Source organism: Njordella aestuarii, from assembly GCF_056494165.1.
Genome location: NZ_CM151397.1, coordinates 3114254 through 3171924, shown reverse-complemented (window position 1 = coordinate 3171924; position 57671 = coordinate 3114254). Strand labels below are relative to the sequence as shown.

Genomic DNA, 57671 nt, shown 5'->3' with positions numbered 1-57671 from the left:
TTCGTCGCACAGAGGCTCAAGCCGCAACGCGTTGCTGCGATATCCCTAACGAACGTCTGCACTTCCTGGACCTTCCTTTTTATGAAACAGGACGCGTTCGCAAAAGGCCATTAGGACCTCAGGACATTGCGATTACCAGCGATCTCTTGCGGTTCATCAAACCACATTTGATATTTGCGGCGGGCGATTTGTCAGATCCCCACGGAACGCATCGGACATGTCTGGCGTCGGTCATTAGTGCTTGCCGCGAGGTCGCTGAAGATGACTGGTTCGGTGCATGTCGCTTGTGGCTGTACCGCGGAGCTTGGCAAGAGTGGGGACCTCATCAGATCGAAATGGCAGTTCCGATCAGTCCAGAAGAACTGCTGCGGAAGAGGTTAGCGATATTTAAGCATCAGTCGCAGAAAGACAAGGCGCTATTTCCCGGCTCGGATCCGCGGGAGTTTTGGCAGCGGGCGGAAGATCGCAATCGTGGAACGGCAGAGCTTTACAATCGGTTGGGCTTGGCAGAATACGAAGCGATTGAAGGGTTTGTGCAATGGAAGGTTGGGACGCCGATGCCGGGCTTTTAGAAGGCACGGTATCAAAACGAAAAAAGCCTCACTGATGGCGGTCTGTTTTGCAGAGTCGCTCATCATGAGGCTTTTATTTCGTTGGTCGATCTTGGTCGTCCCCCTTTTCGCCCAGCCGCAAAATTAATTGAGACTAGACTAGCTCTTTCTTTGCACCAATCAGCGTGCGAAGTCGTTCTGCGAGCAGACGAGCATCGAATGGCTTCTTGAAAGTTTCGTTGATGGCCGAACGATCAAAGCTCATTACTGAACCGTCGTCTGGTAGCAACGCGATGAGCGTAATTTCGGTGAAGTCGAGGTTCTTACGCAGATTTTGACAAATCTGCAGAGCTTCGATTTTACCGATTGAGAAGTCAACGATCATGCAATCCGGATGGAAGCTTTCGGCTTGGATGCCCGCTTCGAAGCCGCTAGCGGCAACCGAAACTTTAAAGCTCTTCTCTGGAGGCAACTCGCGCTTAAGATTTTCGATAAGGACTTGATCTTGCGCTACGATCAAGACTTTGGCCATGGCCTCATCTTCCAAGTCCCCAAGAGGCATACCATGCTCCTTGAGGAATTTGATTAGATACTCGCGGGGAATGCGGCGGTCTTGCGAACCTGGGATGCGGTACCCTTTGAGTCGGCCGGAGTCGAACCATTTGCTGACGGTTCGCGGGGCCACCTTACAGATCTTGGCGACCTGTCCCGTGGTGAACACCTTCATATAATTAGTCTCCGTTACCTTCTTTGTCTGAACTCAATTTCTTCGTAGCGTAAGGGCTGGTCTTTAACAACCACATTCCCTTACGTTTGGATAACCTGCATTTGTTCGCACGCTGATGTATGAAATCCGTTTCGAAGTCACAGAACGCTTGGATCCTTCCAATTGTTTAGTGACAACGTAACTATCAAAACCGCAAGCGGTCATCAGCCCAGGAACAACTGGGTCCAGGTCATCCTGCATTCGGCTGGAGAGCGTCCGTGGAAATCCCTTCCCAGCAAACACATCCAGCGTCCGCACCTGTTCTATCATGTCGTACAAATTCAGACGATTTGCAGCCTGCACAACTTCATTACCGTCGCCAATCCTTACCGCACCCCAATTACGGAACTGGTCAACGCTAGCAAATGAAGACAATGCGGACTGTTGCACAACGGGCCAGATCAGCCAAAGAGGCGTTAGCGCAGTATTACCTGCATCGTAAGCTGCTGCGGTTGAGCTTGAGCGCACGTTTCCGCGCACCGTTGCCCTACGGCTTACGACAGACCTCACCGAGAGTATGTGGTCTGCGAACTAATTCCCCCCTAACCATCGGCCAGTTGCAATCGTTCTGAACGTCCTGCACAATCCGGTTTTGCCGGTTTGGCTGCACGCAAGAACAGAACAAGCTGTCCAGGACTTAGTTTCGTTCCAAACGGGGGCATTACTTTAGAAAGATTGACCGCTTCCACCGGACTAAATGGGTTTCGTGTTCCGGTCGTCATGTCAATAGTGGAATTATGAAAACTTCTGACTTTTTTCACAGATTGTCCAAAGCGATTCTGACCGTATGAGGCTGAAAATTTGGTATATGGCAATGAATTCCGCTCTGCTTTGACGGATCGGGCAGGTTGGCTCTGATAATCTAGAGCGAAAACGGATAGAATGCCCCCCTTCCAAATAAACAGGTTTGATTGAGCTGAAAACGGAAGGCTAGCTCTGCGGTGACTCCCGATTCGACCCGCACAAAGCAATAGAAGGTATGACTGCACCCATGGTTAAAACTGCGACTTTTCGCATCTCTGAGGTTACTCCGTCAACTCGAAAGTATAACTATCGCTTACCGATGCGATTTGGCAACCGCAACGTCGAGGATGTAACTCTTCAACGTGTTACGGTGGTTCTGGAAGAAAAAGGCAAGCGACGAAAAGGGCACGGCATCGGCGAGATGACCTTGGGGACCGCGTGGGCATGGCCCTCGAAAACGTTGCCTGCAGAACAGACGGTGCGCATTGTTGGCGGTTTGGTCAACGAGCTCTCCAAGATCGCGCCAACGATCGAATTTGGCGATCATCCGCTCCGTTTCGGTGTGAACCTGATTGCAGAGGCAAAGATCGTCGCCGAGTCGCTCGCCGAAAAGATGAAGCTTGCAGAGCCGATTCCTGATCTTGCGATTCTCCTGGCATGCTCGCCGATCGACGCAGCCGTACATGACGCTTTTGGTCGGTACCACCAACGTTCTTCGTTCGCTTGCCTGGGTCCAGAATTCTTGAGCGGCGATCTGGGAGACTTTTTTGGGCCGGATATGGCAGGAAAATCGATCACCGACGGAATTCGAGAAACGCCGCAAACGACGCTGGCTATTTACCATCTCGTTGGCGCTGCCGATCCGCTGTCGCGACGCGATCAAAATCAAAGGATTGGTGACGGTCGACCGGAAACGCTTGAAGAGTGGATCGATGCGGAACAACTTACCCATCTTAAGATCAAACTTTGCGGTACCGACTTGGACTGGGACGTAGGTCGTGTGATTGAAATCGATCGGATCGCCAGTCGCGCTTCATTGACGCGTGAGTGGGCTTACTCGTTGGACTTCAACGAAGCATGCCCGAACGAAGACTATGTCATCGATTTCATTGAACGCGTTGATCGTCTAAGTCGATCGGTCTTGGAACGGCTGCAATACATTGAACAGCCTACGACGCGTCAGATGAAATCACGCAAAGACATTACGATGCATCGCGTGGGACGGTTAAAGCCGGTCGTGGTCGATGAGTCGTTGGTTGGATACGACTCCCTGAAGTTGGCTCATCAGCTTGGTTACACCGGCATTGCTTTGAAAGCTTGCAAGACCATCACGGAAACAATATTGCTGGCAGCAGCAGCTCGTTCGATGAAAATGTCGCTTTACGTGCAAGACTTGACTTGCGTCGGTTCATCATTCCTAGCTTCTGCTTCGATGGCTGCACACTTGGACGGTGTGAGCGCAGTCGAGGGTAACGGACGTCAATATTGTCCCGTCGCAAATGAAGCTTGGGAAAAAATCTACCAGCCGCTTTACCGCATTATCGGCGGCGTTGTTCCAACCGAATTGCTCAACGGTCAAGGGCTTGGTTATCGCTGGCCAGCGGAAGAACTTCCAGAAGGCTTTGAGTCGCTCGCTAAGCCAAATTAATAGCTTCGAACTACATGAAGAACTAATAGGCCAGACTAAAGAACCGGACGCCACACACCGACGCTGCACATTAACCGATCTGTGGTAACGCGCAGTCGCTCCAGTTCTTTATTGTGTTATTCGCTCAGCTGTCAAAAGCTTTAGTAAACCCAGCCGGAAAACGGATAGCTTGGTGTCCTTACATAAGCTTGATAAGGACGATAAAGCATCATGTGGGTTCCGTAGAAATTAGATTGGCGGAAAGCGGGCCGGGCAGCGTATTCTCCTGAAGCTCGCTGTTCCATCAAAATGTTCTTACGCTGAGCGATCTCCATTTGGGCGCGTTGAGCCTTCAGAGTCAGGGGCATTGGAACGCTGGGCGGTGCAAGATTGTAGCTAGCGTCGTGGTCGGCTTTAAGAGGCAACGGTTGCTGTGCAATGCACGTACTTGTCGTCAAGATCGCCAGCGCGAATGCGAGCGGTGTAGTTTTAATCAAGCTAGGTTTTACCATAACAAATCTCCGGATAGCGAGTTTAAGTGAAAAAGGCCCCTTACAAAGTGCGGCAAAGCACAATTGAATTGGGTACTAGGAATGAAATAGCGGAACGGATTCAGAGTGACGTCCGTGCATACTCGCAACCGCAGAAAGCTGGATCTCGGAAGATCCGCGTCCTAGCTACATAGATTGCTCTGCCACACCGTGATCGAACGTTGTCGGAACGTTCAAGACCGCGTATCGCAAAGTGAATGTGCTTTCTTCGGTGTTTTTGCGTGCTCGACATGCCAGGGCAGCGTCGCACGTTAATGAAGATTTCGGTAAACTTCGGGAGAGACCTAGAGAATTTGCCACGGTTTTCCCACAATACGCATCGCTTTCGTAACTTGTATTCCGTTCAGGTTCGCGTATTCGATGTTAACGAATTATCCTAAGAGTCAAACTTTAGCAGCAGCCGATTTGACTCGCCTCGCTTCCTCCCGCCTCAACACTATTGAAAAACGATGAAACTTAACTCGCTCGCAATAGTATCATTGACACTCAGCTTCGCTCTCCTGCCTAATGTCTTGCTAAGCCAAGAATCGATCGCTGTCGCTGCACCAATTGCTGCGGAGACAAACAATCAGCCACTTGTTGAAAACTCGAGCGCAGAAGCCGAAGCTCCTGCCGCCGATGAAGCTCCGAAAGTTGCAGTCGTGTTTACGGGAGACCTTGTGAACGAAAAACAGAAGGACTTTGTCGGTGATATGCAACGCGATGCCGCTGCGGCATTGGTTACTGACTGGGGATACTGGGGAAGTCGCTCAACATCGTACAGCGGCTGGACCAATCATTCAAACAGACTGATTCCCGTCTACACGTTCAACTGTGACTTTCAGGATTATGTTGGCAAGAACAGCGCCTATCGCAATGAAGACCGGTTGCGTGAAATATACCATCGAATGCCAACGGACACATTGAATCCGAACGCCGAGTATGGCGATCAAACCGATATCTATCGTCTACAACGAGATCTAATTGAGAAAGATGGCAAGCGTCGCGTCATCCTCATTGTTTTTGACGGAACCGATTGGCAAACAACTTGGGCGGCTGCAACCTATAAATCGGGAAAGGTCGCGTACGATCAAGGTCGCGGATCGGGTTTGTCTTTTCAAGACTATGATAAGATGAAGACTGATTTTGCGTACGTCGTTACCAGTCCGCATGATCTGGGGGAAGAGGTGGATGTAAACGCGCAGGTACGACTCCCGTCTGGCGAAATTCAGTATGGTGGGTACTGCGCATCGCTGGGAGGTGAAACGCCTTGGGCAAAACCTGCGGACTTCAGTTATTTGATGAACCGCTCGCGTGCTTGCCCTCATGCCGTCACGGACTCGTCCAGTTCTGCGACTTCGTTGATGGCCGGCATCAAGACCTACAATGGCGCGGTAAACATGGATCGCAACGCGCGACCGGTACCAACGCTTGCGCACTGGCTGCAACGCGATAAGCAATGGAGTGTCGGTGCTGTGAGTAGCGTTCCGATCAGTCATGCGACTCCGGCTTCTGCGTATGCACAGAACGTCAGCCGCGACGACTATCAAGATCTTACACGTGACCTGATCGGGCTACCTAGTATCGTTAATAAGCAAGCTGCGTTATCGGGGTTAGACGTCTTGATCGGATGCGGCTGGGGAGTCACATCGGAGACAGATTCGGGACAAGGCACAAACTTCGTTCCAGGAAACCGCTATCTTACCCAACAAGATTTTGAGGCAGTAACTTCACGAGAGCAGAATGCCTACGTAGCCGCCTTGCGGACTCCGGGAGAATCTGGCGCTAGGCTTTTGCGTGAAGCTGCGCAAAAGGCGATTCTTGAAAACAGTCGACTGCTAGGCTACTTCGGAACGTCCTATGGCCATCTTCCGTTTCGTACGGCAAACGGCGACTTCGAGCCGATGCCCGATATGAAAGACGCCGAAAAATACACGCACGCTGATATCTTCGAGAACCCGGAACTCGCCGATATGGCCGTCGCTGCGTTGGATGTTCTCTCACAGAACGAGAATGGATTTTGGGTTATGATTGAAGCAGGTGACGTCGACTGGGCAAATCATGCGAACAATATCGACAATTCGATCGGAGCGATGCTGTCAGGGGAACGGATGGTCAATCAAGTCTTCGAATGGATCGAAGACAACGGCGGCTGGGATGACACTGCCGTTATCGTCACGGCAGATCATGGACACTACTTGAATATCACCAGGCCAGAAGCACTTACTCGTCTGAGCCAAGTGTCACAATAACATCCTTGGGTTCATTGCCGCGGATGATCCTCAATGTCACCTTGTCGCCAGCTTTCTTCGACTCGATCACACTCAGTAAGCTGTCCGCAGACTCCACTTTTTCACCGTTGATGCCGATGATCAAGTCCGCAGACTTTTGATCGATCTGTTCCGTCTCAAATTCGAAAAGGCCGCGACGGACGCGACGTCGCGTGATCGTAAAACCTTGCAATCCAGCTTGGTCAGCTGGTCCCCCTTCGGTCACAGAGACGATCAACAAGCCATCTTCCGCTTCGAACACTCGGGTTATGCCGATTGTTGGGCGAACGACTCGTCCGTTCGCGATCAACTGCGGGACGACTCGGCCGATTGTGTTGACTGGGATTGCGAATCCGATTCCCGCGTTATCGCCTGTACTCGTCGCGATGGCCGTATTCATACCGATCAGCTCACCAGCAGAATTCAACAGCGGGCCGCCGGAGTTACCTTGATTTAGTGCGGCATCAATCTGAATGATCGATTTGATCAACCGCCGAGTCTTGGAAGTAATCTGTCGGTTGAGACTGGAAATAATCCCGTCGCTCATGGTGCGTTCGAGGCCGAAGGGGTTTCCAATTGCGATGATGTGCTGACCTACTCGAAGCCCAGACGAATCGCCAAATGGGATCGGATAAAGGTCGGCTTCCGTTGCGGTAATTTTTAAAACTGCGATATCATTGTCAGCATCTTCACCAATCTTTTCGGCTGGATACGAATCCCCGTTGTACAACGTAACATTGATTTCTCGGGCGCCTTCGATGACGTGATAGTTCGTAAGGATGTGGCCGGCGTTGCTGATAACTGATCCGCTACCGCTTCCTTCGACTGACGCTTCACGAAACATACTAGTTGCACGTACTGCTCGCGTCGAAATGTTCACGACACCGCGATTGGTTTGCTCATAGACAGCGATGTTGATAGCTTCCGCCGGGTTGTATATCTCAGCGACCATCGTCGACGGGCCTGCAGCAACCACAGCGTTGGCAAGAGGGTTCCTTTGGACCTGTGGATTGAACTGTAGAGGGGGAGAATTCGTCGTTTGCGCTTCGGCAACATTTGCCACGAAGACGTCACGCACCAGAACCCCAATTACGATCCCGAACAAAATCAAACCAATTGCCGTCGTGCTTCGTCGCATTATTTCTCCTTCAATACCTGCGTAGGCAGTCTCACGAGCTAAAGTCCTAGCATATTCCGACTAATCGGAACAATACTTTTCAGCAGTCGAATCTGTACCAATATCGCAAACTTATGCGCTTTGGAAAGCTATTACGCTCAGGAAATTTGTGCGGCCTGTTCGATACTTAGATTGCAATACACAACGCAGCATCGGTCGCTCCACCCACCTTACCCGATGCGCACGCCGTCCCCTTGGCCTTTCCCAATCCAATCGCTGACGGTCCTGAATCGATCCAATTCGCCACCGCTCCAAACGTCGGCAGCGGTCGGTTCAGGGCCGGACTGAGGAATCTGACCGATGAAGAAAACTTTACTCGCAATCGCGCTAGGGGTTGCATGCTTTGCAACAAACGCGCACGCTAGATTTGAGAATTATCAACCGAACAAGCTGAAAAAAGACCGGCCGACACCCTTAATCCAACTCGATTTGGTGTCGTTAGCAAATTCTGCGATCTACGCATTGGAAGACTTCAATTGCAACTATGCCGAGTTGCTCTCACGTGTTGAAGCGAAGAACAATTCGATTCCTGTGCCGGACATGGAGGTCGCTCGATTGGAGCATCAGCGACCTCCGAGGTTGGAAGCGCCAGCGGACGCCGGAACGGACCAAATCGCTAACTATCTACGGCCAATACTACCGCGATTCAGCCCTGATAACTTTGCTTCTCAGGTTAGCAGTACGCTTAAAAACTTAGCCGAAAAAACCACATGCGAGATCAGCGATTTTGCGGAAGCATCCAAGTTTCTGGCAGCAGACTATATCAACCGCGCCGCTTCGGCCTCGAAAAGAGAGCAGCCCATGTCGCCTATCGCGGCTGCAGATCCAATCCGCTCCCGCGGTCTTCTCGAAGAGTATCAACCTTATGACTTTACGGTAAGCGACCGACTTTGGATCCAGCGTTTGCACCACGATTATGTCGCGCAAGCTAGCGATCCAGCCGAAGTGGCATTTCTAGACCAATATATCCGAGCGAGTGAAGCGTACTGTTCCGCCCAGAGTACACAAAATGCGCAGGAGTTTAACAAGCAAGTAGAGGCGACTTATGAAGAAGTGCCCTATATTACGATCAAAGAATCTGCCCAAGTGTATGCATTCTTCATCCGCAGACTGCCAGTCGACTATACAATCGCTTCTGAGGTGGCAAGCAATGCGGAACCATCGCCGACCAAAACAGCTCCGACGGAGGCCGAACGAGCACTAGCCACTGAGCTTATGCGAGCCGATTCGGACGTGCCGAAAGAAATCAACGGCCAACTGGTTCAGTCCGACGTGCGCACCGTTTTTGGTGCTCACATCATTCCGGCCATCGATCTGCAACCGATGGGACTGGCCGCAATCAATCAAGATTCCAGATTCTTGTGGAAGAGTCGGCCAATCCTCTGTAACGAGGACCAAATCGCTGTGGAATTGAGTTCGCGACAACCTGATGCTGTTGTGCCGACATCGCTCCCAATAGAATCGGTGGCTGCCAAGCAATTCCCGAATATCTCGTGGCGTGATCTCGCGCAGGTCGGACTTCAACAAATCAAATCGCAGCTTACAACGGCCTACGGTTTTGTAAGTCAACTCGAAAATGCGATCGCGACAGACGTTGGTCAAACGATGGTCGCCGCCAAGCCGAACTCAAATCGGTAGGTTCGATCAGCAACAAAATCCAAAGATTGTTCCCGAACGTCGAAGAGGTGCGGCAGATGCTCTTGCCTATTCCACTTCGACGATGAGATCACGCCCGACAGGCGGGTTAATTTTTCGGCGGCTGACGATTAGTAATTGATTTGGAACTGAAAACGAAGCAAACTACCTTTAAACTGCTCGTAAGATAAAGAATCGGCTGAACTTCGAGCACGGGTATTCGTTCGGTCGGTAATCGTATACATGCTAACAAGTTCCATCTGTTTATTCATCTGCCACTCAACGCCTAGCTCATGTTCGTTAACTCTTGCAAAAGGTGCGTTGCGTTCAAACTTATAACCACCCTGAAAATACTGAAAGCGATAGAAAGGCAGCAATTCACCGATGCAGTTAGTTTGGTAACGGTACATGGTCATCACGTATCCGCCGTGTAGGTCACGCTCGATAACTTCCGTTTGTGCATCGTTCAAGCTTGGTCCACGGCCGGTTGTCCACTCTGCTTGAAAACCTAGAGGTTCTGGATAGATAACAAAGGTTCCTGCAACGCGATCATCGCGAATGCCTGCCACGTTACCAGTCTCAAGCGTACCAAGCGGTCGTTCCGTTGGCCCAACACCTAGAGGACTAATCGCCGACGATAGAACGGTGTATTTGCCTGTGTATCCCTGAATGCCCACTTCCATTCGTTGGCCGTTTGCAAACGTTATCGGTTGAATATATCGTGCGACGAAGTGCAGATTGTCATTCTGCTCTCTAAAGCTACCACCTTGACCATTGTAGAAGCCCGCACCAAAAACACCGTAGTTCCCCGAGCCTTTTAGTCCCTCTTCTAGAACATCCGCAAAGAAGTCCTGCGCGTATTCGGGAGTCCAATAGTAAAACACGCCTAAATCGCGTTCATTCCGGACCGCGCTGTTGAGGGCATCATTACGATCAAGCGGAAGCCGATTGCTACTGGATTGCATGTTCTCCCAGCCATAGGGCACTTTAGACTGCCCAACACGAAAACGATGGATCTTGGTCGAATCAACATACACGTCACCATACCAGTCTCGCATCTGCGCAAAGTTATTGCTATCTGTCGATCCGGGAACGTTTGACGCAAAGTCAGGTTGCAAGTAAATTCCCAAGTGCTCCGATACATCGCCTTGCAAGATCAGCCGCGCTCGTCGCATGATGAAGCTTTGATTTCGACCAACCGAGCTGTCGCCTACGTATTGCGCCGGAGCGGAATCTTCGGCGATATCGAGCGTTTCATTGATACGCAACTGTGCGTAACCCCGAATCCGGAACTTCTCATACCATTCCTTCTTCTTAGGCTCCTCGGGGGCGGCCGCTGGTTCTTCCGGCGCTAGAAAGTACTGCGGAATACTCTGCGGTTGCGAAGTGCTTTCGCTCTGACTACTTTCTAGCTGCTGTAGTCGATTCTCCGCTTCTTCGAGTCGCTGCAGCAAGCTCTCAACGGAGTCGTTGGGCGAGCCAATCGCTGGAGGCTGCTGGGCAACAACTACTGTATTGTATTGGGCTTGAGCAGATACGCTGCAGCACGCGGTTATCCCTATCGCGCTGGAAATTGATAATATTCGCGGGTTGCAGCGACGAAGTAACCAATTTGCAGTCAGTTGTGCGAAGTTTTCCATTTGAAAGCTTAATTAGGATCCTGATGATGGAAGGAGATGATCCAGTCATCGGCTCAACTTGAAAGCAAAACTCGGCAGAAGTCGCGAATGTGAGCAAATCTTAATAATTGACCGGCCCCGAGCGGTCTCGCTTGCCCTCAATTTCTGCGCAGTTCGCCTGCATTGAAACCAAGCTAGTTTGCTGGCATTTGCGAATGCATCCGAATATATATCCGAACTCACCACATGAACGACGGGCGTTTCGTTGTTGGTTCATCCGGCGACTTGGGAAGTGAGCCACTGCAGCTCTTTGAAAGAGGCATAGTCTGATGCGACTTGTTGTTAACGGATAGTAAGCGAACTTTGCTGGTAGCTGACGCAGCGAAAAGTAACGCCGGAGCGGCACAAAGGATTGTTGCGGAGCAGCCTATTCCGAAACGCCATGCGCTTGAATATTGGCCAGAACCGGCGGCGATTCAGGACTGTCGACTGTTGTGCTTGGTTTTTTATCGCTTTCGGCATTCAGCCTCGCCCTTTTGGCTCGCGTCTGCCTAACAAACCAGTGAGTGAAAAAGTACGCCGGAATCGCGTTAGCAACGCCGAGGATAGCACCACCAATCCACATCGCAATCCATGCTCGCCAACCAATTCCTGCCGCGTTGCCGGAACTCTCGGCTGGATTGACTAAGGACATATCAACCGGGAATTCGTCGATCGCAGGAAGGTCGCTCAGAAATATTGCACCCAACTTGTACGCTATCCAGTACATGGGAACCATCGTCAGCGGATTGGAAAGATAAATCCCGATAACGGATGAAACGACGTTGGCGCGGAACAACAACGCAAGTGGCAATACGATCAAAGTCTGCAGCCCAATGGTCGGCGTCCATGCAAGAAACAGTCCGAGAGCCATACCCCATGCGATGCGATGCGGAGTATCCTCGATTAGGTGAAGCTTTGCGGCGATACTCTTCAATTGCTGACGCATTCAAAATTCCGTAAAGGTCAATACGACTAAATTGAGCACATTTGCTCAATGGAGCTGCTAAACATTGCATCGGCAGCGTCCGGCGCCCGTTCTCAGCGAGCGAGCATGTTACCAGAGCTGCCCATCCGAGTTTTGCGATGAAGGGAAAATGAACCTGGGCGTGCTCTCGACTGAGCTATGCGCCCACCCACGGTCATTTTCACGACGTGTGGCAAAGCTTAAAACGACTTACTTGCGCATTCTCACACGAATTGCCACAATGTTACATCCCATTTTCTGTTGATCCGCTGTGCGGACACCCCCTGAGCCTTTTCGGACAATTAGCAGCAGAGTACCGATGCTACATCTAAAGCCATCAGCCTGAAAGGAGCTGCCAAACTTCGCGTCTGCGAAATGTACGCTAACCGCCGCCCGACAGTGCACACCGGAATTCAAGAAAATTATACCGACCTCCCGCTGTGTGTGGACTTCTCCTATAATCCGGGCCGCTGGCAAACTGTAGCGGGTGGGTTAAATGCGGAATTTGTGCCTGACCTGCCAATTTGCTTGGATGTAGCGTTAACAATGACCGAATTGGACTCTTTTAACGCCGCTGTTTTCCGCAATTGCGGAGGATTTTGAAGCGACAGAATTTTGACTACTGTAGGAGCGATGGATGGTACGAGGCCGAGGTGATTCCGGAAAAGAAGATTCGAATGGCAAACCAACGCGATCTCGTAAAAGAAGTGCGACATCTGGAACTGGAAAGGATTTGTTCGTCGACCAGGAAACGTTGCAGCAAATCATTGGCGTGCCACTGCGTGAAGCGGCCCAGTCGCGATATCTGAATTATTCGCTGTCGGTCATCACCAGCCGAGCACTGCCGGACGTGCGTGATGGGATGAAGCCGGTCCAACGCCGCATCCTCTATACGATGGATCAGCAGGGCCTCACGGCTACCACCAAACACCGTAAGTGTGCAAAAGTCGTCGGGGACGTGATGGGTAACTATCACCCGCACGGCGACATGGCGATCTACGACGCCTTAGTTCGAATGGCACAGTCATTCGCATTTCGCATGCCCCTGGTAGACGGCAGTGGAAACTTTGGTTCGATCGACGGCGACAACGCAGCAGCCATGCGTTACACCGAATGTCGCATGACACCGGTCGCTTCCGAAATGTTAGCCGACATGAACACGGCGACGGTTGCGTTCAAGGCCAACTACGACGGCAGTCGCCAAGAACCGGTTGTCTTGCCGAGTCGGTTGCCAAATCTCTTGGTCAACGGTGCAACAGGTATTGCGGTCGGCATGGCGACAAATATACCGCCACATAATTTAGGCGAAGTCTGCCGCGCGCTGCTAAAGTTGCTTAAAGACCCGGAAATTAAAGACTACCAGCTAGTTGCTAATGACGCCATTCAAGGCCCCGACTTCCCCACGGGCGCTCAGATCATTAACACCAAAGATGAACTGAGAGAGATCTATCGAACTGGCCAAGGTTCTGTTCGCATTCGTGGCACAACAAAAAGTGGAGCAGAGACTAAAGGTGGCAAACTACTGCACATTACGTCGATACCTTATGGCGTAAATAAATCACAACTGGTAGAGCGAATCGCAGAACTAATTGTCAGCAGCAAGATGCCGCTGATTCAAGATGTGCGGGACGTTTCTACTGATGAAATTCGTATCGACTTATTGCTCCGCCCTGACGCTGATGAAGCCAAAGTGCTGGCGTATCTGCATAAACATACGCCGCTGCAGCTGAACTTCAACGTAAATATGACGTGTTTGGTTCCTACGGAGAATCCTGAAGTAGGTGCGCCGAGCCGTTTGGGTTTGAAGGAGATTTTGTGGCATTTCCTGCACTTCCGTCTGCAAGTTGTCACGGCGCGGCTCGAAAACGAACTCGCTGCTCTAGAGCGTCGCATTCACATCTTAAACGGCTTCGCGATCGTATTTGATGCGCTCGACGAAATCATCCGCATCATTCGTGCATCGGATGGTAAAGCGGATGCAGCTGCCAAAATCATGAAACGCTTCCCGGTTGAAAAAGGTGGCTTGGACGCCGAGCAGACCGACGCAATCCTTGAACTGAAATTGTATCGCTTGGCGAAACTTGAAATCACCGTCGTTCAAGATGAACTAAAGCAAAAAGAACTTCGCGCAAAGCAGATCCGAAAACTGCTTGCAGAAAAAACGGACGATACCAATAAATCAGGACGCTGGGGAATCGTTCGCGAAGAGATCGAACATCTGATCGAAGTCTACGCAAAGCACAAAGACGGCGCTCGTCGAACGACCATATTGACTGTCGAAAGTGAGCCTGAGTTTTCTGAAGAAGACTTTATTGTCGCGGAAGATTGCAACGTTTTGATCAGTACGGATGGCTGGGTCAAGCGGCAGCGACAGATTACTGACCCGAGCAAGAGTCGGATGCGAGAGGGAGACGAAGTTCTGACTTGCCTTGCATCTTCGACACGAGCAACCATCGGGTTCTTTTCATCGTTAGGTGTTTGTTATACTGTCCGAGCGATCGATATTCCGGCCTCCACCGGTTATGGCGAGCCAATCCAGAAGCTGTTTAAGATGAAGGACGGCGAACGAATCGTCTCCGCTATCTCTTTTGATCCGCGTACGATTGGCAACATCGCCGAGAACACGAGCAATCCGGAATACTGCCCAGAAGTGCACGGGCTTGCTGCTACCACGAATGGTTTTGCCATGCGATTTGGGCTCAGCGCATTTGCCGAACCATCAACCCGCAGCGGTCGTAAGTTTGCTCGCGTCGCTCCGGGACACTTTATCGTGAGCGCCTACAGTATTACTGGTCATGAGACGATTCTCGCTGTAACTGCTGAATGCCGTGCGATTGTTTGTGCTGCTGTAGAGGTTAATTTCTTGTCGGGGGCTGGCAAAGGCGTAACGCTTATCAAACTCTCCAAGACAGACCGTTTGTTAGGTTTCAAGCCGTCGACTGGCGATCGAGACCTTTTGCTGGTCGAAACCAATCGCGGTGCCAAAAAGACGATATCGACTGCGAAGTATCGGACAACTGGGCGTGGCGGACGCGGCGTTGAAATTCAAAAGAATGGCAAAATTGCAAAAGTCGTGCAGCCGATTCCTGGTGCGCCTGAAGTCTTAGATAGCGACGACGAGTAAGCACTACGTTTCGCTCAACATTCAATTTATCTAACTGTAATCTGAAAAGTCACTGACATAGTATGAGCGCTGCAACAAAATCGTATAACGCTTCAGATATCGTTGCATTGGAAGGCCTTGAGCCGGTCAGAAAACGGCCCGGCATGTACATCGGCGGTGTGGGAACTGCCGGTTTACACCATTTAGTCTGGGAAATCGTCGACAACTCCGTCGACGAAGCGATGAATGGTCACGCCACTGAAATCAATATTACTTTACACAAAGATGGACGCACGGTCACGGTTAGTGACAACGGCCGTGGTATTCCGGTTGACAAACATCCTAAAACCAAAAAGTCGGCGCTCGAAATGGTACTAACTATTTTGCACGCCGGCGGTAAGTTTGAAGGCAAAAACTATAAGACATCCGGGGGCTTGCATGGTGTCGGTGCGTCCGCAGTGAACGCACTTTCTAAACACCTCGAAGCTGTCGTGCGGCGTGATGGTTCACAGTACAAAATGACCTTTTCGCAAGGTAAGCCAACATCGGCCCTGACAAAAGTGTCCAGTAACATTCGCGGTTCTGGAACGACCATCACCTTTACGCCAGATCCAACAATTTTTCCGAAAACCGATTTTGATCCGGAGACCATTCGCCAGCGACTTGAAGTAACCAGTTTTCTTCACCGCGGCGTTAAAGTCACATTTGAAGATCAAACAACTGGCAAGAAGGATTTGTTCTTCCACGAGAATGGCATCGTCGATTACTTGGGCAAGGTGATTCAGCAGCGAGCCGCAACGCCTAGCCATGAGCAAATCTTTACTTTACACAAAGATGCAGACGAGCGAATAGAGATCGCCATGCAGTGGACCGATTCGACTGATGAACACGTTCGCTCGTACGTCAATGGAATTCCCACGCCGTCGGGTGGCACTCACGAGAATGGTTTCCGCAGTGGCCTCGGCAAAGCGGTTCGAAACTATATTGAACTTCATAACCTGGTACCGCGTGGTGTAAAAATCAGCCACGAAGATATTCGGGAAGGTTTAATCGGAATCGTTAGCGTCTTTATCGCCGAACCACAGTTCCAAGGTCAAACGAAGGATCGGCTTAACAATCCTGAAGTTCAAGCGGTGCTGGATTCCGCGATTCGCCCGGTCTTGGAACAATGGCTGAACAGTAACCGGAGCGTTGGGGATGTAATTGTCGCCCGCATCATTGCCGCAGCTCGCGCCCGAGCAGCCTCTCGCGCGGCATCTGAAGAAGTATCACGCAAGACCAGCAACGCTCGAAGTACCATGTTGCCAGGCAAGCTGAGCGATTGTCTTTCAGCTGGCCGTGGAAATTCGGAACTGTTTATAGTCGAAGGTGATTCTGCAGGTGGAAGTGCCAAACAAGGACGTGACCGTAACCATCAGGCGATCTTGCCGCTGCGAGGCAAGGTTCTTAATACCGAGTGCGTTGCGTTATCAAAGGTCTTGGAGAACAAAGAAATTCAGGACTTGGTCACCGCCATGGGATGCGGAATTGGAAAGAATTTCGAACTTGCCCGATTGCGTTATGAACGGATCATCTTGCTGGCTGATGCTGATTCCGACGGACATCACATTACGACCCTGCTATTAACTTTCTTTTATCGACATCTCCCGCAGTTGATTGCCGACGGTCGAGTTTTTATCGCAATGCCGCCACTTTTTCGTATTGATATCGGCAAAGAGACCTACTGGGCGGCTGATGAAGTTGACCGCGAACGCATCATCGCCGAACATGGCGGAAGAGCTAAACCAGAGATTACACGCTTTAAAGGCTTAGGCGAAATGATGCCAAAAGTGCTCTGGGAAACAACGCTTAATCCGGCCACCCGGCGACTATTGAAAGTTGAGATTGACGATCATCTCGAGACTGACCGCATCATGAGTGATCTGATGGGCAAAGACGCATCAGCGCGATTTCGCTTTATCATGGACCGAGCGGAAGACGCCAATGATATCGACGTCTAGTCGTCCGATAGCAGCAAATGCGCGGAATCGGGACAGAGTTATCAATCATCCAAAGCTACCCAACAGGCTCATGGGGCTTGCTAAGAAACCAGATTCCCGCGGATCCAGAGTCCTGGATCCTGCTCGTATTTGAGCTGCGTGCCAACGCTCGCCGGCAGCGGCGCGAGATCATCCAACCGCAGTTCATAAAAGTAATTGATCTGCGGAATCTCCGAGGGTTGGTAACCAGGCAGCTCCGACTTCGGGATTCGGCAAGCGAGCGAAAAGCCGTCGGCGATCCGTTTCAAAGATGGTTTTAGCGACTGAGACAATTGGCTAGGCGACTTTTTGTCTAACCCTGCACCGGCAAGTGAAGCGGACGTGGCTAATGCGGCTGCAGTGACTTTTTTAAAGTCAATCTTAAACAAGAAAGTGGTGCAAAATTTCGTGAGCCGTCGGTTTCCGGTCGCTCCCCGTGAATCAACCCAAAAGCGAAACTCGCCCGCAATAAAACTCGCCAACGAGTTCGAATGCGTCTCTTCGATCTGTACATGCAACAACAATTCATCTCTCGCCCAAGAGAGCCTGACAGACTGTTGGGCCGGAGTAGCCGCAGGGACTAAGTCGCAGAAGTGAGGAACTGCGAATTGGTCTTCCAATTCTACTGCCGTATCCGCACGCTGCAGCGACTTCGAATACTGATGAATATTCGTGGCGAACTGAAACAGCAACGTGGGATTGATCAGCGGCGGTTGGTTTTGCATGACGGCTTCCTGTTATGACTAGCGGATGCAAGGATGCTTCATCGATAGCCATTGGCCATTGTTATTGCTGCTCGCAACACATTGCTGGATGAACAACATTCCTTCGACGCCATCATAGACATTGGTATAGATCGTGTTCTTGCTTTCGAACGACTTGCCAGTTTCTGCGGCAATAATCGACTCGTAAGTCGAAGTGTAAACGTTTGCAAAAGCTTCGAAATAGCCTTCTGGGTGACCGCTTGGCAAGCGGCATGCCGCCGCAGCGGTTGCGCCCAAGTATCCCGAGCCTGGGTCACGGGTATAGATTTGGTGAGGTTTTCCATTGCGACGAACAATTAGCTCGTTAGGATTCTCTTGACGCCAGATCAACGAGCCTTCCGTACCATCGACTTCGATGAACATATCATTTTCGCGCCCGTGCGAAATCTGGCTCGCAGTCACCGTTCCAAGCGCACCATTTTCGAATCGTACAATCGCTGTTCCGTAGTCGTCCAGCTTCCGGCCTTCAACAAACACCTTAAGATGGCAGGAGATTTCGGCTGGTTTGAGCGCCGTCATATAACGTGCCATATTGTAAGCGTGTGTCGCGATGTCACCGAAACATCCAGCTGCACCCGATTTTTTTGGATCGGTTCGCCACGCAGCTTGTTTTTGATCGGCCGCTTCCAGCTTTGAACGCAACCAACCTTGAATATAGTTCGAACGAATCGCTTGAATCTCGCCGAACTCGCCATTCAGGATCATATCGCGAGCTTGACGGACTAGTGGGTATCCGGTGTACGTGTGTGTTAAAGAGAAAACCTTTTTCGTCTTTTCGACAGTCTGAACTAGGTCTTCGGCTTGAGCCAAATCGAACGTCATCGGTTTGTCGCACACGACGTGGAAGCCAGCTTCGAGTGCCGCTTTGGCAATTTCGGCGTGCGTATGATTCGGAGTTGTAACGCTCACAAAGTCGATGCGTTCCCCGGCGGGTTTGGCTGCTTCAGCGGCCATCATTTCTTTGTAGGAACCGTAAGCACGATCTGGTGCGACATCGTATTCCGACGCCGAATCTTTTGATCGCTGTGGATCACTGCTGAAAGCACCGGCGACGACGACGGCCCGATTGTCTAAACAAGCAGCAATCGAGTGGACCTTTCCTATGAACGACCCAATTCCGCCGCCAACCAAACCCATACGCAATTTTCGATTAAGTGAGCCATTCGCCATTGTTCGATTGTCCTTACTGCTCGCAAAGTCTGAAAGGTCAAGCTTTCGTCACGGACGCTACGAGAAAGATGGTACGCGAGTCTGCTTGATGAGGGAAATTTAACGTCCGACGTTTTACCATAACGCGAAAAGTATGCTAGTTGGCTGGTATTCGGGCACAAAACTCGCTAGTTTCATAGATAGCGGCTCGACCGCATTTTGTTCGCTATGTCACTCACCACCGAAACATATCGTCGCATCCCTCCGGAGATCCCTTATCATGGAAACTAACGAGTTTAACGATCGCTTACCAGTTGCCGATGCAACGCAGAACGCTTGCTCGGCCCAGACCGGTTGCCAGTGCTGTCGTATTTTGCCGACAGTATGTATTGCAATCGTCACAGTCTCGATCGCGATTGCAGCGTACTTTTATGGTCGCCAGACAGTTTTAACGGCTGATACATCTCATAACTTTGACCTCTCAGCAGCGGTTTTGAATGCAACCGCCACTCATGGTGGCGCAGACATGGCCGTCGCAACAGGCCTGATGGATGAAGACAGTGAAGGCCTCTATACGCTTGATTTCAAGACGGGCGAATTAACTTGCTTTGTCTATTACCCACGGATGCAACGTTTCGGCGGTATGTACAAGACAAATGTCACTCAACAATTGGCAGCGACAAAGAACGCAGAATACTTGATGGTTACAGGCCGTGCTTCAACCCCCAGCACGGGTTCAACTAGCCGCCCAGCCCTCTCGCTCGTTTACGTCGTGGACACTAAATCGGGACAGTTCGCGGCCTATGGCGTTCCACTAAACCGAACAATGGAGAGCAGTGGTCAGCCTCAGGCTGGTTTGCTGGCTTTCGTGCACGGCGGGGAAATTAGGCCACCTTCAGCTGGCGGCGGCAGGCGGACCCTGCCACCTGCTGGCGGAGTTCCTGCAGGAGCGGCAGAACCTGCACCTGGCGCTCCCGGTGCAGCTCCACCAGAGGATCCTCGAAAACGTCGCCAACCTTAACATATTAAGTTCGTGCGCTGGGATTCCCAGCCAGCGAGAATTGTAGAAACTATCCAGCCGCGTTGGATTGCGATAAGTCGCATGCCAAAGCGGCTTTTTTTATTTTGATGGCAATCGGGTAAGCTGGAAAATGTCATTTCAGGATTGGGTGAGTGGTCGCGTCTTTAAGTTGGTGCATGGCAACAACTTGGTCTACAACACCTGTTGGGAAGATCCGCGTCTTGACCGCGAAGCGATGCAGTTGACTAGCGAGGATAAAGTCCTGGTCATCACATCGGCGGGTTGCAATGCGCTCGATTATGCGTTGGCTGGTCCGGCGGAAGTCCATGCGGTTGATATGAACCCGCGGCAAAACGCTCTGTTGGAACTAAAGATCGCTGCAGCGAAAGCGCTCGAATACGAGGACTACTTCCAAATGTTTGGACGTGGAACGTTGGTGGGAGTTGAAGGTGTATACGCGGCCAAACTTCGTCCGCATCTGCGAGAATGGGCTCGCAAGTATTGGGATCGTTGGATCCGATTCTTTGACAATCCTAAGCGATCATTTTACTTCCGAGGGACAAGCGGCGCGTTCGCTCGTGGAATCAGCGTCTATATCGACCGAGTCGCCCGCATTCGTACCGAAGTTATGGAACTTCTTGAGTGCGAAACACAAGCTGAACAGGCGGTCATCTACAGCAAAATTTATAGCAAGATGTGGTCGAAGACTCTCAAGTTCGCCATGAATCGCGACACAACACTGAGTATGCTCGGAGTGCCAAAAGCTCAGCGCCGTCAAATCGATTCACAGTATCCTGGCGGCATCGTCCAATTTATTCAAGACGCTATGGAAGCCGTTTTCGCAAAACTTCCGATCAAAGACAATTACTTTTGGCGAGTCTACATCACTGGGCAATACACGGACACCTGCTTGCCAGAATATCTCAAGCCCGAATCGTGGCAACGTTTTCGAGACGGACTTTCCGATAAAGTTTTCATCCACACGGACAGCGTGCAAGGATTTCTCGAAAAGTACGAGGGGCAAATTTCTCGATTCGTTCTATTGGATCACATGGATTGGTTGAGTGATCACTTTTTTCCACTTCTGGAAAGCGAATGGCAAGCAATTATTGAGCGTGCAACGCCCAACGCTCGAATACTCTGGCGTAGCGGAGGGTTACGAACTGATTTTATCGACGATGTTACCGTGACGATCAACAACGAAGCTGTGGCACTTCCCGAATTACTGCAGTACAATCCAGAACTCTCGAGCAAGCTTCATGAGCTTGATCGAGTTCATACATACGGTTCGTTTTACGTTGCCGATTTAAAGCAGACTTAGTTAGCGGTTAATCGTCGGCGTTTTCTGCATCTGCTGACTTGATTGCACGTTGCCCTCCAAACGCCAGTGTGAGTGTTTGATCGACTATGACTACCGCAACCAAGCTTATGCCAAAGAGCGGTAAGCAGATCGCAAGTACCACGACGGTTAGTAGTACAAAAATCGAGCGTGCCCGGCTGAGCGACAATCGCGGCGGTTCGGCTGACGGGGCCGGCGCTTTCAAGATGCCATACCCATGGCGACGCTTCCACCAGAGCAGAATACTGCTTAAGCTCAACATGACCAGCCCGCCCGTGGCGACTAAGGCGAGAAACTGGTTAAACCAGCCGAAACGTTGCCCTTCGTGAATCGCTATGCCTTGACCAACCATTTGGTCTACCCAATGACGATCAGCAAACGTCGTATGGCTAACGACTGTCTTCAATTGCGCGTCGATGGTGATTGACTCTCTGTATGGACGGTTTGGCGTCTCGGATTGCACGTTCCAAATGGATGTTCCGTTGCTGGGCGGGCGAACCATGACCGGTGGTGCCATGTTTAGCGACGATGCAATTGCCACAACGTCATCAATTTCAGAAAGCTGATATGTCTTTGGATCAGGCGGTGGTGATCGCCACGGTCCGCCACTTGACACTGGCCTACTTCTGCTCCGGGCTGCGTTTGCGTTATGCACGGCGTGCTTATCGCCGTGCTGCTCATGTCCGCTTTCCCAATCTTGTTTAACTACCGCCGTTCCCGTCCACTGCCGGATAGATTTGAAATAGTCCCCCCAGAACGTGGCCCAAGGCAAACCAGTTACTATTAAGAAAACGATAAGCCCTGACGTCCAAAAGCCACCTACACCATGCAAGTCGCGCCAGAATAAACGGTCCTTGGAAAGTAACCGCGGATAAAGCACCCCGCCCCAGCGACGATGATTCTTTGGCCACCACAGAGCTAGCCCGGTAACAACCAGCACCAGCGTCCAACAGGCGGCCAATTCTACAAGATAGGAACCACGCTTTCCCAACAGAAGTTCGCCATGAATCTTCTTGGCTATATTCACCACGGTATCCTTTTCAACCACCTGCCCCAGTGCTACCCGACTAAGCGGATCAACGTAGACTGTGATCGAATCCTTGTTACTCCGCACTATGACTTTAGTTGCCGCTAGTGGCGATTCATTGTCCGTCCGCGTCGGTGGAAGCACCAATGCTTCAAATTTCCCATTAGGAATCTCAGCGACGGCACTTTCGATTTGGTCTCTAACAGGGAATTGCTCCTGGGGAGTCAATACTTGCACCCGTGAACGGTAAACACTGTCTTGCCAGCCTTCGAGCTGTGGCTTGAATAGATAGATGCTTCCCGTCACGGCCAAGATTAGCACAAAAGGTATAGCGAACACACCTGCATAAAAGTGCCAACGCCAGACTGTACGAAAGTCAGGCCAGGTTGCAGCAGGTTGTTTATTTGAATGACTTTGCATATTAATCCACCCATTGCCGTCGGCGTTGTTGAAGTTCGCGACGGCAAGTAAAAAACGATTTACAAATTAGACTGGACACCACAGATTTAGAATTGACCTACGGTGTCTCCACCGTTGGTGCTGTGAAGATCGCGATGCACTTCAGGATCCATTGCTTCGCTGAGCAATTGGCAGGAACCATCGGCGAGCACGACATAAGCTCCGCCGGTATGGAAGCTGCGAGGTCCGAAGTAGCCCGTCCAGTGTGTGACTACGTCTGGCGTGCGACTGTTGGGTGGAAGATATCCATTTGTCATAGAATTTATTGCACCGCTGAAAGCCCACGAGGCACCTCGACCGCGCAATGCCGGACTCATGCCGCCACGCCAATTGGTAAAAGCCTTCCAAAACGCGTCAACGTCTGCATCCGAGATCATTCCGTATGGATTGACATAACCCGACCATGGCGCCGCCGACGGTGGCATTCCTGGCGAATTCCCCAGTTCCGATTTGACTCCGGTGGAACCATTTAAAGTCATCGTGTAGGGAAAACGCGGTAGATCGCCAGCTGCAATCGTTCGGTCGACTCCTTCGCTGCGCACGGCTTCACTCATCAGGACCGTTTGCGACAAGCCATCCGTAATCCGGCTGAGCGTAACAGCATGAGGTTCGAAAAATGGGCCGTCAGTCTGCCAGCGGAAATCGTAGTTAGTTTTACGACCGCTTCCGTAACTGGCCATGTAGTTAAGTCCACCATACTTCTGAATCCCTTGGCTCGTTTCTACTCTCGTTATTGGAGAAGTGGGGTCGCTGGGGCAAAGAAATATTTCGATTTGTTTGGCAAACTCGGAAGCTAGTTCCGGCGCGGGAATCTTCTCTCGGAAGCTTCCTGTAAACGCAGGTTTGTCGAATTGGAAGAAACGATAAATGTTGGTCTGTTCGACAAACGGAAGTATCCTAGCTTGGACGGAGTAGTCTGAATCTAACTGTCCAGCTCGGGGTAGTTCTTTGTACGTCGATTCATAATTCAGCATGGCGATTCCCAATTGCCGAATATGACTTCCGCAATTCATTCGCCGCGCCGCTTCGCGGGCCTGTTGAATCGCTGGTAAGAGCAATCCCGCAAGAATTCCGATGATCGCAATCACAACCATCAGTTCGACGAGAGTAAACCCTGATCGAATACGATGATTGCGGGTCATTGTTCCGAGACTACGATGCCTGCAGGCGACGACAAAATGGATGTCAGATATTTGATGGTTATTCGAGTTATACGTTGGTAATACTTGCTCTCGCTGGCTCGATGAGCGTCTGAAAAATAGATGTATGTTCATTTCCTGTAGATCTTTTAAAAGCAATATGCGCGAAAGTCTAGGACGCGCAGCAGATGCAACACGTCTCTAAACTCCAAGTTACACTCGGAGTTCACCGATAGATTGAGATGTACGTGACACGCAAGCGTCTCACGAATACGCACAGATTGGAGATGATGCTAACGTTGCGAAGAGACCTAACGCATCGATACTGCGCGCGTGCAACTATACAGCTCGCGCGCATCGATGTGAGCATCGCATGACGAAGTAGACATCCACCATAACCTGCCACTTAGCAAGTTCGCGGCGGCGGGACGTCTACGGATAGAGTTGGCGAAACGATAGCTTCCACCAGCAAGCTCAGTTTGCTAGTGAGTCTTTCGCCTAAGATCAAGAGTTTGTCTGGACACACGACAATGGCACTGTGTAACGGCGAATAGTCTGTCGTATTACCACGGCAGTTGAGCGATTCGTATACCAGCACAAGTTCTGTATCTTTTGTCGACTGCGATGGCGCAATCGTGCAATTTCGGTTCTTCCGCTCGCAGCACGCGGTTGCTTCAGACTTGGCAACAGGATGCGATGCACAGCAGGACTTAACAGCTACAGGTTTCGTTTGCTTAACAGCCGCCAACGTAGCCGAACTGAATTTGAAATAGTCTGGAGGTTTGACACCGTGTTCTTTTGCCCACTGGAGCCTCTCGACCTCTGTAAAACAGCAACAGTTTGTCCAGCACTGCTCCGCATTAACACAGCCACACGCACAGTTCTGGCATGGAAAAGGCTCTGAAAGATCCTTGACCAGACGCACTATAGGCAGTGGTATTGGCAAAATCGATGGCAGCAGACAGACCAGTAGCGCTAGCGTTACCGCTTTGCGATAGATGTCACGTCTAACTGGAATTGCTTGCCGCCACATATTGGGTTCGACTTGATATGTCTGCTGAAATGTAAAAACAACAGCCCTTATGCAGTAAGTCTAGCAGCGAACCCGCAAAGACCAAGATCTGCCTTCAGCACATTTGTGTAGCGAATCGTCGCAAGCAACGAGCAAAACCTGCCGCGAAGGCGACCAGGATTTTCCCAGCAAAATCGTATAGCCAACCGCACGTTCAAGAATGCGGCATTCCGCTTCGCTCAGTTAGAGAATTTTCCACAATAGCGTCTCGACCGCTACAAACGGAACCGTCAGAAGAAATAACACATTTCGATTCAACACCCGTCCGGTCACGCTCGCCGAGATGAACCTAGATTAGCGGCAAAGGTAGTTCCGTAAATCAGGAAAACGCAAAGCTATGACACTCCGAACAATCGAACGTATGGAGTCGAACATTCGCGGATATGTTCGATCGTTTCCCACCATTTTCGACACCGCGCAGGGAAGCTGGCTTACCGATCAAAATGGCCGAAGGTATCTCGACTTTTTCGCAGGTGCCGGAACACTCAACTATGGCCATAACAACCCATTAGCCAAGTCTGCTCTTTTGACTTACCTCGCTCGCGATGGCGTGTTACATGGCCTAGATACTGCTACAGTCGCGAAAGTCGAACTTCTTGAAACTATCGATGCAGTACTGCTTAAGCCACGCCAGCTAGACTACAAAGTACAGTTTACCGGTCCAACAGGTACGAATGCGGTAGAAGCTGCGATCAAACTAGCAAGAAAAGCCAAACAGCGCTCCCACATCGTTGCGTTCACAAACGCCTATCATGGTCATTCTCTCGGCTCGCTCGCTTTAACTGGTAACCAGTATTATCACGACGAATGCTATGGCTCGCATAACAACGTTTCGCACCTGCCCTTCGATGGCTATCTCGGGGAATTAGATACATCCATTTTATTGGATAAAATGCTGAGCGATCCGAGCAGTGGACTGCCGCTTCCGGCCGCTGTAATCCTTGAAACGGTCCAAGGCGAGGGCGGGATTAATGTTGCCAGCCATCGTTGGTTAAACAACATCGCTGATATTTGCAAACGCCACGATGTGCTGCTCATAGTCGACGATATTCAAGTCGGTAACGGACGGACAGGCAAATTTTTCTCTTTTGAACATTCAGGTATTCAGCCGGACATTGTCTGCCTTTCGAAATCTTTTGGCGGCGGTCTTCCTCTATCTCTCTTGCTCATCCGCAGCGATTGTGATATTTGGCAACCAGGACAACATACGGGAACATTTCGTGGAAACAATCTTGCCTTCGTAGCAGCAACAGCACTGCTCAACTATTGGCGAGATGATCGACTGGCCGGCCAAGTTATGGACCATGAAGCGGCACTTATCCAGGCTCTTTCCAAGCTGAAAGAGCGTGAATCGCAAAACGTTACAGCGATCCGCGGACGGGGCATGATCTGGGGAATCGAATTCACCGTCGCGGAACATGCAGGACTCGTTTGCCGTGAAGCGTTCAAGCGAGGGTTGATGATTGAAACATCCGGTGCGCAGGATCAGGTCGTCAAACTGCTACCACCTTTAACTACCAGTACCGAAGACCTCACCTTGGGACTTTCAATATTAAACGACTCTATCGCGCAGGTCGTAGCAGCAGTCGAACCTCCATTGTGCGTTGTCCCAACTTTTGAAGCCGACGCCACTTTCGCCTCGACGTCTTTCCCAACGCTCACCGTCAACTAACGGTTTTTGATTAATGACAATGTCAAGTTGCAGCACTGACGAATTGCCCGGGCTGAGCCAACTCGAAACGTTCGCTTCGAGTTTTGAACGGCAAGTTGAAAAAAATCCTAATCAAATTGCGATTGAATTCGAAGGCACTTCGTGGACATACTGCGAAGTGAACAGCCAAGCAAATCGAATCGCGGCGCAGCTTGTTGAAAGAGGATTTCAACGAGAAGATCGAATCGGAATCTGCATGGATCGTTCCACTGCGGCGATCGTTTCTATGTTGGGGATTCTCAAATCAGGTTGTGCGTTTGTCCCGCTCGATCCCGAATTCCCCACCGATCGTCTCGAATTTATTGTCCGCGACGCGGATATCAAACTGATCCTCTGCGATCCTCAGTACCGCTCGCTTTACAAATTTCGCGACTCTGACTCGATCGAGTTTGTTCATACGCACACTGCGATGGAATGGAAAGGGAGTTCATCCAATCTGGAAATTGACATCCCATCAAATTCACTCGCTTACGTGATGTATACGTCGGGTTCAACTGGCAAACCGAAAGGAGTTCAAATCGAACATCGTTCGCTCACTACGTACTGCCTGGCTGATATTGAGGTTTATCAACTCGTTCCAGAAGATCGAACACTCCAATTCTCCACGCTGAATTTTGACATCGCGATCGAAGAGATCTTTCCACCTCTGATGGTCGGAAGCACTATCGTGGTTAGGCCACGTAGTAGGGCGCAATCGCAAAACGAACTGTCTGACCTAATCGAGTCGCACCAGATCTCCGCACTGCATATCGCTACGGCTTATTGGAACGAGTGGGTCGATTTAATGTTGGCATCAAAGGCTACGGTGCCGCAATGCCTTCGACTCGCGATTGCGACGGGCGAAAAGATTTCTGTCGAACATCACCGGCGCTGGAAGAGCCTCTGCACACAGAATGTACTCTGGTGCAACGCGTATGGACCAACGGAAACCACCGTGACATGTACCGTGTTCATTCCAGAACAGCATTGGGACGGAGATCAGATGCCGATTGGTAAACCCCTACCAGGCTATACTGCGTACATTTTAGATGATTCGCATGCGAAAGTTGGCGACGGGCAGACAGGCAATCTTTGGATCGGCGGAGAAGCTGTGGCGCGAGGCTATTTGAACCGCCCAGAACTCAATGCGAAGGCTTTTGTCGATGTTCGGCTTGAAGGAGACAGCCATCCGACAAGGCTCTATCGAACAGGCGATCTTGCCAGATGGCTTCCATCGGGCGACATTGAATTTTCCGGCCGCATCGACCATCAAATGAAGATCGGCTCGTATCGAATAGAACCGGGCGAGATAGAAGCAGTGCTCGTTCTGTTTGGCAGTGTGCGAGAATCTTTGGTGATCTGTCCAGAAACAGATGGGCAAAAATATCTCGCGGCCTACGTTGTGTTAAACGATCCGACTGTAACTGCTTACGATATCGCGTCTTTCCTGCGCCAGCGGTTACCCGTCTACATGGTGCCCTCGCGATATACTTTCCTCGAGAGCTTTCCAAAAACTATCAATGGAAAAATTGATCGACGCGCACTCCCCCCACCAGAGCTCGGAGCCGTGCCGCGAAAGGACGAATTCACAGCAGCGCAGTCTGAGCTGGAACGAGAACTTGCGGCTATCTGGTCGAACGTTCTGAAGATTCCCCAAATAGGTCGCGATGATGATTTTTTTCAACTCGGCGGCAGCTCGTTGCTCGTGACGCGTGTCTTGGCCCAGATCATGGGGAAACTGCAAAGAAAGATTCCCGTGCGTGACTTCTTTGCAAATCCGACCATCGCGACACTCAGTAGGCATCTGTCCGCAACTAACGCCGCAACATCATTGCAAAAATGCGCCGATCCCACAGTCGAGCAGCAAAGCGCCGCCTTGCGAAGTCGGCTGCCGCGAATTCAGTGCGTAACAATTCAAAGTAAGCCACATTCGCTTGCTGGCGTACTCTACCCTGCTTTTCCTCAAGAGGAAGAAGGTTTCCGCAACCACGCCGTTCTGCTTTGCAACGCTTACGGCCACGAACACGAGCGAGCATTCCGCAACCTGCAACAACTGGCAGTCATGCTTTCCCAGTCGGGGTTCGACGTTTTACGTTTCGACTACACAGGCACCGGGAATTCTGCAGGCAGCGCTACCGAACTCAATATAGCTCAGTGGCAGCGTGATGTTAAAGAGGCCATCCGCCTACTACGTCAACCGAACGCAATTGACGGGCGAACCGCGTCAGAGGTTTCCGTGGTTGGCATCCGAATCGGCGCAGCTCTCGCGGCGACGACCGCCATTGACGGCATCAGACATGCAATACTTTGGGATCCGGTTTGCGACGGCAAACGCTACCTAGAATCACTCCGAACATTTCACTCGTATGAGCTGGCAAGCTTAACACGCTATTCGATAAAAAGGAGTGCCGCATCAGGACAGTTGATCGGCTACCCATTTCCTCTGCAACTCCAGACGGAACTAGACTCTCTGAACTTGAACGATTCAGTTGCTGTCCTGGCCGACAATCGATGGGTTGTGACCAGTAAAGACTACCAAGTCGTTGCCCCCGGAGCAACTTGCATGGAAGGTTGGCAACAGCTCAATTGTGACGACGAGCTTTATTGGGATAAACATCAGTACATGCAAAGTGCATTTTCTTCGCGGCACGCATACCAACTTATTCATTCGATTTTGACCAAGTAAATTTTATGAACGAAACGCCTCACGTTTTTGGCCAACACGAAAACCTTTACGGTGTTCACTGTGGCGTAGCGTCAAATGTCGGACAGGGCGATTCCCGCCAGACGAAACCCGTAGTGCTCATGCTGACCGCGGGTATGCTTAGCAGCGCTGGTCCGATGAGACTGCATGTTCATTTAGCTAGATCGCTTGCAGAGGCAGGGATACCTTCGTTCCGCTTTGACCTGTCAGGGATTGGCGAAAGCTTGCCGGTCGCTAGTCAAGGTACGTCGCTTCAGCGTTCGTCACATGAAGTCAATCAAGCGATTAACTTGTTAGCCCGCGAGTATGGCTACGGAAAGTTCATGCTGTTCGGTTTATGCTCCGGCGCAGACGACGCTATCGAAGCCGCATTGCAGAATGAACGAATTACTGCAGTTGCATTGATGGACGGTTTAGGCTATCGAACCGGCAGATACTATCTGTCGGCCTTCAGGCGAAAATACATACCGAAGATCTTGAGCTTGAACAAATGGAAAGAATTGTTGGTCAACAAATTTTGGAACCGCAAAGAGACATCGTTAACCATGCCTCTAGGTTCCGATATACGTGAGTTTCCGGCTCGAGATGAAGCTTTTGAGTCGATCGGGAAGCTGGCCGATCAAAACGTACAGCTCAAGTTCGTTTACACTGGCGGAGTAATGGACTACTACAGCTATGCTCACCAATTCTATGACGTCTTTCCCGAACTACAATCGCGAGAAGAGATTTCAGTCGAGTACTATCCTCAAATGGACCATGTGCTCATGCTGAACGAAGATCGATCGGAAATCGTTCAGAGACTAACTCAGTGGTATGTCGAGCAGGCCGGGAAAACAGCCGAACATTCCCCTACACAAGCAAAAGACTCTTGGCCCAACTTTCAACGACTTGAAAATGTGCTGACCAACGCTTGATGTCGCTATTTAGCGTACAAACTGAGCGGACGGGTAGATTGATAACGCTTACCCGTCACCGCCAAGCTGACTGACTTCCCGCGCACACCTAATTTTTGGTCGTGACGACTTTAAAAAGTTGTGTCGGTACGTTTTCTGCAACTGTCCATCGAATCAGTCGTTTAACTCAGCCAGTTCTTTGGAAAGAATCTATTGATGCTCCGCGCTGTATTCAGCAGTATTGCATGGTTAGCAGTATTTTGTGGCGCCATCATCTTTCCGACGTTGTTATTTCTGAGCGGCGATACGCCGCCAGGCCGTCCGTTTTGGATTGAATTCGGTGTCATGTTGGGCTTTGCAATGCTCATGACACTTTCCATACAGTTCCTGCTGACTTCAAGGTTTCGCCGAATTGGAAAGCCGTTTGGAACCGACACCGTCTTACAGTTCCACCGTTACCTCGGCATTCTCCTGCTATTCTTTTTGCTAGGGCATCCCCTAGTGCTCATTTTTACGGAGCCCAAGTATCTCGAGTATTTCGATCCTCGAGTGAACTTTCTGCGGGCGATTTTCCTCATTATGGCAACGATCGCAATCATACTATTGGTCGTTTTGTCGCTTTGGCGGAAAAAGATCAAGCTTGGATACGAGTGGTGGCGAATAACGCATGCGCTGCTTGCGACCGGGGTAGTAGTTGTCGGTATGGCACACTCATGGCAAGTCGAACACTACGTCCAAGGTTTGGCAAAACGCATACTCTTGATCACTATCGGTGGTGGCGCAATTCTTACGCTTGCCTATGTGCGGCTGTGGCGTCCACTTCAAATGCGAAAGCGGGCTTACAGAATCGTAGAGATACGCAATGAACTGGGCGACTCTAGTACCATTGCCGTAGAACCGGTCGGCCATCGAGGTATAACGTTCAGAAGCGGCCAGTACGCTTGGATGACGCTGGGCGATTCACCATTCAAGCTTCAACAGAATCCCTACTCATTCTCCTCAAGTGCGTTAGATGCGCCGGAGAAAGTTGAATTCACAGCCAAAGTGCTCGGCGATTTCAGCGAAAAGCTTGTCAACGCAGCTGTTGGCGACACCGTCTATCTTGAAGGCCCCTATGGTCTATTTTGTCTAGATGACGAATCGCCTGGTGCAATCTTCATCATGGGAGGCATCGGGATTACGCCCGCAATGAGTATTCTGCGCACCCTGCGTGATCGAAACGATCCACGCCCACTGATATTGATTTATGGTAACACGTGCGCAGCCGAAATTGCGTTTCGTTCGGAACTGGAAGAGCTCGAAAGGTTGCTGAATCTTCAAATCATCCATGTTTTGAACGAAGCTGATGGTGACTGGCAAGGTGAGCGTGGCTATATCGATCGAGATCTACTTGAACGGAATCTGCCTGCCGAAACCAGAAGTTTCAGTGTCTTCATCTGTGGGCCTGAACCAATGATGGATAGTGCAGAAGACGGCGTGTTGGCATTGAATTTCGGTCTGCATCAGATACGGGCCGAACGATTTGACATGGTCTAGTATTTGACCTCGTCAGGAAACTCTATTCTCGCAACGAGCTTACCGCAAACTGATTCAAAAGACGAAGAAAGCGGAACTTATGATTCCAAGCCAAAAAGTTACGAAACGACTAATCGAAGGATGTCTTTTGGTCGTTGTTATGTGCCTTGCAATCCTCGCTTGGTATCGCTCTGGTGGCTTATGAAACAAAAAAACGCACGCCAAATCTCACGATCGGCGTGCGTTCAGTTTTTTCTTGCTGCAAGCTCAAACGCTAGTTACAGCATTGTTGAGGAGCAACATTTAATCGCGAAGTCGCTCCACATCCACAACCGGCGACGACACTGGTGTCGTAACCGCCGACGCTATAGCTAGCGGAACCTACTGAAGTCGAGTAGCCACCGGTCGAAGCGGAAGTAGATGCACATGGAGAATAGGTATACGGTACGAGCTTTGGCACCATACGACAAACTTGAACTTGAACTTCACGAGTTGTCGGCATCTGCACTTGAGCTTGATATTCTTCAACAACTTGCTCTGCAACTTGTTCGTAGCGAGTATCTTCGTAAGGCTCAACAACTTGCTCTGGCACCTGCACCGTAAACGAAATTTCTTTGGTGCGAGTTTCGCTGCGATACGAGACGTACGGATACGTTTCGGTCTTCGTTTGCGTTTCGTAGCTCATTGCACGGCGAGTTCGCGTGCGAGTTTCGTCGCGGTAAGTCACCGACTTACGTGTACGAGTCCGTGTTTCGTTAACATAGTCCACTACCTTGCGTGTACCAGTCCGAGTTTCCGGACGATAAACGATATAAGTGCACTCGTAAGGAACTTGTTCGCTTTGTTGCTCGTAAACAGTGTAAGTGATCTCTTCGCTCTGCATTTGAGACGTTACGACAGGCACTTCTTCAGTGACTACGTTCGGCACCCAAACACGACGCGATGCAGCCTGAACTCCGCAATTTGCAGCCGGTGCATACGATACACCTTGTCCAGCAAACGACGAGCTTCCGCAGCCCAAGGAGCTTCCGCAACCACTGACCATAGCGGAACTACCGCAACCACAACCGGTCGCAACGGACGTTCCGCAGCCACAGTTGCGAGCGACAGCGGCGCCACAACCTGATGAACATCCGACACTCGACGAAGCATACGCGGTCGTGCTTCCACAACCACAGGCGCTACCGCTCGTATAGGATGGTCCACCGACCGTTCCGTTATAAGTAGAAACCGGCGCCGAGATCGGTGCGACTTCTTCAACTACCAACTCCCAATGCCCATAATCCTTCGTCACAGTCTGTGAGGAGTAAACAGGTACCGCTCGCTGAACAACGCGTGTCTTCGTCACTGGAACAGCATTAGTAACCGTTTGGACTTTGGTCTGCTTCTCTGTTTGAGGAATATAGACAGTATAGGTGAACTCTTGATCGCGTAGCGTTGCAACACGAACAGTGTATTCTTCTGGCACTTCGACAACTTCAGGAACCTTGACCGTGTAGTTCTCACTGACTTCGTTCCAAACCGGAACGCTCACAGTCAAGTCAACAGTCTTTTCGTTCGTTTCTGGAACTAGCACAGTGTATTCAACTGTCTGAGTTTCGGTCTTGGGCGTCATTACCGTACGCGTTCGGTAGTTTTGCGTCTTGACTGGAACTGTCTTGTAAACAGTCTTTGTTCGGTAACGCGTTTCGGTCTGCGTTTCAGTCGCAGGCTGAGCCACGGTTTCAGTGACGAATTGTGATTCCATAACCACGCGATAGCCCGTCACAGGTTCACAAATAGATTGCGTTGCGGGGATCGCTTGGGCTTGCGGGACGTAGCCACCGTCGGCTGTTATTGCGCCGGAGCCGTAGTAGTTGGATACCGTCGGAGCAGCTTGCAGGCTGTATTCAATCGCTGGCGCAGCATACTGTACTACGGGTGCAGAATAAGCCACGGCAGGAGCGTAGTTCATGGCTGGGCCATATCCACAGGCAGCCGCCGGTGAAACGGCGGCAACGCCGTACCCACCTCCGCGATGGTGGCCGAACAATCGACCATGACGCCCCGCTGGCTGGCATGGATCAGAGCAACCGCCGCAAAAGTGCCCCGCAACGGCTAGCTGGGACAATCCCAGAGCCATTGGCACTACGGCTGCAAAAATTCGAGTTAGCTTCATCAAGACGATCTCCAAGAAGAACAATAATTGTCGACCCACATTGCCATGGGTGTACATGTACAGAATATACCGGTTGCGCAAGATATTAGTCCTAGACTGTCTATTTGCAACGGCCGCCATGGATGTCTAAGACATAAAACAACGAAAAATTGCTCGCAAAACTCGTTCGCTCAAAAATCGTGCGTGGTCGAAAGTCTGTAAAGCAACTAAATTGGGTTTAGGACGACAGCAGGCAGACAAAAATCCTAAAAAGGCCTGTTGATTTGCCCAAACACAACCGAACAAAGCTTGGCTTTCTTTTCAACCATGGCTCCCAGTTTGAAGTATCTCCGCATTGCACTTGCCGCCGCTACACTCACCTTCGCAGTGCCATTAGCTGGACAGGAACCCGCTGCATTTCCACCCCGCGTATCGCGTGTCCAAATGAAGTTGGTTGTAGATGGCGAGGTCGTCGATGTCATTGAAAAAGGCGACCTGCTGACCGTACTGGAAGAACGTGAGGAAAATTTTCTAGTCCGCACCTTCAATGGCCGCAAAGGCGTCGTTGCCAAAGCTAACGCAGTTGCAATTCCCGAGTCAGCAGATATCTACTCAGAACTAATTACCGACCGGTCGGACGATGGTCGACTCTACACCCTGCGAGCCGGTGCGTATTGGGAACAGGGCAAACAAACAGAGGCTCTAGCCGATTTTAATCGAGCTATCGAACTTGGTTACACTCAAGCTCACGCATATGTTTCGCGAGCTCTTTTTAATGCAGCGATTGGAGAATACGAAAAAGCAGTCGAAGATTACACAGTTGCAATCGAGAAAGAGCCTGACGTCGTATCGCATTACGTGAACCGCGCTGCTGTTTACATGTCGATGTCAAATTTTGCAAAGGCTGTTGAGGACTACAACCAAGCAATCAAACTGGCTGCTGAAAACCCTTCACTTTATCAACAGCGAGCAGTCGCACATAAAGCAAAACTGGACCTGAAAGCGAGCGTTACTGATTTTTCCAAGGCAATCGACTTGGACGGGAAACATATTCCGTCGATCATGGGACGCGGATTCGTATACTTTCAAATGAGCGATCATAAGGCAGCCATTGCCGACTTCGCAAAAGTAATTGAACTGAACCCTCAAGCGGCGGTAGCATTTAACAATCGCGGTTACAACTTACAACAAATTGGCCAGGAGTCAGAAGCATTAGCCGATTTTGACAAAGCGATCGAACTTGCACCAGAGTATGGACTTGCACATCAAAACCGTGCATGGATCCTGATTACTGCCAAAGACGCTAGTTTGCTCGACAAATCGGCAGCACTTACGTCCGCGTCAAAGGCTTGCGAACTATCTGAATACCAAAATCCAGGTGACCTCGCGGCGTTGGCCGCTGCAGAAGCCGCCAACGAAGAGTTTGCGAAAGCGATCGGCTTACAAGAAAAAGTCGTCGCAATGGTCGGCGATGAACAGAAACCGTTTGCGGCCGCGATCCTAGATCTCTACAAGAACGAAAAACCGTACGATGCAGCAGCCGCGTTGGAAAAGGTAACAGCTGCCGCAAACAAGTGACATCTGTCTAACACTCTTCGTTGCCGAACTTAGAAGCCGCGGCGATATTGGTAATGATAAGGGTGCGCGCTGCGGTAGTAAACCGGACGCGGTGCATACATTGGTTGGTGAACGATGACCGGCTGCTCTTGGACAATCACTGGCGATGGTGAAGAATAGGTCGTCACCGTGTTGGTGTTGATTGAGCCTAGGTTCTGCATGGCAGCGATAACCACATCGCTGACCCCTTGCTGGTGCATCAACAGCACTTCATTCACTTCTGGACGCGATTGAATTCCGTTAGACTGAATCTGGTTAATGATAACGCCATCGTTGACACCGCTACGTGAAAGTGTGATCACATCAGCAATCGTTACGGGCTTGCGACCAACAACGGTCGTGGTTGTCGTCGAAGGATAGTACGTCACAGGTTGTTGAACAGTAGACCGATAAACGGGAGGCTGCTGATAATACGACTGTTGCTGGCGGTCTTTTGTGTGTCCAAGAACGCCACCGGTAACCGCTCCTACAGCGCCACCGATCAGAACACCCTCGATCGCCTCGTCATTTTGATGACCAACGATTCCTCCGATTACCGCACCCGCAACTCCGCCGAGCGTGGCACCGTTCTGCGTTCGGGACTGAGCATGAGCGTGTGCCGCAAGCGAACTTACAAGGCATATTGCCGACAATGTGAAACGAAGTGATATAAAAGTACGCATCCATGCAACTCCGAAACCGCAGAAACCAAAGCCAAGGAAGATCCACGTCATTTTTTAGCAATCGGCGTTCGGCACGTCGAGACTACATCTCCACATTGCTTTTGGCAGACCTTTATGGCAACCGATCTCAAGATTTTTTAGCATGCAAATCAACGGCAGTTTGCAGCGCACTTACCTCGTCGACAAATGCGACTATTCCGTCGAACTCGCCTGCTTCTCAACTTGATGTGTTATTTCCATCAGAACGCTACTGAAGATAGCTTGCGCCTGTTCCAATTGATCTTTCGATTCGCGAAGTATGATCCGTGGTTGCTCCACACTGACGCCTTGTGCATTTTCAATCACGGCCAACGACAACCGATCGGCGCAAGATGCGAGCTGCCCGATTACGTAACGTCCTGCATTTGCCGACGCGTTCAAGGATTCCAGTTCGGATTGCTGCGCCGTCTGTCTCGCACCTTCCAGAACTGGAGTCAGAACCACCGCCTTGTTATGGTTTTTCGAAGGCCAAAAGGCGACTACGCACAATAAAACGGAAGCAGAAATTGCCCACGGCACTACTCGCTTGCCAACAACTTCCCTCTTTGAAGCTATCTGTAGTGAAGAGTCCGCGTGCTGTGCTTGGCTGAAAATAGCCGCCGAAAGCTCCGGCACGAATTCCGCCTGTGCATGAGATCCTTGGCGGCGGCCAATCTTGTCTTCAAGCAACATACAGGCGTGGTAGAATCGAGCTATTTTTTGATCCGATTCGATCTTACGAAGCACCCACCGTGGCAACGGTCGCCCTGAATCCAGCGACGAACTGATAATCCATTTTGCGAGTAATGTTTTCATGGCCGGTTAGCATCTTTTTGAGGACGAAACTCCGACAAGTACGGTTCAAGTGTGTTCCGCGATCGATACAGTTGCACCCTAACACTCATGGCCGTCCGATTCAAGACGTTGGCTATCTCCTTTATGGTAAGGCCTTCACCATACCTCAACCACAAGGCGGAGAACTGATCGCAACTAAGCGTTTTGCGGGCGATACGCCAAATTTTATCCGCATCCTCTTCGTCAAAAGGTTGTTCGGAAGTTGGCGTTGCAAATTCACTGATGCTATCCGCCAACACCAGCTTTTCGGCTCTTCTTGCCCTACGGCAATAGTCCGTCGCAGTGCGCGTTGCAATTGTGTAAAGCCATGTCGTAAACTGAAATCGTTGGTCAAACGAATGTAGGTTTTGCCACGCTTTCGTCATCGACTCTTGAACAACATCGTCTGGATCGACGTTAAATCCTAAGAGTCGCTTTTCGAGAAACCGCAAAAGACGAGGTTGATAACGCAGAAATAATTCGCCGAAGGCTCGGTCACAGCCAGCTTGTGATTGCTCCACAAGCTGGCTGGTTGAACTCGTCGAATGAATCTTTTCGGTCAACATAGATTAGTGAGGTAGCCCAATTAGCGACTGACAAAACGCGACGGAGATTCGCATGCTCACTACAGTGGAAGATCTGTTTCGCTTTGGAGTATGTCGATGATCAGGTTTTGCGAGATTTGAAGCATGATGACCACGCTGGATTCGTTTCGCTCTACTTTGATTTTCTTTACGATGTCCAACGCTTTCTTCGCCGTCTCATCGTTCCCCAGTTGCTCTTCCAACAAACTAACCATCGCAGTCGCGCCCTGCACCAGTTGTTGCAACTGCTCGGCCTTCTTGGTATCGACGGCAGCCAAGCGGACTGCCACGTCCAGATCGCTTCCATTCTCCGTTACGTCAGCCGAAATCGCCGTCACTATTCGAGATACGTTCGCTGCTACATCGTGCTTAACCATTTGTTCTGGTAGTTCGAATAGCTGTACGCTCAAAATAGCGTCCGCATTCGAGCTGTCTTGAGGCATGGTCGTACTCGACTTTTCTACTGATTGCGCAAGAGCCGCAAGAAGCTTATCCCGGTTGGTTGTCGCATTGACGCTTTTGTTACCGGTGGCATCCGTTCGGATGGCGATATACAAACGTTGGTTGTTGACCTCGATTGAGTGGATAGTTTCCCCTTGGACTTCATCCGACTGGTAGCCAGGTGCGCCCAGCAAGAGGCCTTCGATGTTGCCAGAACTCTGACCAAGCTGCACGGACAAGCTTAGCGAATCTTCAGGTTTATCCCAATCGGTTCCCGTCAGCGTGATGGACTGCACTTCTTCAAGTGGATTAAAACCCAGGGCTTGAGTGACTTTCTCAAGCACATCGTCTTGGTCGTTACCGATTTCTTTTTGAGCTACCTTGCGGGTCGCTTCAAGTAAGCGGCTGCCGAGCGACGTGTCGGCGATTTTCTCGATGTCGATTCGAACAGCAAATTTTGCGTCATTTTGCGCGAATGTAGGCTCATAAAGCGAGGCTTGAATGGCCACTAGCATCGCGAAAACTAGTGAAATTGAACGAAGCATTTCGTCCCTCCGGAAAAAGGATACGTTTTCATAAACGGCGACAGACTTTTTACGCATGCGGCCACTCTTCCGTTACCAAAAGTTTTTGGATTTAGAGCCGCAGAGACGCTATTCGCGTTTAATGCGAGAGTATTCGTAATTCCAGAGCGATTTTTGCTAGCATGTGGAAATCGCTGATCGTTTCATACAACTCTGAAATCCTGATTACGACCAGGCTCGCGACTGGCAAACGCTTGAGCCGCGTAGTCAGTTGTTAAGACGCAGTAGCTGTGCGATCATTCTCGCTACAGTTAATCCTTGTCGTTACGAAGCACCGAGATGAAAGCCTTCTGCGGAATGTTCACGCTTCCAAATTGCTTCATTTTGGCTTTTCCACGTTTTTGCTTCTCCAACAATTTATTCTTCCGCGTCACGTCGCCGCCATACAGTTTGGCTGTGACGTCCTTGCGGAAAGGTTGGATCGTTGCTCGAGCGATAATACTTCCGCCGATAGCTCCTTGGATAGGAATTTTGAACTGGTGGCGAGGTATCGCCTCGGCCAGTTGCTCGCAATAATGTAGCGCTCGAGTGCGCGACTTATCGCGATGCACTAGATACGATAACGCGTCGACCGGTTCCTTGTTGACAAGAATGTCAACCTTAACAATATCCGTCTTCCGATATTCGATCGGCACATAATCGAATGATCCGTAACCACGCGTGATCATTTTGAGCTTGCCGTAAAAGTCGAAGAGCACTTCGCCAAGCGGCATCTCGCTGGTAACTTCGACACGTCCCGCCGAAAGGTAGCTCATCGTTTGACTATCCGAGCGATGCTCGCGACACAGTTCCATAACAGGACCGACGTACTCCTCTGGAATGAGGATGGAAGCCTTAATAAACGGCTCAGTGGTCGATTCAATATTGGACGGATCAGGCCAGTAGCTGGGATTATCAACGTCAAGTGTTGAACCGTCACTCAACTGCAGTTTGTATTTAACCGAAGGCGCCGAGATAACTAACCCCAAATCGAACTCGCGCTGAAGTCGTTCTTGAATAACATCCAGATGCAACAGACCAAGGAAACCACAGCGAAATCCAAACCCAAGAGCCGCCGAACTGTCCTTCTCAAACGTCAGCGATGCATCATTGATCGATAGCTTCTCGAGTGCCTTGGTTAGATCTTGATACTCATCGGTGCTCATAGGATAGATAGACGAGAATACGACCTGCTTGGCTTTTTTATAGCCAGGGATAGGTGACTCGGCTCGACGATTTTCCAGCGTAATTGTGTCTCCAATTTCGATATCTTTGACACTTTTCACACCGGCCACGACGTAGCCGACTTCCCCAACACTTAGTTGACTGCGGGTCACAAGTTTCAACTGATTGTAACCGAGCTCGTCTACTTTATAGTCGCGGCCCGCGTGCATAAAGTGAATTATCTCGCCGGTCTTTAACGTCCCTTCGATTACTCGAATTTGCAGAATAACGCCGCGGAAAGTATCAAAGTGTGCGTCAAAGACTAGTGCTTTCAACGGTGCCTCAGGATCGCCCTTAGGCGCCGGAAGGCTTTTGACGATTCCTTCAAGCACGTCGCCGATCCCTACGCCCGTCTTAGCCGATACGGGTATAGCGGCAAAGGGATCTAAACCCAGATCTGCATCAATCTCTTCACGTACCCGTTCGATGTCGGCGGCCGGAAGGTCAATTTTGTTGATGACCGGCAACAGTTCCAGGTTATATTCCATCGCTAGAAAAAGATTCGCGACAGTCTGAGCCTCTACGCCCTGCGATGCGTCGACCACGATCAATGCCCCTTCGCAGGCCATCAAGGATCGCCTAACTTCGTGGGAAAAGTCCACGTGACCAGGGGTATCGATCAAATTCAGCAGATAATCTTGACCGTCTCCAGCTCGATACGACAGCGTGATAGAATTGCTCTTGATCGTGATACCGCGTTCGCGTTCGATATCCATCGAATCGAGCATTTGGTCATGGAACTCACGCTGCGTAACTGCTCCGCAAGCTTGGATAAGGCGATCGGCCAAGGTCGACTTGCCATGATCGATATGGGCAATAATGCAGAAGTTCCGGATGTTTTTCATACAACAAGGTCAGGGGGAGAGTTAGTCGAATCGTGCTCGAATTGTAGATGGTAGCCGATGATCTCGACAGCCAACAGCGGCAATTTTGCTCGACCACGCCGCTCGAACGAGAAAAACGGATTCTGCCCAAAACCAGGTCGACTGGGAACGGCTATCTCGCCTACCACGATCGAGAGCAGAAATATCCGTTGAAGAGTTTCCGCATAATCAACTGACTTGATCAGCCGATTTTGAGCTTTCGGCCAAGCTCAACGGCCCCGTGTGCTAGCTGGTCCGAAAATCGATAGCGACTGGGCAAATCGAGCCGATGGCCTCGTCCGAGACGTAGCACTCTCGGATCCTGTTGCGTGTACTACAACGCCCCCGGGCGGAAGCTTCCAACTCCACTGAACTAGCAACTTTCCCCTCGAAACCAAAGCTTCACGCTTTGCCTCCGAAGGACACCGGTGCGACGACTGCAATGCGCGTCACGGTTTCTGCCAACTGCGGGGAAGGTGCTTAGTGCGAGGCGGTGGCAGCACTCTTGGTTGAGCTTTTACGCGAGGCTCTAGAGGTTGTCGCGGCACATGGGGCAAACGTGGTGTGACTTTTCCTCGTGGAGGTAGTGCCGACATTGAGGTGACTTTCGAAAGCAAATCCGAAATCGAAACACACCGACTTTATCGGCAGGTCATGCGACGGAATTGAATGGCGCGAAGTGAAACGAACAGCGGAGAACCGAGGACTGCGCTGAATGCTCTCACATGCACTTATCCATCAAACGCGTTGCATCTTGCCGACCAGCTTTCGAGTGGCAGAGCGAGGTAGAAATCCAACACCTGCTACCATGAGTCGATTTTTCCAACCCGGTATCACCGTGTCCTCGTTTTTACGATATCCCTGATAACCTGTTTCCGCGACGAACTCGGCGGTCATGGCCGAAGACGAAAACATGTCGAGCTTCCCCATGCCTGAATCGTTGCCAAACCCAGATTCTGTCGGGCCGGGCGCTAGACAAGTTACGTGCAAGCCGGTTCCTGCGAGCTCTTCACGCAAGGCCTCGGTGAATGACAATACATAAGCTTTGGACGCATAGTAAACCGCCATGTTGGGGCCAGCTTGATACGCGGCAATTGATCCCACGTTCAGGATGCCGCCAGTTCCACGCTTCAGCATATCGGGTAACAACAATCTGGTTAGCCGAGTTAGAGCGACGACATTGACCATAAGCATGTCGGTCTGCCGCGCAGCCGAAAGCTCCGCGAATTTCCCAAGTGCTCCGAAGCCGGCGTTGTTCACCAGTGTGTCAACGTGGATAGACTTCTTTTTCAGTTGCTCGCACAGTCCATCGACTGCATGGGAGGTCGCAAGATCGGCGGCAATGACTTCCGCCGACACGTTGTGCTCGGCACGAATCAAATCCGCAAGGTCGTGAAGTTTGTCTTCGCTACGAGCAACTAAAACCACGTTATCACCGCCGCCAGCAAATTGCTTGGCTAATTCGAGCCCAATACCAGACGATGCGCCAGTGATAAGTGTCGTTGTCATATTATGCTTTCGTTGAATTCGCAGCTTTACCGGAAATTGATCGGCCTTTGTAAATTTGTCTATAGGATGGCAACAAAGCACATTCCATACCACTTGTCAGTCAAGCACCTCCAGTTAAAAAAGCGTTTCTGCGACGCGTACTCCCTTTCAGCGCGTACAGCGAGTAAATTTTCTCTTAGTCGCACTCGTCATTGATAGAGGAATAACGTGTACACACCAACGACGCACCTTTCGCCTCCAACGCGAAATACTGCAAACACTTTTGACGCAGCGGGAATCACGCGCCCAGATGCAAAATTGTTAACCTACTATATGCTTGTCGCAATCTGCACCGGACCTGCAGTAATCGTGGCCCTTCCAGCATTGTGGTTGCGTTACATTACCCTCCTTTACCGATTTGATTCCGAAGGTGTTTCGATGAAACGGGGACTCCTGTTTCAAAAAGAAGTTCAGCTCACCTATCGCAGAATTCAAGATATTCATGTGACGCGCAACCTTTTTCAACGTTGGCTCGGTCTGGCCGATGTGAGCATACAAACGGCATCAGGTAGCGCGACGCCTGAAATGAAAATCGAAGGAGTCCTCCAAGCGGAAGAACTGCGCGACTACTTGTATAGCCGAATGCGCGGCGCTCGAGGCGATGAAGAATCGGCTCAGGAAGATTCGGAAAGGCACCCCGATCAAGCAATCGAACTGCTCAAAGCGATCCGTGACAATCTCGCGACCCTAGTGCAACAAAAAGAGACTAATTGATGTTAGGACCAAACTCAAAAGACACCGTTGTACTTCGCGCCTCGGAGTGGTGTTATCGAGGCATCTGGTCGATACTAACGCGTTTGTTTATCGTCCCGGAATCCCCTCCTACATTGCCGGTCGGCCCAAATGAATCAGTCGAGGTGTTTCGACCAAGCCACGCTTTTTTAAACTATCAGCGACTCTTTTTTTGGATTGGGTTGGTCATCGTCGATGTGATCCTCACCGCGATCTGGATAGCCATTGCGATCTGGTATCCGATCATCGGTTTACTTATCACACCTCTGGCACTGGCGCTTATCATCCTCCCCGACATACTGGTATACATTGCTATCCATCTGAAGTATGACACCACGTGGTATCTGCTTTCCGGCCGGTCGCTGCGAATTCGTCGCGGTATTTGGGTTATTCACGAAACGACGATCACGTTTGAGAATATTCAAAATGTGCATCTTCAGCAGGGACCTTTACAGCGTTACTTTGGATTCGCGAACCTGACGGTTGAAACCGCGGGCGGAGGCGGAGGCGCAGCCGCTGAAGGTGTGCGAGGGGGATCGCACCAAGGTTTACTCGAAGGCCTCGCAAATGCATCCGACATTCGAGACCTGATCATGAAGCGACTTAAAGAATCGAGGAAGGCTGGGTTGGGCGACGAACACAACGCCAAAGCCACTCCTGCGCACGCAGGTTTTTCCGTAGAATCGATTAAGGTTCTAGACCAAATCCGCGAATTGACTCAACAGTTGATCTAAGATCCAGCGATAGCAAAAGTGAATCGCCATACCGGAGCAGCAAATTGTCATGCGAGGCATCAAGAGTGGTGCTGCGAGCCCAATGTCTGATTTCTGCGTCAAGTTTGAGATTGTCGAAATGAAGGCGATGAAATGCTCGGCGCTTGATAGCACTATCGTGCGTTTGAAAAAAGAGATTCACCGATTCGCCAATTATATCATGACACGACGTGGGCCTTGAGCGACAAAGCGTATTGTTTGATCGTTGGCAGACGTAGTGATTTGTCGCGATGAGCGCAGAAGAGAGGGAAACGGCCTCTGTGTCGCTCATGATGCGCAGCTAAAGCTACCTCGGGCGAATTATTGTGTTCTGAAAGATGCCCCAAACATGCCCACTGAAGTTGCCGCATATCGCACAAGTCCAAAAGCTCAGCAGCATCGGCATTCGAAATGTGGCCGCATCGTCCTGAGATGCGTTGCTTTAAGTGAAGCGGGTAAGGACCGTCCCGCAACATGTCCTCGTCATAGTTGCTTTCAATCAAAACCGCGTCGAGAGTACCGATAATCCTTCGAAGCCCACTAAAGACATGACCTAAATCGGTCAGCAAACCAAATCGCTGCCCAGATACAACGTCTTCGATTACAAAACAGACACCTTCGATCGCATCGTGAGGCGTTCTTAACGGCTCGATACGCAGCGAACCAATCTGAAAGGGCTTACCCGAGACAAAATAGTTCGGATCACCTATGTTGCCCGTGGACCGCTTTGCGCAAGTTGCCTTCCAAGTTCTGGAGTTGGCGTAAACTGGCAGCCCGAATTTGCGATGAAACACTCCAACGCCACAAATGTGATCGCTATGTTCATGGGAGAGGATTAACGCATCGCAATCCTCGATATCATAACCATGCTCCGCCAATCGCGTTTTGGCCCTGCATCCGCTTATTCCCGCATCAAAAAGCAGCCGCGTCTCGCCACTCCGCACAAACACGCAGTTGCCAGCACTTCCTGATTGCAATGTGATAACTTCCATGGCACATCCAGTAAAAAGGTGTCAGGACTCTTTTTTCGGTCTTCCAAGTGGTCGGAGGGTCGACTGGAGCTTTAAGCGGCTTGCGGTCGACTTGGTCCATTCTTCCTGTCCATAAGGTGTACCACGTCTGACACAACGTCGGATTGCTTCCAGCTCTTTTATCGTCAACGCCGTGTTGACTCGCTGTATCCAACGTACCGTCCGTGGGATAGGCCAAGGGGAAAGTAGCTTAGGCTCCGGTTCGGGCTTTGACAACCAACGATGCAAGGAACCCCATTTCCAGTCCTGGGCCCTGGCGACCAGGCCTGCCCGCACTGCGTTTCGTTCGACATACCGGCAGACCGTCAGAAAGTGTTCGTCATCCTGCACTGGAAAGCTTTTGAAACGGCCTTGGTAAACGTGACCTTGACCAGCCGTATCGTAGTGAGCATGAAGCCGCATTGTGTGAGTCAAAGTCACCCACCGCAGTAGATTGCTCATCGCTCCGTCTTCGAGTGGTTGCAGCACAAAATGCCAATGGCTGGGCATTATCTGATAGGCAAGCATTTGACATTTGTAGCGTTCCAAACCCTCTGCAACAATGCGCTCGAATGCGTCGTAGTCTTCCGGTTTCTGAAAAATAGTGCTACAAGCATTGCCCCTGTTCAGAGCGTGATAAATCGCCCCTGCCTCATCAGCTCGCTTTGGTCTTCCCATACAAACCTCGACGATAGCTCGCGTGTGAAACGAGTCCTGACACCTTTTCCACTAGATGTGCCTGTTCTCCAGTAACTTCGAAAGGTGATACTGGCCGTATTGTGACCGGCAAGATAAAGCGGAGCAACTGGGAGCCAAAGAAAAGGCGAAACCGTCTTTGCCGCGGCAGAATTTAAATAACGAGTCCTGACACCTTTTTTAGCCGAAGCGGCCGGTGATGTAGTCTTCGGTCTCTTTTAACTGAGGCTTCGTAAAGATCGTTGATGTCTTACCGTATTCGATCAAACGACCAAGATACATAAATGCAGTGTAGTCGCTGATGCGGCTGGCTTGTTGCATGTTATGCGTTACGATCAAAACAGAATACTCGCCACGCAGTTCGTCGATCAAGTTCTCGATCTTGCCTGTCGCTAAAGGGTCGAGTGCCGAACACGGCTCATCCAACAAAAGGACCTCCGGATCGCTGGCTATAGCTCGCGCGATACATAATCGCTGCTGCTGCCCACCAGATAAACCAAGACCACTTTCGTTTAAGCGATCTTTAACTTCTTCCCATAACGCAGACCCGCGCAGACTTTTTTCGCAGACTTCGCTCAACCGTTTCTTGTTTCGCTCGCCATCGATACGAAGCGGATAAACGACGTTCTCGAAGATACTCATCGGAAACGGGTTCGGTTTTTGAAAAACCATTCCCATTCGCTTACGTAACTCAATCACGTCGACGCCGGGCGAAAATATCGAATCCCCCGAAAGAACCATGTCGCCTTCGATTCGCACGTTTCCTAACAAGTCATTCATGCGATTGACACTGCGCAGAAGACTCGATTTTCCGCAGCCACTGGGGCCAATCAACGCAGTGACTTTGCCATGCGGGATCTGCATGGCAATCTTATGCAACGCCTGCTTGCGTCCGTACCATAGACTGAAATTTCGGATATCGAGGATAGGAGTCTCTTCGAATACATCCGCATGGATGGCCGATTCGATCTCTTCACCTTCTGCAATTGCTTTTAGTCGATCCACCGAAGCTCAATATATTTTTAGGACTAGAACTGGACGCCTTGAAAACGTTTTTTCATGCGAGAACGAAGGATGATCGCGCACAAGTTTAGCATCAGGACTATTAGGATCAACAGCAGCGTTGTCGTAAAGACCATCGGCTTGGCCGCTTCACTATTCTGGCCTTGGAATCCTAACGCATAAATTTGGAAACCAAGGTGCATAAAGCTTCGCGAACCGTGGAAGAACGGAAATTCGCCATCTAAAGGCAAATCAATCGCCATAGGTAACGCGCCTACCAACATCATCGGCGCTACCTCACCAGCTCCACGAGCCATCGCCAAAATGGTGCCGGTCATAATACCAGGCCGCGCGTGAGGCAAAACGATGCGATGAATCGTTTGCCATTTTCCCGCTCCACAGGCATACGAGCCTTCCCGCAGTGAATTTGGGACCGCTGAAAGTGCCTCTTCTGTCGCTACAATGACGACGGGTAAAGTCAGAATCGCCAAGGTTAACGAGGCCCATATCAATCCCCCCTTACCAAAAGTTGGATTAGGGAGGTTCGCTTCATAGAAACCATCAAAGAACGGTGACTTAGCAATCAATGCGACAAAACCTAGCAGCGACACCAGCCAAATGAAGCCTGCAATCGACCTTCCAAAACGTCGCCACGGCCCCAACGCCATCGGTGAACCTGAGCAGGCAAAACTGACAAAGAAAGCAACAACCGATACAGCCGCAACAACCCCAAGCATGAGATACCATGTTGCCGGCGGCCAAACTGCGATTCCAGCTTTGTCGGGGCCGCCATCAATGTAACCACCTACAACATAGCAAAAGAATGCTAACCCAAAAACTCCGTATACAACACTTGGAACTCCAGCCAAATTATTGATCGCGATTCGCAAGATACCAACAATCCAACCATTGGTCGCATATTCACGAAGGTAAAGCGCCGCTAAAACGCCAAACGGAACGACCATTAACGCCATGATCATCGTCATGACCACAGTTCCCCAGATCGCGGGAAAAAACCCGCCTTCCATCCCAGCTTCGCGTGGGTTCGCACTAACGAACTCGTACCAACGACTGCCGAAAACTCGTAACTTACCAAGCAAGGTCAACTGATTTGGCCGGTACGCACGTACAATCTCAGCCACTTCGATTTCCGTCTGTTTCGCCGGAGCAACATGCCAAGCGTCGTCGATCCGGCTGACATAACCAATTCGTTCGCCGTCTTCGGTTGCCGCAACGACCCACCAAACGTCGTTACCGATTTTAGAAGCGGTTAGATCTGCGTTCAGATCAGCTACCTTCCAGCCCAACTTACTGACGACCTCTTCTAACAGCTCCGGTGCAATCGCTGCATCATTGTTATCAGCATCCGCTTCTTTATCGAACTCCAATGCTGTTGCGGCATCAAGTTCGGTTGCGTTCATTTTCACATACGAAGATCGCATCTCCGCTTCAATCTCAATGATTTTCTCATTGACTTCAATCTGCTTCAGCGAGATAGAGGTCAAAACCTCTTTATAGCGAGCAATTGCCTCCAGACAGGTCGGCGGCAAATCCGCAAACACTTTGAAACGATCTGCACTTTCCGTTTGGAAAGTTTCGATTTGCTCCAACGTCTCCGCCTTACTGCGAGCGAATAATGCATCCAGCTTTGCTTTTAGCTCTTCAGATACTGTTACATTTTGCATCAGCACGTTGAACAATGCATTGAGTTCGGTTTGTTGGGCCTGAGCAATACTAACAGTCACCCAGTCGGACTCTTGCTCAAAAACTGAATCAATAAACAGCACATTGAAATCTAATTCGGCTTGTCGCAACGCCAGCCGCGCACGCTTTAGCTCGCGATCATTATGCGCAAGCTCCTCTTGCAAATCTGCCAACTGTTCAGGCATAGTTGCGATCGAGGCTGAAGCAAGCTCGAACGCGTCCCAAATCGTCTGCGGCGACTTTCCAATAAGCCATAACTGCTGCGCATTCTGTGGCAAACCTGCACTGTCCGGCAGAACCTGCATCGCGCCTTCGTCATCGACGTACTCCCAATGTTCGCCTGCACTCAGTGGCGTACCATCCATTACGCTCTGATAAAATTGCGAGGAAACTCGTTGAGCGTTCTGGGTAAGCGACGCATTGATTGAGTTGGCCTCCTCTTCGGATAACGCCAACTCTTCGGTCGCATATCCTTGTAATGTTGCCAGCAAGCCCTGTGCTTCAATGAGTGTCTGGTACTTAGTTTCCGTGCTGGGAGAAAACTTCTCATGAAATGCGCTTGGAAAGCCGTAAAATCTTCCGGAGTGTAGACGCTCGACCACCCAAACTTGCTCGGGATAAAACGCCTCCGTAGAGTTCTGTTCGAACTCGTTCAGATAATCAAAATGCTTTCCGGAAAGTTCAAAGTTTCCGACTCGAAGGTATACGCGTTCTGCCAGTTCATTGGGAGAACTTCCCAATCGGTCGAGGGCCTTCTGTCGGGCAGGCTCGCTGAGAGCCCCCAGTTGCGTTGCTTCATAGGAAAACGAATCGATTTGTTGCGGTTCGCCAGCTGTCATCCCGCCGTCGTGCATTGGGTAGATGGCAAACAAAGCTGGCCAGAACGTCAGCATTCCGCGATAAAAAACGAATGTTAGAAGCGCAACAATCATTCCGATGGCGACGACGAGCATGCCACCGGTTAGCCATACAAATGATTCTCCACGAGCAAGCACCGTGAGGCCAGATTGTACTGGACGGTGTGTACGCGCTACATGAACCGGTATAACCTCGCTCGTTGCATCGCTCACCGGATTCAAGCCTGCTGCAGGTTGGATGCTGGTCATAATTGATACGACCTCTTTCGAAAACGCATGCGAACAAACTCGGCTAACGTATTGGCAACCAGTGTAAAACAAAACAGAAGCAATGCGGCCAAGAAGAGCGTATGAAAGTGGGCTGATTCACGCGCCGCTTCAGGCAACTCTGTCGCCAGCGTTGCGGACAATGTTCGGTAGCCGTTAAACGGATTCACATCCATAACCGGTGTGTTGCCCGCGGCCATCAGTACCACCATCGTCTCACCTACGGCGCGACCGAAACCAATCATTATTCCACCAAAAAGGCCACTCATCGCAGTCGGCAGTACGATCCTCGTAGTTGTTTGCCATGCAGTCGCACCACAACCCAGCGAAGCCGATCGCAGATGCTGCGGGACCGCTTGCAAGGCATCTTCTGCAATCGTGTATATGATCGGAATAATTGCAAAACCGAGGACGCTACCTACCAGCAGAGCGTTGCGTTCTTGGTAACTTCCAAAAAATGTGCCGCGTGGGTCAAAACCACTGGAAGTCAATACGGTAGCAAGGAGTGCAGCCAGCCCGACTGTTGCCAGACAGCTCAACAAATACCGAGCGACCATCAGAATCGAGAATGGTTTCGCTCCCCAATCCCGTGCGACCGGTCGCAGCAATCCTGCCACAACTGTCACCGAGAGGTAAGCAACGAGCAACATTGAGATGGGCAACAGCAGCATGAACCAGCCTGGCCATGCAGATGCGTCTTGTGCATCAAGCCACCAGATTAGCGACCTCTCAAAAAGCAGGCGTTCCAATGGATTCGCAATAACCCAAGCGGCATAAATACCTAAGGGCACAACGAAAACCATGACCGTCGTGCGGAATCGTTCCAATCGCAAGTAGATCTGTTGTGGCAAAAGAAGCCACAGATTCCCAACCAAACCCAAACAAAAAATCAGTGTAAAAAAGGAAAGTAAGATGGCAAATACATTTTCACGAAACAGACTTGCGAGCACCAACGCCGCGATAAAGCCTAACACAACACTGGGTATGCCTGCCATCAACTCAATCACGGGCTTTACGCGATTCCGAACAGGGCGACTCAGAAATTCGCTGCTATAGATTGCCGCCATTAGTGCTAGAGGTACAGCGATTAGCAGCGAGTAGAAGGTGGCCTTTAGCGTTCCGAAAATTAGTGGCAGCATGCTCAGCTTGGGTTCAGCATCCACGCCTGCTGAACTGCTTTGCCAAATCGAGACGGGTTCGGAGTATCCTTCGTACCATATCGGAGAGAAGAAGGATTTTAGCGAAGCTTCAGGGTAACCGAGTGCTAGGTTGTAAAGTTGCAAATTGTTACCTGCTAAGACACCAATCTTGTCCTGCTTCGGCGATATCCAGACTTCAGTGGCACTGCCGCTAACGTCAACTTGCTGCTGATCCAAAACGGTTGTAGTCGGTACATAGCTCACCTGCAACTGATTGTTCTCTTGAAGAGACACAAACAATCGAGACCCAGACGACGCACCTAGCTTGACAACAGGGGAATCAGCAAAATCGAAACGATGCGCCGGCACGAACTTGTCGGTTCGCAAGCTATCTTGAGCGTTCTCCTGCTGGGCAAGAAATGTTCCCACGACGGTACCAGAACTTGTACCCAACAGCATGGTGTTATCACCTAACAACGGCACAGCAGTTCGTATCGTCATTTGGGAATCTTGTTCTGGCCATAGAGATTCAACGGCAGATAGCCAGTTTGGCGGCGCATCAGAACTAATCTTGAATCGATGCGCAGCACCGTTCTCCAGCCAGACTGTAGCAGAATCACCTCGTTGATGGACCAGTATTCCGGCGCAGTCATCAGAAATTAAATCCGTTGGGAGCGGACACGACGTATGTTCCCAACTGACCGACTCATCTCCTGTAAACTGGTTCCGCTTCGTATCAATCGTGCCTGCCACAAACTCTGTGTCCGTGACCGCGGCGAAAACTGCCTCCGTCGATTGGTCGAAACTGCTAAGTAACTTAGGTGGCAGCGAGTCTATGCTACGAATCGGCGAACCGCTGACCGATTGAGGTTCCGAAGCTGCCACGTCGCTGACCCGTTGTCGCCGGATCAGTTGTCCGGCCAAAATTCGATAAGTTGAATCGCCATTCAAGACCACTTCCGAGACAACCCCATTTTGAGGGCTCAACGCTTCGGCGACTTCGTCCGGTAGTTCATCGTGCTTTAAGAAAGTCGTTTCGTACTTGATCGAGAACTGCTGAAGGGTACCATCCGAACGACCGAGCATTAAACGATCGCCACTTCGATCTCGGAGCGACGCCGTCAATTCGGCAGTTGGCTTGGTCGAATTGGAAAACACAGCGAGCAGTTGCTGGTTATGCACAGAACGACAAACCAAGTCACCTTGGCTGTTCATGAACCAAACGATCTCGCCGAATTCATCGATACCACTGTGGATAATGGGCACGCTCGCAACGGATTCAAGCTGCGAGGCTAATTCCGTTGTTCCATCTTGACCATCCCTATCTAAAGGAACAACGGTGGCAGTTGGGTCAATGGATGACTTGCGCAGGAGCGGCAAGACATTTGAAACAAGTACAAGCACCACCAGCATCACGGAACCGATTGTGGCAATACCACCGATGGTGATGACTTGCCTAGCAATCTTGTCTGATAGCGCGACCTTCCATGACGTCTTCAGTTTTCGGCGAGTTTTCGCTGGCTGATTCGTTTCAGTCACCTAGATTTACTCGTCTGTTGGGTTCGTGTTTATTTTCAGTCGTGGACGGTAGGTCCATGACCGAAGCTTACTTAATGATTCCCACTGATTTCAAAGCAAGCTCGGCAGTTTTTGCATCGACAGGGAAATAACCGTCTTCGATAACGATTTGCTGCCCTTCTTTACTGTATATGAATTTGATAAATTCCGTGCGCAGCGTATCAAGTTTTGTGTTCGGCTTGTGGTTTACAGTCAACAACAAGTATCGAGCGAGCGGATAGTCGCCGGAAGTAGCATTTTCGGGTGTAGGTGCAATCGCCTTACCGCCTTCTTTTTTCATAAGCGGGACCGCTTTGACGGCTGCGGTCTTGTAACCGATGCCGCTGTATCCGATAGCAAACTTGTTTTCACCAACAGATTGGACAACGGTTGCACTTCCAGCTTGCTCGTTCACTGTTTCGGCATAGTCACCATTTCCGAGCGCAACTTCCTTGAAGTAACCGTACGTCCCGGACGATGCATTGCGGCCGAACATGCTAATTTTTGCGTCTGCAAAATCGCCGGTCAGCCCCAATTGCCCCCAAGTCGATACTGGCTCAGTGGCCCCCAGTTTGCGGGTCCGCGAAAAAATCGCGTCGACTTGCTTCATGGTAAGCGATTCAATCGGATTATCGCGGTGTACGTAAACGCCTAGCAAGTCAATACTCGTTGGAAGCGCGGTTGGTTTGTAACCGAATTTGGCTTCGAACTGTTCGATTTCGCTGCCCTTTGGATCGCGGCTCATTGGACCAAACGAGGAGGAACCTTGAATCAAGGCTGGCATGGCTGTTGAAGAACCCGCACCTTCCACTTCGGCTCTTACACCTTTGTAATACTCGCGAAACTTTTCGGTCCACTTCTGCAGCAAGTTATTCATCGAGTCCGACCCGACCGTCTTCAACTCGCCCGACACGCCGATTGTCGGCTTGTAGCTAGCGAGCTTCGGATCGACCTGGACCTGAGCCGCTAGTGGGCTGACCAAAAGAGCACTCAGCAACACAACACTCAATATTCGCAACATGCGGTTAAAACCTGTTTTTCGAGGATCTGGAGGGCTAGCGATTTTTCAGAGTATGTAATAGGTAGTCTGCCAGGACTGCGGATTCCAATCGCAGACCGCGCGGTGGGCGGAGCTCAAGCTATAGGTTTGAACGTTCTACCGTCCGCGATGGGGCCCATTTTCCGGAAACCATATGAAACCGCCATGTCCGAAGTGTTAACAATTCGTTAAGAAATTCGCTAGCTTAGGACCAACTGCGGGCAGGTCGGCCAGCGGCACTCGCTCGTGATTCGCGTGGAGAGGTTGCCAAAAGCAGGAATTTCGCCACAATTGGACCTTCCCGAACCGAGAAATCAGGCGGTTTTTGAGGACGATTTTGGTCCCTACGCTTTCTCCATCCTACCAGCGAAAACGTTCTAGGCATTCATTATATATGGCAAACATTAGTGAACTTTACAATCAAGCTGAAAAGCTGAAGGACAGCGGCGATCTCGAAGGTGCCGCTGCACAGCTAGAGTCGCTGCTCGTTGAAGATTCGAGCCATGTGTTGAGCCACCTAGCACTTGCTAAGATCTATACGCAAATTGGCAAGCATGAGCAGGCAGTCGCTCATGGTGTACAGGCGTGCGAGCTGGAGCCCGACGACTGGTTCAACTTTACGGCGCTCAGCATGACATATCAAAAAGCCTGGGCGGGAACGCAAAATCAGGACTACATTCGGTTGGCGGAAGAAGCGCTCGCTCGCTCTCGAATGCTGGAACAAGCCTAAATCGTGTAAGAGCAGCTTGGCTGCCACTCTCATCGTAACACCCTAGAGATCACCCTCTAGGGTGATTCAGCGCAGAAGAAGAACGTGACCGGCGTGGCCTATTCGTCTGACTAGGCTACGCAGTTTTCTGGAATCGCCTTCGCAGGCATTGTGAACGACTCCCAGAAATCGATTTAATATTCCTTGAGCCGCGAAAATTGACGGAGCTAGCCCCTAGAAAATATTCTTGGGTGTTTTGAGCTCTCCTTCTACAGTCGATATGCAAAAGTAAGTCCCAAGTTTGCAATAATGGATCGCTCAACCATTTGTTGGGAGCAAAAGAAGTCTCGAGCAATTCTAATGGAATACGACTAGCGATCAACCTGCAGAAGTGATCTGAACTGTGCATCGAGCGTGACACATCCACAATGTGTCACGCCATTAATTGCCCGAACAGGATGCGTCTCGCTAAGTGAGTTTGGCAAATCTACAGCGACAACTTCAACTCACGGATGCGATTAGTGACCACCATGTCCTGAATCACCATGGCCAGAATCTGAATGGCCGTCGCTACCATGCGCATCGTCAGCATGGGCGTCGTGAGTATCGCCGTGGCCTCCCCCGTGCGCATCCGCTTCACCATGACCACCGCCATGGTCGTCACCGTGTCCGCCGCCATGGTCGTCACCGTGTCCGCCGCCCTGGTCGTCACCGTGTCCGCCGCCATGACCGCCGCCGTGTGCTTCAGCCGCCTTGGCAGCAGCAATCTTCTCTTCGACTTCGGCCGCGAGCACTTCGTGTTCGGCGCGTCGAGTCATCACGATTTTAGGACGGTTTTCTTGAGAGGGAGATCCGAAAGTCCATTGCAGCCGTTCATCGACTGGTCGCATGTCTGTGATCAGCACTTCGTCAACGGTAGCGCCGCCGACGGTTTGTATCATAATGTCTAACAGTTGTTGCTTCAGGTCTACGAGCAATGGATCGCTGAGTAAATCTACGGGAACTTGTCGTAGATGTTCTTCAATCGCTTGACGAATCTGGTACTTATTCAGATCGATCAGTTGCCGAGATTGCATGCGATGATTCAGTGGCGAGAGCGAATGGAGACGTAGCCGAATGGGCCCGATTGAATCGCTGCTTGCTAGATAGAAGTCGCCCAGGTCAACCTCGCACGAAGCGTTGATTTTCGCTTGCGAAGCTTCCATGCGGATCATAGCAAGGATTGCTCCATGCAAGCCAACCAATACGATGACCAGCAGGGCGATCCAATATCTTTTTAGCTGTTCAACCATAGTCGTTTACTTGGATAGTAACTTCCGAACTGTGCACTGGTGTCTGAGCAATCGTCAGAATTGCCGCAACCATCGAAATTGGTAATAGCCCACTTCCGAGCCGTCGTGCATGCTGTTTGCCGTAGGGCAGCGGTTATGGCAACCTTACAACCGTTCCAATCCGTATATTGCGCGAATTGGAGCAGTCGGTTTGTACAGTTTGCACGAAACCTGTAGATATGTAGGTCACACAAAGCGAGGGGCCAGGGAAGTTGCAAAAATCTTTTGAACTGCGATTTGCTTACTTTTTGACTTTCGAACGACTTCAATTCCCTTATCATTCTGAGAATGGATTACACTCTCCTACGCGTTTGAGCGGCGGCAAGCAAACGTAGGTGACTAAAACTGATTCGCAATTTTGTTTGCAATCACATACCAATTGTTAGAAGGGCTCGAATGTCGATCCAAGTTACGCTGCACCATAAGACTACATATTCTTACGATCGTTCCATTTCTCTGGGGCCTCAGACTGTCCGCCTCAAACCCGCCCCGCACTGCCGGACACCGGTGCTGAGCTATACACAGCAAGTTACGCCCGGCGACCATTTCTGCAACTGGCAACAAGATCCACAAGGAAACTATGTTGCACGATATGTCTTTCCAGAGAAGACGGATCGGTTTGAAATAAATGTGTCGTTGGTCGCCGATATGGCTGTGATCAACCCCTTCGATTTCTTTGTGGACGAAGAAGCGGAGGAATATCCGTTTGCCTATGACCCGAATCTCGCAGCGGATCTTGCGCCTTTTTTGCGTCTTGAGAAGCCGACGCCACTGTTCGAAAAATGGATGAAGTCAGTTGACCGAAGCAAGCGACGAACGACCGACGTTCTGGTCATGCTGAATCAACGACTTCAGAGTGAGATCTCTTATACAATCCGCATGGAGCCCGGCGTTCAATCGCCCGAAGAAACTTTAAAGCTTAAACGCGGGTCATGTCGCGACTCGGCTTGGTTGATGGTTCAAATTCTTCGGTCGCTCGGTCTCGCCGCACGTTTTGTGAGCGGCTACTTGATCCAGCTGGCTCCAGATATCAAATCACTAGACGGCCCCAGCGGTCCCGAAGTTGACTTCACCGATCTTCACGCTTGGGCAGAAGCCTATGTTCCAGGTGCCGGGTGGATTGGCATGGATCCAACCAGCGGTTTGCTCTGTGGCGAAGGACACTTGCCACTCGCGTGCACGCCGGAGCCAGCGAGTGCCGCTCCGATCAGCGGTGGGTTGGAAGTCTGCGAAACAACCTTTGGTTTCGACATGAAGATCTCACGCACCCGCGAAGATCCACGCACCACAAAACCATACTCCGACCTGCAGTGGCGTCAAATCAATGATCTTGGTCATCAAGTTGATGCTCAGATGAAATCGATGGATATGCGAATGACGGTCGGCGGCGAGCCAACATTCGTTTCAGTCGACGACATGGAAGGTGCGGAGTGGAACGGTGCCGCTGTGGGGCCGACCAAGCGTAAGTTGAGCGCCGCTTTAGTCAAACGTCTGCGTCAGAGATTCGCGCCGGGCGGAATGTTGCATTATGGTCAAGGCAAATGGTACCCTGGTGAATCACTACCGCGTTGGGCTCTCGCGTGCTTCTGGCGCAAAGACGGCCATCCGATGTGGCACGATGAATCGCTTATAGCCGACGAGAGTCGCGACTATGGAATCAAGTACAAACAAGCTCGCCGATTTTCGAAGGAACTCGCACGCAGTTTAGGCGTCGACCCCGCGTGGTTAATGCCAGCGTACGAAGATCCGCTGTACTACATTTGGCGAGAACGCAAACTACCGGTCAACGTTGATCCTGCCGATCCGAAGCTAGACGATCCCGAGGAACGCGCTCGGATGGCCAAAGTCTTCTCGGGAGGAATGTCCGAACCTGTCGGTATCGTCTTGCCACTAAAACGACAGTGGCAACAAGCTCAACAACAGCAGTCTCGCAGTTCCCATTACCATTGGATGAGCGGTCCATGGCCCGTTCGACCGGAACAGTTGTTCTTGCTGCCGGGCGATTCACCAATTGGATTGCGGTTGCCATTGGAATCGCTGCCACACCAAGGTGCTAATCCCGAACCAGACCTATACCCGATGGATCCGTTCGAAGCGCGCGAGCCGTTGCCGACGCAGACGATGCTGCAGAAACGCGTGCGCCGCGGCGAACCAGTTTCGGTCGAAGATGCTGCCTCAATTCACGAGCCGCAACTAAACATAGCCGGCGAAACGCTTGGTTATGCAGATTCCTACTCCGCACTCGATGAACCTCTTCCATACGAAGAACCTACACACAATTCAAATTATGAAGTCGATGACAGCAGCGGCGAGATTCCGTACCCGAAAGACCCTAGTAAGTATCCGGTAGTAAGAACAGCGCTGTGCGTAGAGCCTCGTGAAGGCCGCTTGTATGTCTTCATGCCACCGCTCGAGCGATTAGAAGATTATGTCGAATTGTTGGCCGCCGTTGAAGCGACGGCCGACCGTTTGCGCATGCCCGTGGTAGTCGAAGGATATCTTCCGCCACTCGACAACCGCATAGGGTTTTTCAAAGTCACGCCTGACCCCGGTGTAATCGAAGTCAA

The 57671-nt window shown here is 50.8% G+C and carries 43 protein-coding genes (2 of these 43 running past the window's edge); 17 read left to right on the top strand and 26 right to left on the bottom strand.

What is annotated here, in order from left to right:
• A protein-coding gene (gene nagB / locus SH451x_RS12395) for a glucosamine-6-phosphate deaminase (protein WP_479362772.1) crosses the window boundary here: on the top strand, positions 1 to 572 show its 3' end. Its footprint begins 1357 nt before the window's first position; 572 of the gene's 1929 nt are visible here — the last part of the coding sequence; its start codon lies beyond the left edge, outside the window; its stop codon occupies positions 570 to 572.
• A gap of 133 nt (positions 573 to 705) precedes the next feature.
• Here nagB and SH451x_RS12390 read toward each other — a convergent pair whose 3' ends face one another.
• The 3 genes from SH451x_RS12390 to SH451x_RS12380 all read right to left on the bottom strand — a co-directional run bounded on the left by SH451x_RS12390 (position 706) and on the right by SH451x_RS12380 (position 2039).
• Positions 706 to 1278, bottom strand: coding sequence for a helix-turn-helix domain-containing protein (locus SH451x_RS12390; protein ID WP_479362771.1), 573 nt, complete (start codon positions 1276 to 1278; stop codon positions 706 to 708).
• A 63-nt stretch (positions 1279 to 1341) separates the two neighbouring features.
• Entirely contained in the window at positions 1342 to 1797 is a 456-nt protein-coding gene (locus tag SH451x_RS12385; RefSeq protein ID WP_479362770.1) for a hypothetical protein, read from the bottom strand.
• 62 nt (positions 1798 to 1859) lie between these two features.
• Positions 1860 to 2039: a hypothetical protein gene (locus SH451x_RS12380; protein WP_479362769.1), complete on the bottom strand. Its 180-nt coding sequence runs from the start codon at positions 2037 to 2039 to the stop codon at positions 1860 to 1862.
• 269 nt (positions 2040 to 2308) lie between these two features.
• On the opposite strand from SH451x_RS12380, the gene SH451x_RS12375 reads away from it, so the two are divergent.
• Positions 2309 to 3709: an enolase C-terminal domain-like protein gene (locus SH451x_RS12375; protein ID WP_479362768.1), complete on the top strand. Its 1401-nt coding sequence runs from the start codon at positions 2309 to 2311 to the stop codon at positions 3707 to 3709.
• A gap of 140 nt (positions 3710 to 3849) precedes the next feature.
• Here SH451x_RS12375 and SH451x_RS12370 read toward each other — a convergent pair whose 3' ends face one another.
• Positions 3850 to 4200: a hypothetical protein gene (locus SH451x_RS12370; protein WP_479362767.1), complete on the bottom strand. Its 351-nt coding sequence runs from the start codon at positions 4198 to 4200 to the stop codon at positions 3850 to 3852.
• 488 nt (positions 4201 to 4688) lie between these two features.
• Here SH451x_RS12370 and SH451x_RS12365 point away from each other — a divergent pair, with 488 nt between their 5' ends.
• Positions 4689 to 6470 (top strand): alkaline phosphatase, encoded by a 1782-nt coding sequence (locus SH451x_RS12365; protein WP_479362766.1) that lies wholly within the window; start codon positions 4689 to 4691, stop codon positions 6468 to 6470.
• Here the strand turns inward: SH451x_RS12365 and SH451x_RS12360 are convergent.
• Positions 6442 to 7626 (bottom strand): S1C family serine protease, encoded by a 1185-nt coding sequence (locus SH451x_RS12360; protein WP_479362765.1) that lies wholly within the window; start codon positions 7624 to 7626, stop codon positions 6442 to 6444. The genes SH451x_RS12365 and SH451x_RS12360 overlap by 29 nt on opposite strands.
• 339 nt (positions 7627 to 7965) lie before the next feature.
• On the opposite strand from SH451x_RS12360, the gene SH451x_RS12355 reads away from it, so the two are divergent.
• A complete protein-coding gene (locus SH451x_RS12355; protein ID WP_479362764.1) occupies positions 7966 to 9303 on the top strand; it encodes a hypothetical protein in 1338 nt (445 codons plus the stop codon).
• Positions 9304 to 9431: 128 nt separating this feature from the next.
• Here the strand turns inward: SH451x_RS12355 and SH451x_RS12350 are convergent, their stop codons facing one another.
• Positions 9432 to 10940, bottom strand: a complete 1509-nt coding sequence (locus tag SH451x_RS12350) for a porin (RefSeq protein ID WP_479362763.1) — start codon at positions 10938 to 10940, stop codon at positions 9432 to 9434.
• Positions 10941 to 11346: 406 nt separating this feature from the next.
• The gene (locus tag SH451x_RS12345; protein ID WP_479362762.1) at positions 11347 to 11907 is read right to left on the bottom strand and encodes a DUF2062 domain-containing protein; all 561 of its coding nucleotides are present in this window, start codon (positions 11905 to 11907) and stop codon (positions 11347 to 11349) included.
• Positions 11908 to 12562: 655 nt separating this feature from the next.
• Between SH451x_RS12345 and SH451x_RS12340 the strand changes: the two genes are divergently transcribed.
• Together SH451x_RS12340 and SH451x_RS12335 are read left to right on the top strand one after the other, a co-directional pair.
• Positions 12563 to 15049 (top strand): DNA gyrase/topoisomerase IV subunit A, encoded by a 2487-nt coding sequence (locus SH451x_RS12340; protein WP_479362761.1) that lies wholly within the window; start codon positions 12563 to 12565, stop codon positions 15047 to 15049.
• A 62-nt stretch (positions 15050 to 15111) separates the two neighbouring features.
• The gene (locus SH451x_RS12335) at positions 15112 to 17028 is read left to right on the top strand and encodes a DNA gyrase/topoisomerase IV subunit B (RefSeq protein WP_479362760.1); all 1917 of its coding nucleotides are present in this window, start codon (positions 15112 to 15114) and stop codon (positions 17026 to 17028) included.
• Positions 17029 to 17108: 80 nt separating this feature from the next.
• Here the strand turns inward: SH451x_RS12335 and SH451x_RS12330 are convergent, their stop codons facing one another.
• Positions 17109 to 17771, bottom strand: a complete 663-nt coding sequence (locus SH451x_RS12330) for a hypothetical protein (protein WP_479362759.1) — start codon at positions 17769 to 17771, stop codon at positions 17109 to 17111.
• A gap of 18 nt (positions 17772 to 17789) precedes the next feature.
• Positions 17790 to 18980, bottom strand: a complete 1191-nt coding sequence (locus tag SH451x_RS12325; protein ID WP_479362758.1) for a Gfo/Idh/MocA family protein — start codon at positions 18978 to 18980, stop codon at positions 17790 to 17792.
• A 259-nt stretch (positions 18981 to 19239) separates the two neighbouring features.
• On the opposite strand from SH451x_RS12325, the gene SH451x_RS12320 reads away from it, so the two are divergent.
• Together SH451x_RS12320 and SH451x_RS12315 are read left to right on the top strand one after the other, a co-directional pair.
• Positions 19240 to 19980, top strand: coding sequence for a hypothetical protein (locus SH451x_RS12320; protein WP_479362757.1), 741 nt, complete (start codon positions 19240 to 19242; stop codon positions 19978 to 19980).
• 130 nt (positions 19981 to 20110) lie between these two features.
• Positions 20111 to 21301 (top strand): BtaA family protein, encoded by a 1191-nt coding sequence (locus SH451x_RS12315; protein WP_479362756.1) that lies wholly within the window; start codon positions 20111 to 20113, stop codon positions 21299 to 21301.
• A 7-nt stretch (positions 21302 to 21308) separates the two neighbouring features.
• Here the strand turns inward: SH451x_RS12315 and SH451x_RS12310 are convergent, their stop codons facing one another.
• The 3 genes from SH451x_RS12310 to SH451x_RS12300 all read right to left on the bottom strand — a co-directional run bounded on the left by SH451x_RS12310 (position 21309) and on the right by SH451x_RS12300 (position 24977).
• The gene (locus SH451x_RS12310) at positions 21309 to 22766 is read right to left on the bottom strand and encodes a PepSY-associated TM helix domain-containing protein (RefSeq protein ID WP_479362755.1); all 1458 of its coding nucleotides are present in this window, start codon (positions 22764 to 22766) and stop codon (positions 21309 to 21311) included.
• A gap of 86 nt (positions 22767 to 22852) precedes the next feature.
• The gene (locus SH451x_RS12305) at positions 22853 to 23947 is read right to left on the bottom strand and encodes a DUF1559 family PulG-like putative transporter (protein WP_479362754.1); all 1095 of its coding nucleotides are present in this window, start codon (positions 23945 to 23947) and stop codon (positions 22853 to 22855) included.
• Between the two features lie 403 nt (positions 23948 to 24350).
• On the bottom strand, positions 24351 to 24977 hold the full coding sequence (locus tag SH451x_RS12300) for a hypothetical protein (protein WP_479362753.1): 627 nt from the start codon (positions 24975 to 24977) through the stop codon (positions 24351 to 24353).
• Between the two features lie 376 nt (positions 24978 to 25353).
• Between SH451x_RS12300 and ectB the strand changes: the two genes are divergently transcribed.
• From ectB to SH451x_RS12280, 4 genes are all read left to right on the top strand, one after another.
• Entirely contained in the window at positions 25354 to 26688 is a 1335-nt protein-coding gene (gene ectB, locus SH451x_RS12295) for a diaminobutyrate--2-oxoglutarate transaminase (RefSeq protein WP_479362752.1), read from the top strand.
• Between the two features lie 13 nt (positions 26689 to 26701).
• Entirely contained in the window at positions 26702 to 29392 is a 2691-nt protein-coding gene (locus tag SH451x_RS12290; RefSeq protein ID WP_479362751.1) for a non-ribosomal peptide synthetase, read from the top strand.
• A gap of 5 nt (positions 29393 to 29397) precedes the next feature.
• Positions 29398 to 30324: an alpha/beta hydrolase gene (locus tag SH451x_RS12285; protein WP_479362750.1), complete on the top strand. Its 927-nt coding sequence runs from the start codon at positions 29398 to 29400 to the stop codon at positions 30322 to 30324.
• Positions 30325 to 30519: 195 nt separating this feature from the next.
• Entirely contained in the window at positions 30520 to 31839 is a 1320-nt protein-coding gene (locus SH451x_RS12280; protein ID WP_479362749.1) for a ferredoxin reductase family protein, read from the top strand.
• Between the two features lie 253 nt (positions 31840 to 32092).
• On the opposite strand, the gene SH451x_RS12275 is transcribed toward SH451x_RS12280, so the two are convergent.
• Positions 32093 to 33976, bottom strand: a complete 1884-nt coding sequence (locus tag SH451x_RS12275) for a ferredoxin (RefSeq protein WP_479362748.1) — start codon at positions 33974 to 33976, stop codon at positions 32093 to 32095.
• A 306-nt stretch (positions 33977 to 34282) separates the two neighbouring features.
• Here SH451x_RS12275 and SH451x_RS12270 point away from each other — a divergent pair, with 306 nt between their 5' ends.
• On the top strand, positions 34283 to 35533 hold the full coding sequence (locus tag SH451x_RS12270) for a tetratricopeptide repeat protein (RefSeq protein WP_479362747.1): 1251 nt from the start codon (positions 34283 to 34285) through the stop codon (positions 35531 to 35533).
• A gap of 29 nt (positions 35534 to 35562) precedes the next feature.
• Here the strand turns inward: SH451x_RS12270 and SH451x_RS12265 are convergent, their stop codons facing one another.
• The 6 genes from SH451x_RS12265 to SH451x_RS12240 all read right to left on the bottom strand — a co-directional run bounded on the left by SH451x_RS12265 (position 35563) and on the right by SH451x_RS12240 (position 42270).
• Positions 35563 to 36234: a YMGG-like glycine zipper-containing protein gene (locus tag SH451x_RS12265; protein WP_479362746.1), complete on the bottom strand. Its 672-nt coding sequence runs from the start codon at positions 36232 to 36234 to the stop codon at positions 35563 to 35565.
• Between the two features lie 192 nt (positions 36235 to 36426).
• On the bottom strand, positions 36427 to 37068 hold the full coding sequence (locus SH451x_RS12260; protein ID WP_479362745.1) for a hypothetical protein: 642 nt from the start codon (positions 37066 to 37068) through the stop codon (positions 36427 to 36429).
• On the bottom strand, positions 37065 to 37652 hold the full coding sequence (locus SH451x_RS12255) for an RNA polymerase sigma factor (protein WP_479362744.1): 588 nt from the start codon (positions 37650 to 37652) through the stop codon (positions 37065 to 37067). Before SH451x_RS12255 ends, SH451x_RS12260 begins: the two co-directional genes overlap by 4 nt.
• Before the next feature lie 59 nt (positions 37653 to 37711).
• Positions 37712 to 38656: a hypothetical protein gene (locus SH451x_RS12250; RefSeq protein ID WP_479362743.1), complete on the bottom strand. Its 945-nt coding sequence runs from the start codon at positions 38654 to 38656 to the stop codon at positions 37712 to 37714.
• Positions 38657 to 38946: 290 nt separating this feature from the next.
• Complete coding sequence (gene lepA, locus SH451x_RS12245; RefSeq protein ID WP_479362742.1) at positions 38947 to 40743, bottom strand: translation elongation factor 4; 1797 nt, start codon at positions 40741 to 40743, stop codon at positions 38947 to 38949.
• A gap of 756 nt (positions 40744 to 41499) precedes the next feature.
• Positions 41500 to 42270 carry an SDR family NAD(P)-dependent oxidoreductase gene (locus SH451x_RS12240; RefSeq protein WP_479362741.1) on the bottom strand — a complete coding sequence of 257 codons (771 nt, stop codon included), beginning with the start codon at positions 42268 to 42270 and terminating at the stop codon, positions 41500 to 41502.
• A 207-nt stretch (positions 42271 to 42477) separates the two neighbouring features.
• Here SH451x_RS12240 and SH451x_RS12235 point away from each other — a divergent pair, with 207 nt between their 5' ends.
• Both SH451x_RS12235 and SH451x_RS12230 read left to right on the top strand, forming a co-directional pair.
• A complete protein-coding gene (locus tag SH451x_RS12235) occupies positions 42478 to 43023 on the top strand; it encodes a PH domain-containing protein (RefSeq protein WP_479362740.1) in 546 nt (181 codons plus the stop codon).
• On the top strand, positions 43023 to 43775 hold the full coding sequence (locus SH451x_RS12230) for a PH domain-containing protein (protein WP_479362739.1): 753 nt from the start codon (positions 43023 to 43025) through the stop codon (positions 43773 to 43775). Before SH451x_RS12235 ends, SH451x_RS12230 begins: the two co-directional genes overlap by 1 nt.
• A gap of 197 nt (positions 43776 to 43972) precedes the next feature.
• Here SH451x_RS12230 and SH451x_RS12225 read toward each other — a convergent pair whose 3' ends face one another.
• The 6 genes from SH451x_RS12225 to SH451x_RS12200 all read right to left on the bottom strand — a co-directional run bounded on the left by SH451x_RS12225 (position 43973) and on the right by SH451x_RS12200 (position 53046).
• A complete protein-coding gene (locus tag SH451x_RS12225) occupies positions 43973 to 44785 on the bottom strand; it encodes an MBL fold metallo-hydrolase (protein WP_479362738.1) in 813 nt (270 codons plus the stop codon).
• A gap of 21 nt (positions 44786 to 44806) precedes the next feature.
• Positions 44807 to 45481: a transposase gene (locus SH451x_RS12220; RefSeq protein WP_479362737.1), complete on the bottom strand. Its 675-nt coding sequence runs from the start codon at positions 45479 to 45481 to the stop codon at positions 44807 to 44809.
• 198 nt (positions 45482 to 45679) lie between these two features.
• Complete coding sequence (gene pstB / locus SH451x_RS12215) at positions 45680 to 46504, bottom strand: phosphate ABC transporter ATP-binding protein PstB (RefSeq protein WP_479362736.1); 825 nt, start codon at positions 46502 to 46504, stop codon at positions 45680 to 45682.
• Between the two features lie 23 nt (positions 46505 to 46527).
• Complete coding sequence (locus tag SH451x_RS12210) at positions 46528 to 49311, bottom strand: phosphate ABC transporter permease PstA (RefSeq protein WP_479362735.1); 2784 nt, start codon at positions 49309 to 49311, stop codon at positions 46528 to 46530.
• Positions 49308 to 52007, bottom strand: a complete 2700-nt coding sequence (locus SH451x_RS12205) for an ABC transporter permease subunit (protein ID WP_479362734.1) — start codon at positions 52005 to 52007, stop codon at positions 49308 to 49310. Before SH451x_RS12205 ends, SH451x_RS12210 begins: the two co-directional genes overlap by 4 nt.
• A gap of 67 nt (positions 52008 to 52074) precedes the next feature.
• Complete coding sequence (locus tag SH451x_RS12200) at positions 52075 to 53046, bottom strand: PstS family phosphate ABC transporter substrate-binding protein (protein WP_479362733.1); 972 nt, start codon at positions 53044 to 53046, stop codon at positions 52075 to 52077.
• 412 nt (positions 53047 to 53458) lie between these two features.
• Between SH451x_RS12200 and SH451x_RS12195 the strand changes: the two genes are divergently transcribed.
• Positions 53459 to 53794 carry a tetratricopeptide repeat protein gene (locus SH451x_RS12195; RefSeq protein WP_479362732.1) on the top strand — a complete coding sequence of 112 codons (336 nt, stop codon included), beginning with the start codon at positions 53459 to 53461 and terminating at the stop codon, positions 53792 to 53794.
• Between the two features lie 497 nt (positions 53795 to 54291).
• Here the strand turns inward: SH451x_RS12195 and SH451x_RS12190 are convergent, their stop codons facing one another.
• A complete protein-coding gene (locus tag SH451x_RS12190) occupies positions 54292 to 55065 on the bottom strand; it encodes a hypothetical protein (protein ID WP_479362731.1) in 774 nt (257 codons plus the stop codon).
• Between the two features lie 435 nt (positions 55066 to 55500).
• On the opposite strand from SH451x_RS12190, the gene SH451x_RS12185 reads away from it, so the two are divergent.
• On the top strand, positions 55501 to 57671 hold the 5' portion of the coding sequence (locus SH451x_RS12185; protein ID WP_479362730.1) for a transglutaminase family protein. The gene runs 1297 nt beyond the window's last position; 2171 of the gene's 3468 nt are visible here — the first part of the coding sequence; the start codon lies at positions 55501 to 55503; its stop codon lies off the right edge, out of view.

Coding starts and splice junctions, on each gene's coding strand:
- SH451x_RS12390 (WP_479362771.1), bottom strand. CDS start 1,278: ATGAAGGTGTTCACCACGGGACAGGTCGCCAAGATCTGTAAGGTGGCC.
- SH451x_RS12380 (WP_479362769.1), bottom strand. CDS start 2,039: ATGACGACCGGAACACGAAACCCATTTAGTCCGGTGGAAGCGGTCAAT.
- SH451x_RS12375 (WP_479362768.1), top strand. CDS start 2,309: ATGGTTAAAACTGCGACTTTTCGCATCTCTGAGGTTACTCCGTCAACT.
- SH451x_RS12370 (WP_479362767.1), bottom strand. CDS start 4,200: ATGGTAAAACCTAGCTTGATTAAAACTACACCGCTCGCATTCGCGCTG.
- SH451x_RS12365 (WP_479362766.1), top strand. CDS start 4,689: ATGAAACTTAACTCGCTCGCAATAGTATCATTGACACTCAGCTTCGCT.
- SH451x_RS12360 (WP_479362765.1), bottom strand. CDS start 7,626: ATGCGACGAAGCACGACGGCAATTGGTTTGATTTTGTTCGGGATCGTA.
- SH451x_RS12355 (WP_479362764.1), top strand. CDS start 7,966: ATGAAGAAAACTTTACTCGCAATCGCGCTAGGGGTTGCATGCTTTGCA.
- SH451x_RS12350 (WP_479362763.1), bottom strand. CDS start 10,940: ATGGAAAACTTCGCACAACTGACTGCAAATTGGTTACTTCGTCGCTGC.
- SH451x_RS12345 (WP_479362762.1), bottom strand. CDS start 11,907: ATGCGTCAGCAATTGAAGAGTATCGCCGCAAAGCTTCACCTAATCGAG.
- SH451x_RS12340 (WP_479362761.1), top strand. CDS start 12,563: ATGGTACGAGGCCGAGGTGATTCCGGAAAAGAAGATTCGAATGGCAAA.
- SH451x_RS12335 (WP_479362760.1), top strand. CDS start 15,112: ATGAGCGCTGCAACAAAATCGTATAACGCTTCAGATATCGTTGCATTG.
- SH451x_RS12330 (WP_479362759.1), bottom strand. CDS start 17,771: ATGCAAAACCAACCGCCGCTGATCAATCCCACGTTGCTGTTTCAGTTC.
- SH451x_RS12325 (WP_479362758.1), bottom strand. CDS start 18,980: ATGGCGAATGGCTCACTTAATCGAAAATTGCGTATGGGTTTGGTTGGC.
- SH451x_RS12320 (WP_479362757.1), top strand. CDS start 19,240: ATGGAAACTAACGAGTTTAACGATCGCTTACCAGTTGCCGATGCAACG.
- SH451x_RS12315 (WP_479362756.1), top strand. CDS start 20,111: ATGTCATTTCAGGATTGGGTGAGTGGTCGCGTCTTTAAGTTGGTGCAT.
- SH451x_RS12310 (WP_479362755.1), bottom strand. CDS start 22,766: ATGCAAAGTCATTCAAATAAACAACCTGCTGCAACCTGGCCTGACTTT.
- SH451x_RS12305 (WP_479362754.1), bottom strand. CDS start 23,947: ATGACCCGCAATCATCGTATTCGATCAGGGTTTACTCTCGTCGAACTG.
- SH451x_RS12300 (WP_479362753.1), bottom strand. CDS start 24,977: ATGTGGCGGCAAGCAATTCCAGTTAGACGTGACATCTATCGCAAAGCG.
- ectB (WP_479362752.1), top strand. CDS start 25,354: ATGACACTCCGAACAATCGAACGTATGGAGTCGAACATTCGCGGATAT.
- SH451x_RS12290 (WP_479362751.1), top strand. CDS start 26,702: ATGACAATGTCAAGTTGCAGCACTGACGAATTGCCCGGGCTGAGCCAA.
- SH451x_RS12285 (WP_479362750.1), top strand. CDS start 29,398: ATGAACGAAACGCCTCACGTTTTTGGCCAACACGAAAACCTTTACGGT.
- SH451x_RS12280 (WP_479362749.1), top strand. CDS start 30,520: ATGCTCCGCGCTGTATTCAGCAGTATTGCATGGTTAGCAGTATTTTGT.
- SH451x_RS12275 (WP_479362748.1), bottom strand. CDS start 33,976: ATGAAGCTAACTCGAATTTTTGCAGCCGTAGTGCCAATGGCTCTGGGA.
- SH451x_RS12270 (WP_479362747.1), top strand. CDS start 34,283: ATGGCTCCCAGTTTGAAGTATCTCCGCATTGCACTTGCCGCCGCTACA.
- SH451x_RS12265 (WP_479362746.1), bottom strand. CDS start 36,234: ATGCGTACTTTTATATCACTTCGTTTCACATTGTCGGCAATATGCCTT.
- SH451x_RS12260 (WP_479362745.1), bottom strand. CDS start 37,068: ATGAAAACATTACTCGCAAAATGGATTATCAGTTCGTCGCTGGATTCA.
- SH451x_RS12255 (WP_479362744.1), bottom strand. CDS start 37,652: ATGTTGACCGAAAAGATTCATTCGACGAGTTCAACCAGCCAGCTTGTG.
- SH451x_RS12250 (WP_479362743.1), bottom strand. CDS start 38,656: ATGCTTCGTTCAATTTCACTAGTTTTCGCGATGCTAGTGGCCATTCAA.
- lepA (WP_479362742.1), bottom strand. CDS start 40,743: ATGAAAAACATCCGGAACTTCTGCATTATTGCCCATATCGATCATGGC.
- SH451x_RS12240 (WP_479362741.1), bottom strand. CDS start 42,270: ATGACAACGACACTTATCACTGGCGCATCGTCTGGTATTGGGCTCGAA.
- SH451x_RS12230 (WP_479362739.1), top strand. CDS start 43,023: ATGTTAGGACCAAACTCAAAAGACACCGTTGTACTTCGCGCCTCGGAG.
- SH451x_RS12225 (WP_479362738.1), bottom strand. CDS start 44,785: ATGGAAGTTATCACATTGCAATCAGGAAGTGCTGGCAACTGCGTGTTT.
- SH451x_RS12220 (WP_479362737.1), bottom strand. CDS start 45,481: ATGGGAAGACCAAAGCGAGCTGATGAGGCAGGGGCGATTTATCACGCT.
- SH451x_RS12210 (WP_479362735.1), bottom strand. CDS start 49,311: ATGACCAGCATCCAACCTGCAGCAGGCTTGAATCCGGTGAGCGATGCA.
- SH451x_RS12200 (WP_479362733.1), bottom strand. CDS start 53,046: ATGTTGCGAATATTGAGTGTTGTGTTGCTGAGTGCTCTTTTGGTCAGC.
- SH451x_RS12195 (WP_479362732.1), top strand. CDS start 53,459: ATGGCAAACATTAGTGAACTTTACAATCAAGCTGAAAAGCTGAAGGAC.
- SH451x_RS12190 (WP_479362731.1), bottom strand. CDS start 55,065: ATGGTTGAACAGCTAAAAAGATATTGGATCGCCCTGCTGGTCATCGTA.